50 protein-coding genes (1 of these 50 cut by a window edge) are annotated in these 57,671 nt (G+C 46.3%); 22 read left to right on the plus strand and 28 right to left on the minus strand.

Features of this window, described 5'->3' with window-relative positions; translation table 11 throughout:
- Positions 1 to 182 precede the first annotated feature (182 nt).
- Positions 183 to 1,226, plus strand: a complete 1,044-nt coding sequence (locus tag B5D42_RS07520) for a hypothetical protein (protein ID WP_139367038.1) — start codon at positions 183 to 185, stop codon at positions 1,224 to 1,226.
- A 2-nt stretch (positions 1,227 to 1,228) separates the two neighbouring features.
- On the opposite strand, the gene B5D42_RS07525 is transcribed toward B5D42_RS07520, so the two are convergent.
- Positions 1,229 to 2,407, minus strand: a complete 1,179-nt coding sequence (locus tag B5D42_RS07525; RefSeq protein WP_245825604.1) for a THUMP domain-containing class I SAM-dependent RNA methyltransferase — start codon at positions 2,405 to 2,407, stop codon at positions 1,229 to 1,231.
- Between the two features lie 2 nt (positions 2,408 to 2,409).
- Positions 2,410 to 3,141 carry an SIMPL domain-containing protein gene (locus B5D42_RS07530; RefSeq protein ID WP_078830840.1) on the minus strand — a complete coding sequence of 244 codons (732 nt, stop codon included), beginning with the start codon at positions 3,139 to 3,141 and terminating at the stop codon, positions 2,410 to 2,412.
- Between the two features lie 270 nt (positions 3,142 to 3,411).
- Here B5D42_RS07530 and B5D42_RS07535 point away from each other — a divergent pair, with 270 nt between their 5' ends.
- A complete protein-coding gene (locus tag B5D42_RS07535) occupies positions 3,412 to 4,803 on the plus strand; it encodes an MATE family efflux transporter (protein WP_078830841.1) in 1,392 nt (463 codons plus the stop codon).
- 57 nt (positions 4,804 to 4,860) lie between these two features.
- Here the strand turns inward: B5D42_RS07535 and corA are convergent, their stop codons facing one another.
- Positions 4,861 to 5,961 (minus strand): magnesium/cobalt transporter CorA, encoded by a 1,101-nt coding sequence (gene corA / locus B5D42_RS07540; RefSeq protein WP_078830842.1) that lies wholly within the window; start codon positions 5,959 to 5,961, stop codon positions 4,861 to 4,863.
- Between the two features lie 63 nt (positions 5,962 to 6,024).
- On the opposite strand from corA, the gene B5D42_RS07545 reads away from it, so the two are divergent.
- Positions 6,025 to 7,002 carry a YheT family hydrolase gene (locus tag B5D42_RS07545; RefSeq protein WP_078830843.1) on the plus strand — a complete coding sequence of 326 codons (978 nt, stop codon included), beginning with the start codon at positions 6,025 to 6,027 and terminating at the stop codon, positions 7,000 to 7,002.
- On the opposite strand, the gene recQ is transcribed toward B5D42_RS07545, so the two are convergent.
- A complete protein-coding gene (gene recQ / locus B5D42_RS07550; protein ID WP_078830989.1) occupies positions 6,999 to 9,173 on the minus strand; it encodes a DNA helicase RecQ in 2,175 nt (724 codons plus the stop codon). The genes B5D42_RS07545 and recQ overlap by 4 nt on opposite strands.
- Positions 9,174 to 9,352: 179 nt before the next feature.
- Here recQ and B5D42_RS07555 point away from each other — a divergent pair, with 179 nt between their 5' ends.
- On the plus strand, positions 9,353 to 9,730 hold the full coding sequence (locus B5D42_RS07555; protein WP_078830844.1) for a hypothetical protein: 378 nt from the start codon (positions 9,353 to 9,355) through the stop codon (positions 9,728 to 9,730).
- Between the two features lie 3 nt (positions 9,731 to 9,733).
- Positions 9,734 to 11,050, plus strand: a complete 1,317-nt coding sequence (locus B5D42_RS07560) for a hypothetical protein (protein WP_078830845.1) — start codon at positions 9,734 to 9,736, stop codon at positions 11,048 to 11,050.
- A 14-nt stretch (positions 11,051 to 11,064) separates the two neighbouring features.
- Here the strand turns inward: B5D42_RS07560 and B5D42_RS07565 are convergent, their stop codons facing one another.
- Positions 11,065 to 11,826, minus strand: a complete 762-nt coding sequence (locus B5D42_RS07565; protein WP_139367039.1) for a 3-keto-disaccharide hydrolase — start codon at positions 11,824 to 11,826, stop codon at positions 11,065 to 11,067.
- 6 nt (positions 11,827 to 11,832) lie between these two features.
- Positions 11,833 to 13,164 carry a Gfo/Idh/MocA family protein gene (locus tag B5D42_RS07570; RefSeq protein ID WP_139367040.1) on the minus strand — a complete coding sequence of 444 codons (1,332 nt, stop codon included), beginning with the start codon at positions 13,162 to 13,164 and terminating at the stop codon, positions 11,833 to 11,835.
- Between the two features lie 137 nt (positions 13,165 to 13,301).
- On the opposite strand from B5D42_RS07570, the gene B5D42_RS07575 reads away from it, so the two are divergent.
- On the plus strand, positions 13,302 to 14,111 hold the full coding sequence (locus B5D42_RS07575) for a 5'-nucleotidase, lipoprotein e(P4) family (RefSeq protein ID WP_176112940.1): 810 nt from the start codon (positions 13,302 to 13,304) through the stop codon (positions 14,109 to 14,111).
- A 48-nt stretch (positions 14,112 to 14,159) separates the two neighbouring features.
- Here the strand turns inward: B5D42_RS07575 and B5D42_RS07580 are convergent, their stop codons facing one another.
- Positions 14,160 to 14,384: a helix-turn-helix domain-containing protein gene (locus tag B5D42_RS07580; RefSeq protein ID WP_078830847.1), complete on the minus strand. Its 225-nt coding sequence runs from the start codon at positions 14,382 to 14,384 to the stop codon at positions 14,160 to 14,162.
- 344 nt (positions 14,385 to 14,728) lie between these two features.
- Here B5D42_RS07580 and B5D42_RS07585 point away from each other — a divergent pair, with 344 nt between their 5' ends.
- The 4 genes from B5D42_RS07585 to B5D42_RS07600 all read left to right on the plus strand — a co-directional run bounded on the left by B5D42_RS07585 (position 14,729) and on the right by B5D42_RS07600 (position 21,034).
- Positions 14,729 to 14,956: a hypothetical protein gene (locus B5D42_RS07585; protein WP_139367041.1), complete on the plus strand. Its 228-nt coding sequence runs from the start codon at positions 14,729 to 14,731 to the stop codon at positions 14,954 to 14,956.
- 145 nt (positions 14,957 to 15,101) lie between these two features.
- Positions 15,102 to 16,391, plus strand: coding sequence for a TlpA family protein disulfide reductase (locus tag B5D42_RS07590; protein WP_176112941.1), 1,290 nt, complete (start codon positions 15,102 to 15,104; stop codon positions 16,389 to 16,391).
- Between the two features lie 31 nt (positions 16,392 to 16,422).
- Positions 16,423 to 19,632 (plus strand): SusC/RagA family TonB-linked outer membrane protein, encoded by a 3,210-nt coding sequence (locus tag B5D42_RS07595; protein WP_078830849.1) that lies wholly within the window; start codon positions 16,423 to 16,425, stop codon positions 19,630 to 19,632.
- A gap of 28 nt (positions 19,633 to 19,660) precedes the next feature.
- Positions 19,661 to 21,034: a RagB/SusD family nutrient uptake outer membrane protein gene (locus tag B5D42_RS07600; RefSeq protein WP_078830850.1), complete on the plus strand. Its 1,374-nt coding sequence runs from the start codon at positions 19,661 to 19,663 to the stop codon at positions 21,032 to 21,034.
- Positions 21,035 to 21,109: 75 nt separating this feature from the next.
- On the opposite strand, the gene B5D42_RS07605 is transcribed toward B5D42_RS07600, so the two are convergent.
- Complete coding sequence (locus B5D42_RS07605; protein WP_078830851.1) at positions 21,110 to 21,412, minus strand: DUF6520 family protein; 303 nt, start codon at positions 21,410 to 21,412, stop codon at positions 21,110 to 21,112.
- A 60-nt stretch (positions 21,413 to 21,472) separates the two neighbouring features.
- Positions 21,473 to 21,913 (minus strand): MauE/DoxX family redox-associated membrane protein, encoded by a 441-nt coding sequence (locus B5D42_RS07610; RefSeq protein ID WP_078830852.1) that lies wholly within the window; start codon positions 21,911 to 21,913, stop codon positions 21,473 to 21,475.
- A 150-nt stretch (positions 21,914 to 22,063) separates the two neighbouring features.
- On the opposite strand from B5D42_RS07610, the gene B5D42_RS07615 reads away from it, so the two are divergent.
- From B5D42_RS07615 to B5D42_RS07625, 3 genes are all read left to right on the plus strand, one after another.
- On the plus strand, positions 22,064 to 22,531 hold the full coding sequence (locus B5D42_RS07615) for a DinB family protein (RefSeq protein ID WP_176112942.1): 468 nt from the start codon (positions 22,064 to 22,066) through the stop codon (positions 22,529 to 22,531).
- Between the two features lie 69 nt (positions 22,532 to 22,600).
- The gene (gene paaZ, locus B5D42_RS07620) at positions 22,601 to 24,646 is read left to right on the plus strand and encodes a phenylacetic acid degradation bifunctional protein PaaZ (RefSeq protein ID WP_078830854.1); all 2,046 of its coding nucleotides are present in this window, start codon (positions 22,601 to 22,603) and stop codon (positions 24,644 to 24,646) included.
- Positions 24,647 to 24,783: 137 nt separating this feature from the next.
- Positions 24,784 to 25,560 carry an enoyl-CoA hydratase/isomerase family protein gene (locus B5D42_RS07625; protein WP_078830855.1) on the plus strand — a complete coding sequence of 259 codons (777 nt, stop codon included), beginning with the start codon at positions 24,784 to 24,786 and terminating at the stop codon, positions 25,558 to 25,560.
- A 388-nt stretch (positions 25,561 to 25,948) separates the two neighbouring features.
- Here the strand turns inward: B5D42_RS07625 and B5D42_RS07630 are convergent, their stop codons facing one another.
- From B5D42_RS07630 to B5D42_RS07645, 4 genes are all read right to left on the minus strand, one after another.
- Positions 25,949 to 27,382 (minus strand): TolC family protein, encoded by a 1,434-nt coding sequence (locus B5D42_RS07630; protein ID WP_078830856.1) that lies wholly within the window; start codon positions 27,380 to 27,382, stop codon positions 25,949 to 25,951.
- Positions 27,375 to 30,542 (minus strand): efflux RND transporter permease subunit, encoded by a 3,168-nt coding sequence (locus B5D42_RS07635; RefSeq protein WP_078830857.1) that lies wholly within the window; start codon positions 30,540 to 30,542, stop codon positions 27,375 to 27,377. Before B5D42_RS07635 ends, B5D42_RS07630 begins: the two co-directional genes overlap by 8 nt.
- Before the next feature lie 25 nt (positions 30,543 to 30,567).
- On the minus strand, positions 30,568 to 31,650 hold the full coding sequence (locus B5D42_RS07640) for an efflux RND transporter periplasmic adaptor subunit (protein ID WP_078830990.1): 1,083 nt from the start codon (positions 31,648 to 31,650) through the stop codon (positions 30,568 to 30,570).
- 154 nt (positions 31,651 to 31,804) lie between these two features.
- The gene (locus B5D42_RS07645; RefSeq protein WP_078830858.1) at positions 31,805 to 32,188 is read right to left on the minus strand and encodes a hypothetical protein; all 384 of its coding nucleotides are present in this window, start codon (positions 32,186 to 32,188) and stop codon (positions 31,805 to 31,807) included.
- A gap of 220 nt (positions 32,189 to 32,408) precedes the next feature.
- Between B5D42_RS07645 and B5D42_RS07650 the strand changes: the two genes are divergently transcribed.
- Entirely contained in the window at positions 32,409 to 32,798 is a 390-nt protein-coding gene (locus tag B5D42_RS07650) for a DUF1801 domain-containing protein (RefSeq protein WP_078830859.1), read from the plus strand.
- Positions 32,799 to 32,861: 63 nt separating this feature from the next.
- Here the strand turns inward: B5D42_RS07650 and fabG are convergent, their stop codons facing one another.
- The 3 genes from fabG to lptB all read right to left on the minus strand — a co-directional run bounded on the left by fabG (position 32,862) and on the right by lptB (position 36,107).
- On the minus strand, positions 32,862 to 33,617 hold the full coding sequence (fabG, locus tag B5D42_RS07655) for a 3-oxoacyl-[acyl-carrier-protein] reductase (RefSeq protein WP_078830860.1): 756 nt from the start codon (positions 33,615 to 33,617) through the stop codon (positions 32,862 to 32,864).
- A 95-nt stretch (positions 33,618 to 33,712) separates the two neighbouring features.
- Positions 33,713 to 35,242, minus strand: coding sequence for a GH3 auxin-responsive promoter family protein (locus B5D42_RS07660; protein WP_078830861.1), 1,530 nt, complete (start codon positions 35,240 to 35,242; stop codon positions 33,713 to 33,715).
- 67 nt (positions 35,243 to 35,309) lie between these two features.
- Positions 35,310 to 36,107: an LPS export ABC transporter ATP-binding protein gene (gene lptB, locus B5D42_RS07665; protein ID WP_078830862.1), complete on the minus strand. Its 798-nt coding sequence runs from the start codon at positions 36,105 to 36,107 to the stop codon at positions 35,310 to 35,312.
- Between the two features lie 116 nt (positions 36,108 to 36,223).
- On the opposite strand from lptB, the gene metF reads away from it, so the two are divergent.
- Positions 36,224 to 37,177 (plus strand): methylenetetrahydrofolate reductase [NAD(P)H], encoded by a 954-nt coding sequence (gene metF / locus B5D42_RS07670; RefSeq protein WP_078830863.1) that lies wholly within the window; start codon positions 36,224 to 36,226, stop codon positions 37,175 to 37,177.
- Positions 37,178 to 37,231: 54 nt separating this feature from the next.
- Here metF and B5D42_RS07675 read toward each other — a convergent pair whose 3' ends face one another.
- The 7 genes from B5D42_RS07675 to B5D42_RS07705 form a co-directional block, all read right to left on the minus strand.
- Positions 37,232 to 37,714 carry a hypothetical protein gene (locus B5D42_RS07675; protein ID WP_139367042.1) on the minus strand — a complete coding sequence of 161 codons (483 nt, stop codon included), beginning with the start codon at positions 37,712 to 37,714 and terminating at the stop codon, positions 37,232 to 37,234.
- 119 nt (positions 37,715 to 37,833) lie between these two features.
- The gene (locus B5D42_RS07680; RefSeq protein WP_078830864.1) at positions 37,834 to 38,433 is read right to left on the minus strand and encodes a NifU family protein; all 600 of its coding nucleotides are present in this window, start codon (positions 38,431 to 38,433) and stop codon (positions 37,834 to 37,836) included.
- Positions 38,434 to 38,932: 499 nt separating this feature from the next.
- Positions 38,933 to 39,751 carry a hypothetical protein gene (locus B5D42_RS07685; RefSeq protein ID WP_078830866.1) on the minus strand — a complete coding sequence of 273 codons (819 nt, stop codon included), beginning with the start codon at positions 39,749 to 39,751 and terminating at the stop codon, positions 38,933 to 38,935.
- A gap of 231 nt (positions 39,752 to 39,982) precedes the next feature.
- Positions 39,983 to 40,801 carry a hypothetical protein gene (locus tag B5D42_RS07690; RefSeq protein WP_078830867.1) on the minus strand — a complete coding sequence of 273 codons (819 nt, stop codon included), beginning with the start codon at positions 40,799 to 40,801 and terminating at the stop codon, positions 39,983 to 39,985.
- A 132-nt stretch (positions 40,802 to 40,933) separates the two neighbouring features.
- A complete protein-coding gene (locus B5D42_RS07695) occupies positions 40,934 to 41,566 on the minus strand; it encodes a response regulator (RefSeq protein WP_078830868.1) in 633 nt (210 codons plus the stop codon).
- Positions 41,567 to 41,624: 58 nt separating this feature from the next.
- Complete coding sequence (locus B5D42_RS07700; RefSeq protein ID WP_078830869.1) at positions 41,625 to 44,681, minus strand: ligand-binding sensor domain-containing protein; 3,057 nt, start codon at positions 44,679 to 44,681, stop codon at positions 41,625 to 41,627.
- Positions 44,682 to 44,832: 151 nt separating this feature from the next.
- Positions 44,833 to 45,030 carry a hypothetical protein gene (locus B5D42_RS07705; protein WP_078830870.1) on the minus strand — a complete coding sequence of 66 codons (198 nt, stop codon included), beginning with the start codon at positions 45,028 to 45,030 and terminating at the stop codon, positions 44,833 to 44,835.
- 195 nt (positions 45,031 to 45,225) lie between these two features.
- Here B5D42_RS07705 and B5D42_RS07710 point away from each other — a divergent pair, with 195 nt between their 5' ends.
- Positions 45,226 to 46,050, plus strand: coding sequence for a nuclear transport factor 2 family protein (locus B5D42_RS07710; RefSeq protein ID WP_139367043.1), 825 nt, complete (start codon positions 45,226 to 45,228; stop codon positions 46,048 to 46,050).
- A gap of 69 nt (positions 46,051 to 46,119) precedes the next feature.
- Positions 46,120 to 46,614, plus strand: coding sequence for a SixA phosphatase family protein (locus B5D42_RS07715; RefSeq protein ID WP_078830872.1), 495 nt, complete (start codon positions 46,120 to 46,122; stop codon positions 46,612 to 46,614).
- Here the strand turns inward: B5D42_RS07715 and B5D42_RS07720 are convergent.
- Positions 46,611 to 47,702, minus strand: a complete 1,092-nt coding sequence (locus B5D42_RS07720) for a glycosyltransferase (RefSeq protein WP_078830873.1) — start codon at positions 47,700 to 47,702, stop codon at positions 46,611 to 46,613. The two genes, B5D42_RS07715 and B5D42_RS07720, sit on opposite strands and share 4 nt — an antisense overlap.
- A 193-nt stretch (positions 47,703 to 47,895) precedes the next feature.
- Between B5D42_RS07720 and B5D42_RS07725 the strand changes: the two genes are divergently transcribed.
- Positions 47,896 to 48,138 (plus strand): hypothetical protein, encoded by a 243-nt coding sequence (locus B5D42_RS07725; protein WP_139367044.1) that lies wholly within the window; start codon positions 47,896 to 47,898, stop codon positions 48,136 to 48,138.
- A gap of 35 nt (positions 48,139 to 48,173) precedes the next feature.
- Here the strand turns inward: B5D42_RS07725 and B5D42_RS07730 are convergent, their stop codons facing one another.
- Positions 48,174 to 49,439 (minus strand): pyridoxal phosphate-dependent aminotransferase, encoded by a 1,266-nt coding sequence (locus B5D42_RS07730; protein ID WP_078830875.1) that lies wholly within the window; start codon positions 49,437 to 49,439, stop codon positions 48,174 to 48,176.
- A gap of 112 nt (positions 49,440 to 49,551) precedes the next feature.
- On the opposite strand from B5D42_RS07730, the gene B5D42_RS07735 reads away from it, so the two are divergent.
- The gene (locus tag B5D42_RS07735; RefSeq protein ID WP_078830876.1) at positions 49,552 to 50,829 is read left to right on the plus strand and encodes a DUF5690 family protein; all 1,278 of its coding nucleotides are present in this window, start codon (positions 49,552 to 49,554) and stop codon (positions 50,827 to 50,829) included.
- A gap of 33 nt (positions 50,830 to 50,862) precedes the next feature.
- Here the strand turns inward: B5D42_RS07735 and msrB are convergent, their stop codons facing one another.
- Positions 50,863 to 51,429 (minus strand): peptide-methionine (R)-S-oxide reductase MsrB, encoded by a 567-nt coding sequence (gene msrB, locus B5D42_RS07740; RefSeq protein WP_078830877.1) that lies wholly within the window; start codon positions 51,427 to 51,429, stop codon positions 50,863 to 50,865.
- Positions 51,430 to 51,606: 177 nt separating this feature from the next.
- Here msrB and B5D42_RS07745 point away from each other — a divergent pair, with 177 nt between their 5' ends.
- The 3 genes from B5D42_RS07745 (at position 51,607) to B5D42_RS07755 (ending at position 54,149) form a co-directional block, all read left to right on the plus strand.
- The gene (locus B5D42_RS07745) at positions 51,607 to 52,185 is read left to right on the plus strand and encodes an adenylate kinase (RefSeq protein WP_078830878.1); all 579 of its coding nucleotides are present in this window, start codon (positions 51,607 to 51,609) and stop codon (positions 52,183 to 52,185) included.
- A 233-nt stretch (positions 52,186 to 52,418) separates the two neighbouring features.
- Positions 52,419 to 53,156 (plus strand): murein L,D-transpeptidase catalytic domain family protein, encoded by a 738-nt coding sequence (locus tag B5D42_RS07750; protein ID WP_078830879.1) that lies wholly within the window; start codon positions 52,419 to 52,421, stop codon positions 53,154 to 53,156.
- A gap of 135 nt (positions 53,157 to 53,291) precedes the next feature.
- Entirely contained in the window at positions 53,292 to 54,149 is an 858-nt protein-coding gene (locus tag B5D42_RS07755) for a helix-turn-helix domain-containing protein (protein ID WP_078830880.1), read from the plus strand.
- Positions 54,150 to 54,170: 21 nt separating this feature from the next.
- Here the strand turns inward: B5D42_RS07755 and B5D42_RS07760 are convergent, their stop codons facing one another.
- Together B5D42_RS07760 and B5D42_RS07765 are read right to left on the minus strand one after the other, a co-directional pair.
- The gene (locus B5D42_RS07760) at positions 54,171 to 56,609 is read right to left on the minus strand and encodes a TonB-dependent receptor domain-containing protein (protein ID WP_078830881.1); all 2,439 of its coding nucleotides are present in this window, start codon (positions 56,607 to 56,609) and stop codon (positions 54,171 to 54,173) included.
- A 135-nt stretch (positions 56,610 to 56,744) separates the two neighbouring features.
- Positions 56,745 to 57,671: the final stretch of an ATP-binding protein gene (locus B5D42_RS07765; RefSeq protein WP_078830882.1), read on the minus strand. It continues 1,470 nt past the right edge of the window; 927 of the gene's 2,397 nt are visible here — the last part of the coding sequence; its start codon lies off the right edge, out of view — the gene reads right to left on this strand; it ends in the stop codon at positions 56,745 to 56,747.

The following is a 57,671-nucleotide window of genomic DNA, read 5'->3' on the forward strand; positions in this document are numbered from 1 at the left end:
CGATTTTGTTTTTGATAACACTGCTGGTTTATTCGCTTTTACTTCTCGGCATACATAAAAAATCAAAACCATGGCAGGAAATAAGCCTGAAACCAGCATTGATCCTGCGGGAGATGTCAGCTGCATTTATAAAAGATAGCGCCAAGGCTGTAACAGAGAGAGGGAAAAAAGCGGTATCCGCCATGGCAAAACTGAGAGAAGATTCTTACAATATGCCTGATTCTGCATTTGAACAATCAATCTCAAAAAAATTTTTCCTCAGGCCCGATAGCCTCAATATTACTAAAATGGACTATCTGTCAGACACATCATCTGAAGAAGCAATGAGGCTCAACCTGCCACATACATTTGTTTATGCGGATAGTATATTACCCAATGGCCGGATAGAATACACCACAACATTGCCGGTAAAAAAGTATGCAGTTCTGAATGATTTTATCTGCAAGTATCCAGCCTTCGGCCTTTGGCTGTGCGTGCTGATTATCCAGGCACCATTATATGTTGTTTTCTGCTTCTTCCTTGTATTATGGTTTATGCAGCAGGGAAATAAATCGGAAGATGGCTGGTTAACGCCCCGGTTCTTTCTCCGTAGCGCAATCTTTATTTCTGTTTTGCTGATTGCTTCAGTGTTTTTGGGTGTTTTTTATGGAGCGGATGATGTATATGTACGGGAAATCTTTTTTATCAGGGATGTTCATGAACGCATGAGCTTTGTGAATGCAATCGGCTATTCCGCAGCGTCACTTTGTCTTGCAGGCATGCTATGGTGTGCATATCGGATGCGTATGATCAGTAAAACAGCCAAACCGGAAGAAATAAAACAGGACAGCATGCAGGAATCACTTTTGCAGATCCGTAAAACCTTCAATATCCTTTTCCTGCTGGTTGCAGTAATATTAAGCCTTGCTGTATTTTCTACCGGCGTACTCTATTCGGGCCTGAATAGTCTCGATTATGTAAAACAGCTGAACAAGGCAATGGGTTACCAGGTTTACCGGTACGACCTGGTGTATATGTACGGTATCCTGCACTCTTTTATCCTGCTGATCGTATACCTGCCCTCTAAAGCAATTGTAGACAGCGTGCCAGTTCAGGCAGCAGATGAAAGCACGGGCAATAACAAACTTTCTTCAACCATTATCAAAAAGACATTTGAAGTATTGGTGGCCAGCTCGCCGCTGATAGCCGGTTTTTTACAGGCTATGCTGGATCATATTTTCGGGTAAGGTCAGGAACCGGATTTTTCGCTCCTGCTGCCGCTGTATAATTCATATTCCAGCAGCCTGCAGTCGATGGTACTGGTATAAAATTCTATGCGGCGTTTGGCTTTCAGCCCGATTTTTTTGGCCAGCTCCAGGTTGCCGGTAAATACATAACCAAAGTAGCCTTTACACTTTTGTTTCATGAAATCGCCGATGCGCGCATAGGTTTCAATAAGCTCTGTAAGGTCGCCCAGCCGTTCGCCATATTCGGGGTTGACGTAAAAAACACCAGGCACATCCTGCGGAACTTCAGTTGCCGCAAAATCGCAGACCGAAAAACTGATCAGGTGATGAACACCCGCAGCCAGTGCATTCTTTTCTGCGTTCGCTACTGCTTTATTGCTGAGATCTGTTGCGATGATCTTTAGGCCCGGAACTTCTGTGACCTGTTTCCGGACCAGTTCGAGTTCCTGTTGGTATACGGAACTATCGTAACCCTTTACATGCATGAAAGCATAATTGGTGCGGAACAGACCCGGTCTTCTGTTGGTGGCTATAAGCGCGGCCTCAATGGCTACGGTCCCGGAACCGCACATGGGGTTAACAAAAGCGGATGTACGGTCCCACCTGGTGGCATAAATAGTGGCCGATGCCAGTCCTTCGAGCATTGGTGCAAGCCCGGGAATCTTGCGGTAACCGTGTCTGGCCAGCGAATCGCCGGAGGTATCGATGAAAATGGTTGCTTCGTCATTCTTCCAGAAAAGATGGATCACTGTTCCGGTAAGTTCTGCACCGGTGGAAGGACGCGTGCCTTTCTTTTCGCGGAACCGGTCTACAATAGCGTCTTTTACACGGAGGTTGGCAAAGAGGCTGTTATTGATGGTTTCGTTATTAACATTACTGGTAACAGAAAAATAGCCGTTATCCGGAATGATATTCTCCCAGGGAAAACGAACGAGATTCTTATACACGGCATCTGCATCAGCAGCACGGAAAGAAAACAGGCTGTACAGCACCTGGCTGGCACAGCGTAATTGAAGATTCAAACGGATGCATTCGTTTATAGAAGCATGCAAACGTACCCCGGTCATAAAAGTTTCTTCAATCGTATAACCGAGTTCTTTTACTTCCTGTTCCAGGTAAATAGCAAGTCTTTTATGGCAGGTAATGGTAACTGCCGCGCGGGTAGTGAAAGGATTCATCATAATTAATTCGCCAGATATTCAACCCGCAAGGTAATGGATGCTGTCTTTTCCCGTGAAGTTGTGTTGAAAGATCCGCCGTAACTGTACTCTTCGTTATTGTTCTTCCCGGTGATCTGGAATACGCCCATCGTGGCTTTTTTCAGGTTGCCCAGGCTGATCTTTGAACTTCTGGCAATGGTTTCGGCCCTGTTTTTGGCATCTTCAGCGGCTTTTGCAAGCAGGTCTATCTTTAATTCATTCAGTTTACTGTAGTAGTAATCAGGTTTTTGTGAGTTGAACTCGATTCCCTTCTGCAGCAGCGCAGTTACTTCTCGCGAAACAGCTTCTACCTGTGCGATGTTTTTTGAATCCACGGTTACCGCACCGCTCAGCGTATAACCACTGAACGAACTTCCGGTGACCCTGCCGTTATCATCGAACGTGTTCTGGAAATTTTTTTGTACATCAACTGCGGAGAAAACAATGTTACTGTCGGCCACACCCTTTCCTTTCAGGTAAGCAACGATCTCTGCCTCATCGTTTTTCAACAAGGCATAAGCCTGTTTCAGGTCTGAGCCATAACGGTTGAATACGCCTTTCCACACAATCTGGTCGCTGGTGAAATCTGTTTCGGCCAGTCCCGTCACAACAATGGTTTCTGCAGAACGAAACTTGTATTTGTAGGCACCGGCAAGAATAAAACATCCTGCCAGAACCGCAACTGCAACGATGAGGTATTGTGCGTATGTTTTCATGGTTTAAATATAACGAATCGTTCCAGCAATATGTTTATGAATGCTGCCCGTTCCGGATTTTACGGTTGAAACAACAGAAAAAGTCATGCCCATTCATCATTGTTTTTTTGCAGATACGATGAAAACAATACTTTTGTCCACTAATACTTTTTTATGATCATCTGCTAAGCAGGGCTTAGTTCTCTCCCGACAAGCCCGAACCTTACGGCTTCTTTTATTTCGCGGTACCTGTATACCGCCGGATTTCTGTTTTATTAAATCAACATTCAAATGAACACAAATAGCAATCAGCCTAAACAAGGCCTGCTCTCTTATATTAAGGAATCGCTTAACAGCGAACACCAGGATTTTACCCAGGGAAGCATACGCAAAGCCATTTTCCTGCTGGCAGTACCCATGATACTTGAAATGTGTATGGAGTCTGTCTTTGCCGTGGTCGATATATTTTTCGTCGGCAAACTCGGTCCCAACGCTGCCGCAACGGTAGGGTTAACGGAATCTTTTCTCACGCTGATCTATTCTGTAGCCATTGGTTTAAGCATGGCCGCTACTGCCACTGTTGCAAGACGGGTTGGTGAGAAAAACCCCGAAGGTGCCGCAAAAGCCGGTGCGCAGGCGATCATGATAGCAGTAACTTTTTCCATACTCATCTCTGTAGCCGGTTTATTCTTTGCCGATGCTATTCTGAGGTTAATGGGTGCAAACGCCGAGATCATTGCCATGGGAACCTCCTATGCACGGATCATGCTGGCCGGCAATATCGTGATCATGTTATTATTCCTGATCAACGGAATTTTCCGCGGGGCGGGAGATGCCGCTATTGCCATGCGCAGCCTGTGGCTGGCCAATATCTGTAATATCATTCTTTGTCCTTTACTCATTCATTTCTTCGGTTTGCCGGGCGCCGCTATTGCAACAACCATAGGACGGGGCATTGGTGTCTGCTACCAGCTTTACCGTTTATTTAAAGGAAAAGGTGTGATCAGCATTCAGCTCCATCATTTCAAACCCGATCCTGCCATACTTAAAAGCCTGTTGAGTATTGCTTCAACAGGAACACTGCAGTTTATCGTAGGTTCTGCAAGCTGGATCGCAATGGCGCGTATTATTACCGGCTTTGGCAGTGATGCTATTGCAGGTTATACGATCGCTATCAGGTTGCTGATCTTTTTTATCATGCCGGCATGGGGGCTCAGCAATGCCGCCGCTACATTGGTTGGCCAGAACCTTGGTGCCGGTTTGCCGGAAAGAGCAGAACAGTCTGTCTGGAAAACTGCCCGTTACAACGCTATTTTCATGGCTGCGGTTTCTTTGCTGTTTATCGTCGGGGCTGAATTTTTTGTTGGCCTCATAAATTCCGATCCTGCTGTAATGAAGACCGGTGTTGCTGCATTACGCACAGTAAGCATGGGTTATATCTTCTATGGCGTAGGTATGGTGATGATCAATGCGTTCAACGGGGCCGGCGACAGTCGCACGCCAACCTGGATCAACCTGTTCTGGTTCTGGATATTCCAGATCCCGTTTGCCTACCTGCTGGCTTCTGTCTGGAAACTGGGTCCGCAGGGTGTTTTCCTGGCCATTGTGATCACGGAAACCTGTATCGCTGTTACCAGCGTAATTATTTTCAGGAAGGGTAAATGGAAAACGGTGAAGATCTGACCGTAAGAAATAATACGATAAAAGCGGCGCGGATAACTTGTCCGCGCCGCTTTATTTTCAGAACCAGCCCCTTTTCCTGAATATGCGCAACATCCAGATCGGGATGAACAGCATGGCGGAAACTGCGATAAAGAAGCCGTATTTATCGTGTATGTAGGGAATCCTGTCGAAGTTCATTCCGAAAATACCGCCGATGACCGTTGCCGGAGCCATCAGGCAGGTAACAACGGCCATTACTTTCATTACTTCATTCATTCGGAGGTTGACGTTGTTCAGATACAGGTCCTGCAGGCTCATCATCATATCGCGGTAGTTCTCCGCGAGATCGGTGGCCTGTATGATATGATCATAGATGTCTTTGAAATATTTGGTGGTGCGCTCTTCCAGCAGATCACTGTCGCTCCGGATAAAACCATTGATCAGGTCCCGCACCGGGTTCACATTTCGTTTGAGTACGATCAGTTCTTTCCGCAGGTTATTGATCTCTGCAAGCGCGCGGTTATTGTTACCGCTGCGGATGATCTTGTCTTCCACGAACTCGATCCGTTCGCTGAGCTTTTCCATCACAACAAAATAATTGTCCACGATCATATCGAGCATGGCATAACAGAGATAATCGGCTCCGCTCTGCCTGAGCTTGGTTCCGGCGATGCGTAGTTTGTCGCGGATAGGATTGAAAACATCCCGCTGCGCATCGTCCTGGAATGATAATACGAAATGATCACCCAGTACAATGCTGATCTGTTCTGTTTCCACGGAACCGTTCTGTTCATTGAAATAAAGCATGTTCAGCAGGCAGAACAGCACCGGCTCCATTTCATCCATCTTCGGACGCTGCCCCACACTGAGAATATCTTCCTGTATCAGCATATGTATGCCGAATTGTGCGCAGATCTTTTCTATATCTGCTTTCCGGATACCATCTACATTGATCCAGGAGATCCGCCCGTTGTCTTTATAACGGATGCATTGGGCAGCATCTTCCAGGCCGTGTTCGTCGAAGCTGTCGGGCGAATAATCGAAAATTTTGATGCTTACTTCTGCCGGTTCTTCACGTGCGGGTATCACGGTAGGATTTACCTGGAAAATATCCCTTGTCCGTTTTGTATCGGAAAAGGAGAGCAGGTTCAGGTATTTGAAGTACTTGTTTCCTTGCATACATTGAAGATAGAACAAATTCGCAGCGCCGCCATTCGTTAACTTTGCATCATAACAATTCTTATGCCTGTACTAGAAACGCCTATACTCCGCCCGGCATTCCTGCACCTGAATGGTCATTTGCAAACGATATTCCCGCTATTGTTAAGAAGGATCGACTTCCGTTATACAGACAGGGAAAGGGTCGAACTTCCCGATGGAGATTTCCTTGATCTTGACTGGCACCGCAACCCTGAGCCATCAGATAAACTGGTACTCATCACGCACGGTCTTGAAGGCGATTCGAGCCGCGAATATGTAAGAGGACTGGCAAAGCTTTTTGTTGCCAACGGTTATGATGTACTGGCATGGAACTGCAGGAGCTGCAGCGGTGAAATGAACCGGCTCCCCAGGTTTTATCATCATGGCGATTTTGCCGACCTGCATTTTGTACTTAAATATGCAATCGGTACATACGGCTATAAAGACGTGGTGCTGGCCGGGTTCAGTATGGGGGGAAGCCTTACGCTGAGGGCGGTGGCCGAAAACACGGATAGTCTGCCGACTGAAGTTTCAAGCACAGTCAGTTATTCTGTTCCCTGCGACCTGAAAGCCTGTGCCGAAGCGCTAACAAGAAAAGAAAACCGTGTTTACCTGAAGCGCTTCCTCAAAAAACTGGGCGAAAAGATCAAAGCAAAGGAAAAAATCTTTCCTGGTGTGATCAGTGCCGAGGGTTTTCACAACATTAAAAATTTCAGTGATTTCGATAACCGGTATACTGCACCATTGCATGGTTTTGACGACGCAGATGATTTCTACCGGAATGCCAGTGTAAAACCCGCGCTTAAAAAGATTCGTGTTCCCTCTCTTATCGTGCAGGCACTTAATGATCCGTTTTTGGTACCGGCCTGTATTCCTTACGAAGAGGCTGCAGAAAACCCAAGTCTTTACCTTGAAGTTCCGGCAACAGGCGGTCATTGCGGATTTATGATCAGGAACAGCAATTATACCTATGCCGAACTCAGGGCATTGGAATTTGCAAAGCAATTCGCCAAAGTTTAAGAAGTCTTTTGTGCTTCCAGGTGTGCAATCATCATTTTAATTTCGGCATAACTGATATTATCCGGCAGTTGCTCTTTAATCATTTTCAGCCGCTGGGTTCCGAGTTCGCGTAGTTTTTCTTCGATCAGTGCCTGTTTGGCCGGGCTGACAAATTCCGACACGCTGATATCGCCGGTAAGAACATAATATACCAGGTGAGATTCAACTGTTACAGTGGAAAGTCCTCTTGCTTTTGCGATCTCTTCAATTGAATGTCCTTCTCGAAACAGGTCATAACTGGCTTTTTTGGTATCCGGGTTTCTTTCTGCGCGCGGTCTTTTCTCTTTTTTAGCCTGCCTGAGTTTCATGCGGCTTGTAAGATCATGCCGGTTGCAATAATCCTGAACGAGTTCCAGGAATGGTCCGCCATAACGCTCCGTTTTAAAAGTACCAAAGCCTGAAACAGAGAGTAATTCTTCCCTGGAGCCCGGAAGGAATGTAGCCAGGTCGAGTAAAGTGCTGTCGCTGAAGATCAGGTAGGCCGGTGCATTTTCTTCATGGGCAATACGGTTCCTTAACTGCTTCAGTTGCTCGAAAAGTTCTTTTTCATAGTTGTGCTGCTGGTAAATAACCGGCTCCGGCATTTCCCTTGCTGCAATAACCTGAACAGGTGCAGCCAGGAAGACCCGCTGACCATTGAACAGCACATCCTTGCTTGCCGGTGTCAGTTTGAGCAGGGGGTAAGTACCTTCTGCCTGAACCAGGTAACCGGCATGCAGCAATTCTTTGATATAGTGTACCCATTCTTCCTTTGGCAGGTCTTTACCTAAACCATATACGCTCAGCTGTTTATGCTCGGCTCTTATTTTTTCACTGTTGCTGCCTCTTAAGAGGTCTGCTATATAATGCATACCGAACTGCTCCTGTACTCTTGCTACCGCACTGAGGATTTTCTGTGCGATAACGGTACGATCGCTGAGTTCCGGTTTACTGAGACAGGTATCACAGTTGCCGCAATAAGCCGCTGCGGTTTCGCCGAAATAATTGAGCAGGTACTTCCGCCGGCAGCTTCTGGTTTCGCAGAATTTAGCCATCTGGTCGAGTTTGCGCATGAGGATCCTTGTCTGTTCCTCATTATTTTCAACTACTGAAAAATTGCGCAGCTTCATCACATCGCCCGCACTGTAAAAGAGTAACGCTTCACTGGCCAGTCCATCACGACCGGCCCGCCCCGTTTCCTGATAATAGCCTTCTATATTTTTAGGAAGGTCGGCGTGGATCACAAAACGAACATTGCTTTTATTGATGCCCATACCAAATGCGATCGTAGCAACAATGATGCGGATATCGTCTTTAAGAAACAGTTCCTGGTGTTTATCCCGGACAGTTTTTTCGAGGCCCGCATGATAAGCAGCAGCATTGAACCCATCGTTCACAAGGTCTTTGGCAAGGCTTTCCGTAGAAGCGCGGCTGAGACAATAAATAATACCGCTGTCTCCCGGGTGTGCATGGAGATAAGTCACAAGCTCATCGTAATAACCTTTTTTCGGCTTAACGGTATACCGGATATTCGGCCGGTTAAAGCTGTTTTCAAAGACGCGGGCCTGCTGTAGCTGCAGTTGTTCGATAATATCCCTGCGCGTAATATCATCCGCAGTTGCCGTCAGCGCGATCAGCGGAACCTGGGGAAAACGGTTTTTGAGCTGGCTCAGATAGCGGTATTCTGCCCTGAAATCGTGGCCCCACTGGCTGATGCAATGTGCTTCGTCAATAGCGAACAACGAGACATTAATGCCTGAAAGATACTGGAGGAACTGCTGGTCTGCCCCAACGAGCCGCTCGGGTGCAACGTATAAAAGCTTCAGTTCGTTTTTCCTGAGCTGCTCCAGAATAACGGCCTGTTCTGCCGCATGCTGGCTGCTGTTGAGAAATGCCGCACTGATGCCGTTGAGGGTTAGTGCATCTACCTGGTCTTTCATTAACGCGATCAGCGGACTGACAACAATTGTTACGCCATCAAAACACAGGGCCGGCACCTGGTAACAAAGGCTCTTTCCGCCACCGGTAGGCATCAGCACAACGGCATCATCACCATTAAGTAATTGTGAAACAATCTCTTCCTGGTTATGCCTGAACCGGTCATAACCGAAAACATTTTTTAAAACCGCTGCGGGAGATGCAATCACTGCCATATCATTCGTCTGCTTCAGATAAAAATGCAATATAGCATGAATAGCAGCCCCGGTACAATAAGTATTTGCCGAAAAAATTACCAGCGGTTAAGGATGCGTAGAATTACGATTGCATTTTTGAAATACATGTATTAAAATTGTATTAAATATTTCATCATTCACATAAATGCAACCAAAACATGCCTTCTAACACCGTACGTGCTACCGTTAAGTACACGACCACAGATGTCAATCAAACTTATTATCTTACTGTGATCATCGGGAACGGACAGGTTGGAAGTTCCGCGTTCATCAATGCAGACATGACCGTTTTTAACCCGGATGTTGAAAATGCCCTGATCGGGACAGGTGCTGCTATTATTAACAAAACCTTCCTGGTATCAACCACCGACATACATGCCAATCCAGCGAGCCTTACCCAGATCGTCAGCTATTATATCAGCACGGCTCCGCTAGACCTCAGCAACCTGGGTAATATAACTCCGGCAGGAACAAGCCAGGTAGAAACCAGTCCTGCTCAGACCTATACCTTCATTACGAAATTGCAGTTCAGTTAGTCTATGAAAAAGCTATTCGTATTATTGATGATCTGCGGAGCAGGAATAAAAATGCACGCACAGAGCAATATTTCATCTATTGTTCCATCTTCAGCACCCGCGTTTACAGTATTAGGGATCAGCCCTGTTGAAATTTCAAAGCCCAATAACTGGAATGCGCTTCAGGCATCCCTGTTCCAGAATTTTGTGTCGAACGACCAGGTCGGTATACCCAAAACCTTTTCGCTGGAGTTTTCGCCATACTGGTTAAAAGACCGCCCTAACTTCACCTATAAAAACTACCTCGATAAAAAAGCGTTTTCCCTGCGGAACCTTTCTCTTTCTCTTGCTTCATCCAAAGTGCCTTATGGCGCAGATACCGTGCAGGCAATGGGCTTCGGGTTCAGATTGCCGGTAATAACGGGCAATGGAAAATCATCTATTGCCGAGATGCGTAAAAACCTTGAAACGTTCATTAACAAGAAAAGGGCGCAGAGTACCAACTGGCAGTCTTTATTCTCTCTCTATCTTGCTGCGTTTAATTCCAATGCCACGATCGCCGCTTTCAAGGATTCTATCAACACGAATCTTTCAAAGAAAACCAGCGAACCGTTCAAAAGTAATTCAGAAGCCATACTGATCCTGTACGCCAATAATATTGCGCCGATGTTGAAAGGGAAAGACAGTGTACTATACGGAACCCTCGGCGATGCAATTGTGGACACGGCTTCTGCCTATTATAATATACGGAATACGGATCTCGCGAAAGAACTAACCGATACGATAAGCGCAACACTGCGCAACGTAAGCCAGCTGGAATTTGCAGGCGGCCTGGGTCTTGCATTCCCTACCAATGATTTTACGTTCTCAAAAGCAACGCGGGCTTCTTTCTGGGGGAATTATTCCTTCAACATCTCGGCAAAAGATAAGATCGACGGAACCATCGGGTTGAGGTATATGCACGATTTTTCCATCGATACAATTAAAGCAGGAAATAATTACGATGCGGTTTTCAGACTGAACCTCGCACTCGGCGCCAAAGAAAGTTTTACCCTGTCTGCCTGGGGCGTATTACGCTACAAAACAAGCCAAACCAAATCCGTTGTTGTAAACGGCGAAACCTATTATAACCGCCAAACAGATACAGATAACAAATATGGTATCGATATCAGCTATAAATTATCTGATAATGTTGCCCTGTCTTACTCTTTCGGCAAAGGTTATGGCAAGGATAATTTTCTCGGAAACAACGGCCTGATCAATTACCTGAACCTGTTCTATGCACTGAGTACAAAAGTGCAGCAAACGAAAAACGGGGATTTCGGTTTCAAAACATTCTGATCATATACTGATTACTAAAGCTCACGGATCCAGATATTGCGGAAACCGGCTGCAATACCGCCATCCTTTCCATGATCCTGGATCACCAGCGATTCTTTTGGGGCATGTGCCGTATACGATGGTGCGCCGATCCATTCACTGGAACCCTTGATAGCTACATGGTTCTGGATCAGTACACCGTTTTGCAATACGGTAATATAAGCCGGAGAGATCAGCTTGCCATTGGCATCAAATTTCGGAGCCGTGAAAATGATATCGTAGCTCTGCCACTCGCCGGGCTTGCGGCAGGCGTTGACCAGTGGAATGTATTGTTTATAAATGCTTCCGGCCTGCCCGTTCACATAAGTAGGGTTCTCATAGCTGTCGAGCACCTGTAACTCATACCTGCCCATCAGGAAAATACCGCTGTTGCCACGTGTCTGACTGCTGCCCGCTATTTCAGCCGGAGAACGCCATTCCACATGCAGCTGACAGTTACCGAATGCCTGTTTGGTAATAATATCGCCGGTTCCTTTTTCAATAATGAAAGAGCCATCGGCCTGTTTTACAATACCGGGCGCGGTTCCCTTTTTTGTTTTCCAGGCATCGGCATTGGAACCATTATAAAGTATGATTGCATCGGAAGGCGCATCTGAGCTGGTTTTTCCGGGCGTAACCACAGCCGGAACGGGTGTCCAGACTTCTGTTTTGGCGGCTTCTTTTACAAGGCTGTCTACATTTTGGGCTTTGGCGGCAGCAAAACAGAACATGGCAATCGAAAAACAAACAAGTTTCATAATGAACTAGATTTTAGGTAAGGCATAACCATTGTGGTAAGATGCGGAAAGATATTTTTTATTGATCTCATTATCCCGGAAACGGCCTGCAGCGCGATCCCACTCGAGTTTGCGCCCGCTCCGGTAGGCAATATTACCCATCTGCGCAAGCGTTGCGATGGATGCACCGGCTTCTATAGGACAATTCAGGTCTTCAGATTTACGCGAGCGTACAGCACCAATGAAATTGATCCAATGTTTATCAAGACCATTATCGGATGATTTTGAAAACGGAACCACAACTTTGGAACTGTTCTTCTTTTCTTCCAGCACTTCCCAGCCGCCCCGGTTCAATACCAGGGTTCCGTTATTGCCAATAAATGCAATGCCATGGTCTTTACCATAATTGCCATTCCCGATACCGATCGCATGATCCCAGATCAGATTAAAATTTTCAAATTCATATAATGCCATCAGGGTATCGGGGGTCTCGTCTGCCGAATCGGGTTTGGCAAATTTGCCGCCGAGTGATGCAATGCTCCTGGGTGTATCGGCCTTCATTCCCATCAGGGCATAATCCAGCAGATGAACACCCCAGTCCGTCATTAAACCACCTGCATAATCCCAGAACCAGCGAAAGGTAAAATGGAACCGGTTAATATTAAAAGGCCTGTCGGACGCCGGTCCCAGCCATAGTTTATAATCAACACCGGGAGGCACAGGAGAATCGGGCTTTTTTTCCAGGGGTTGTTTCCAGTCGAGGTAACACCAGGATTTTACCGTGCGGATATTGCCTAATTGTCCGCTGTGCACAAAACGGATGGCATCGCCGAAATGCTGCTGGCTTCTTTGCCATTGCCCGGCCTGTACAATCCTGCCGTATTTCTGCTGAGCGGCAACCATGACCCTGCATTCGGTAATGGAATTACCTACAGGTTTTTCAACATATACATCTTTACCGGCCTGGCATGCATGGATCATCTGTAATGCGTGCCAGTGATCGGGCGTACCGATGATCACTGCATCTACCTCTTTCTGATCGAGCAGTTGCCTGTAATCGGTATAGCAACGGATGCCGGACGTGTCTATTTTCATGTCGGCAAGCTCCGCGAGCCGTTTATCGATCACCTGGCGGTCTACATCGCAAAGCGCAGTGATCGCCACATCAGGCACTTTCAAAGCCGCTTTTATATTAGACCAACCCATGCCATTGATACCGATGGCGCCGATATTGACCCTGTTAGCCGGTGAGCCGGGCTGCTTGAATAAGCCGAATGCTTCATTCTGAAAAGCCGAAGCGAACATGCTGCCGCCGGCAACAAGCGCGGATTGGCGGATAAAATTTCTCCTGGATGACATAGTACGGAGGGGTTGTTAAAGAAACAATGCTAAAAATTAGGAAGTTTTTGTCAGTAATTTGCATGTTCGAACCGGCAGGGAATAATTTTCTGCCGGAAGGAACAGCAATAATTGCATCAAGTATTAAAAGGAAGTGTATGAAACGTTATATGAGAAGGTTGCTGATCGCAGTATTAACCGGGATCACATTATCTGCAACCGCACAGAATATCACGAAACCGGACTTGGCACCGGTAAAAGAGTTGCCCGTATTATTCCACCAGACAGCAGCGGAATACCGGGCACTTTGTTACCAGGCATTCAATACAGCCAAACTTCAACTCGAACTGCAACTGAAGAAAAAGAAACGTAAAGAGAAGTGGGCGATCGTTACCGACCTGGACGAAACCATTCTTGATAACAGTTATTCGGAAGCAAAGCTGATCAAAGAGGGAAAAGAATATACCGGCGCTTCGTGGAAACAATGGGTGAACCTGGCAGCCGCAACAGAAGTTCCGGGTGCATCTGATTTTCTGCGTTGGGTGAAAGCACAGGGCATCAGCATCTTTTATATCAGTAACAGGGATACATCGGATGTGGTCCGTACCATCGATAACCTGAAGGGTTTGAAATTGCCGGATGCAGACACCGCACATACCTTATTCAAATCCTCAACATCATCCAAAGAAGAAAGACGAAAAAAAGTAATGCAAAACTACCAGGTAGTAATGTTGCTGGGAGATAACCTCACAGATTTCACAGCATTCTTTGAAGAAAAAGACCTTGCACAACGCGCCGCAGAGACAGATAAAGTACGTACGAGCTGGGGACAGAAATTCATTATGCTGCCCAATGCCATTTACGGCGACTGGGAAAACGCGATTTACAATTACCAGCGCGGACTGACGCCGGAGCAAAAAGAAGCGAAGCGGAAATCATTATTAAAGGAACCACCAACAGTGCAGTAAAGACAAAAACAAGAATTACGAGGCATCCGGAAGCGGGTGCCTTTTTTTTTAAAAGTTCAGTAGTTCATCCACAGGAATTTCAAGACCGCCGGCGAGGGCAAAAAGCATGGTGAGGGTAGGGTTGCTCTGGCCTTTTTCAATACGGTGGATCTGGCTGAAATCGACATCGGCAAGATCGCCAAGCTTGCGCAGGCTGAGCTTCTTCTGGTTGCGGATCTTTTGCAGGTGCTTTCCGAAGCTTTTCAGCATTTTTTCATCCCTCGTGTTATTCATCTACAAAAATTCACGATAAAAAAGAAAAATATTGTAGGATTATATGCATACAATAAATAATTGTTTTATATCTTTATGAAACAGGCATTCGTAATGCTTCATTTGTTTGGATAGAAGCATTATAAATGTCGTTTAAGTATAGACTGCGAAGTTGGCGGGGCACATAACCGGATTATATCAATACTACCGGTGGATTGCCTGTTACATTATTACCGGCTTCGGACCAGGCAAACCGTATCGATGCCTATCGGGCATGCTGTATACGCTTATATGCGTGTATATATTCTGACAGACGGGTTCATTATTCAATCAGGGAAATATTATTATTCATTAAAAGCGGAGCTATGCATGTTATGCAACCATGGTACGAAACATTCTTTCATAAGCGATACAGGCTATCCATGCGCCAGTTGCTGTTGCATGCGCTGATCCGTCAGTATGAACATGCGAGGCATGCCCGTAAGAACACCTGGCCGTTATTAAAGAATGTGTATTTGCTTTACCGGTTAAAAGGATGTGGCCTTGCATTGCTGCAGACACAATTTTCAAAGAAACCAAAGAACCCCGTATAGGTAAGAAGGGGGTTAAGAAAGACAATTAACAAATCTTTTCTGCTCCTCAGCCTGCACTTCGTTTTAACCGGAGTGCCCACATTTAATTTTCCATTTATTGTCATGATCCTGGTCTGAAAGGCCCTGGATGAAAATTCAACCGTGTATGAAAAAACGACTCATTTGCGTAATGGCTATTCTATTGCCTTTACTGATCTATAGCCAACAGCCATCTTTAAGATCGTTAACGATCGGTGATGAAGTGCCTGATATAAGATTATCAAATATCCTGAACTACCCCGTTTCTAATATCCAGCTATCATCCTTGAAGAACAAACCGGTTATCCTCGATTTTTTCGGAACCTGGTGCGGGTCTTGCATTGCTGCGTTGCCGCATCTGGACAGTCTCCAGCGAAAATTCGATACCTCCGTGCAGATACTGGTGGTCTGTTATGAACCAACGGCCAAGATCCGCGCTTTCTTAAAAGAAAATCCCAAAGCGAAGGGGTTGAAGCTACCGTTTGTAACGGCAGACAGTATTCTTAGTAACTGGTTTCCACACCGGGCATTTCCGCACGAAGTATGGATCGACGGCAACAGGAAGGTAAGTGCAATCACAGAAGCGCGCCATGTAAATGAGGCGAATCTGCGCAAATGGTTCAGTGGCATCGCACTCTCGCTTCCGTTCAAATATGAACAGATGAAATTTGATGCGGGCCGTTCATTTTTTGAAAGAGGGAACGGAGAAATACCCCCGAAGTTTTTATTCCAGTCTGCACTTTCCGGTTATATGACGGCAATTGGCGGAAGAACTCAAGGTGAATCGAAGGGTATATATCCCGGAACGACACGTTATTATTACCTGAATTATTCGGTGCTTGCTCTTTACAGGCGGGTAATAGAAGATCGGTTGCCCGGTAACAGGATCATTCTTGAAGTACAGGATTCTGCCAGGTTCGTTTTGCCTGCAGACGCGAAGCAGCGAACAGACTGGCAGCAGAAAAACCTGTACTGCTATGAAGTAACCGCTCCCGATCTAACACCGAAATCACAATTGATGCAGCAGATGCTTTCGGATCTTAATAATAACCTGCACCTGAACGGTCGCATAGAACAAAAGCGGGTTAAATGCCGGATCCTGATCCGCAATGAAAAAGTGCAGGTTGCCAACTCCGGTCTGCCAGCCGAATCACATGTTTCTAAAAACGGGTTTTCGCTCCGGAATAAACCTGTCCGCACGCTTTTAAGTCATCTGAATAACTGGAATATACAGGAACGGATTCCGCCGATAGTGCTGGATGAGACCAATTACAAGGGAAATATCGATCTCGCCCTGCAGATCTCAGACATCCGCGACCTGCAGGCATTGAGAGCAGCCTTGCAACCGTTCGGGCTTGACATGACAGAGGAAGAAAGACTTGTGGAAGTGCTGGTGTTAACAGAAAAGACCCCGTAGCACTCATTTTTCAATCACCAAAATTAACAGTATGAAAATCACGTCTATTGTATGCCTTTTTCTTTTATTGATGGGCACAGCCCGATCGCAAAGCACAGTCAGAGGACATGTGCGGGATGCCACAAATGACCGCCCCATCGAAAATGTTCAATTGCATTTTTCAGTATCCGGGAAACAAACCATTTCAAAGCAGGACGGAAGCTTTACGATCTTGCTTACCGTTCCTGCAGATACGCTTGTTGTTACGCAGCTTAACTATAAAACACGGCGGATACCGGTGCGCTTACCTTTTTCCGGATCATTGTCTATAACGCTCGAACCGGATATGAGTAACCTGGAAGAAGTAATAGTGAACACCGGCTACCAGCAACTGCCGAAAGAAAGGGCAACGGGCTCTTTTGCAGTAGTAAACCGTTCACTATATAACCAGCAGGTCAGTACGGATGTATTAAGCCGGCTCGACGGAGTTGCGAACGGTTTTATTGCGGATAAAAAAACACAGCAGGGCGGAGTTAATTACACCATCCGCGGATTAAGCACGATACAGGGCCCGCGCCAGCCATTAATAGTGCTGGATAATTTTCCATATGAAGGCGATATCAACAACATCAACCCGAATGATGTGGAATCTGTTACATTGCTGAAAGATGCCGCCGCGGCTTCAATATGGGGCTCGCGGGCTGGCAACGGCGTGATCGTGATCACTACCCGTAAAAGCAGGCTGAACCAGCCATTGTCGGTTGAGTTCAATGCCAACTTTACATTTGCAGGTAAAACAGATCTCGGCGCGATCCGGCGTATCGGATCTCCTGACTATATCGACGTTGAAAGGTTTCTTTACGATAAAGGATATTACGCATCCAATATCAGCTCTTCCTCGAGACCCGGTCTTTCGCCGGTCATAGAGATCCTGCTGAAAAAAACGGCTGGAACACTCAGCAGCGTTCAGGCCGATGCGCAGCTGAACGCATTGAAAAGCATCGATGTCAGGAATGATTTCAATAAATATGTTTACCAGCAGGCAACCAGGCAGCAATATGCTGTTACATTAAAAGGCGGCAGTAATAACATGGCCTGGCTTTTATCCGCAGGGTATGATAAAAACCTGACAGACCTAGCTGCCAGCTACACACGCGCCAACCTGCGGTGGGAAAGTAATTACCGGGTTGCAAAAAATACGATGATCAATGCCGGGATCTATTTAACACAGAGCAATACCGGTTCCGGTAGAAACGGTTACCTGGATATCAGCGGCGCCGGCGCATACAAACTTTATCCTTATGCACAGCTGGCAGACAACAACGGTAATGCGCTTACAATAGACAAACTCCGCAGAAGCTATACAGATACCGCAGGCGGGGGCAGGTTGCTCGACTGGAACTATTATCCTTTAAACGATTACCGGTATAATACCACATCTACACCGGCACAGGATGTGCTGATCAATCTTGCTATACAGCATAAATTATTCGCAGGACTGACAGCAGACATTAAATACCAGTATGAAAAACAACAGTCGAACCAGAGCCTGCTGCAGGGTTTGAACAGCTATGCAGCACGCGATCTTATCAATAGGTATACACAGATCAATTATGTTACGGGTGATGTTGTGAACCGAGTACCCATTGGTGCAATACTCACCAATAACAATAGCCAGACAGAATCTCATAGTATACGGGGGCAACTTGGTTTCGACCGGTCCTGGAACGAACACGCAGTTACCTTGCTGGCTGGTGCCGAGTACAGGCAAACGGATCTGACAGGCAGTTTTTTCCGGACCTATGGCTACGATGAACAGTTAATGGTAGCAGGAAATGTTGACCCGACAACCGCATACCCTGATTTTGTAACCGGAACAAAATCATTCATCGGCACAACCAATGTATTCAGCGGCAGGTATAACCGGTTTATTTCCTTCTTCGGAAACGGTGCATATACATATAAAGGAAAGTACACGATATCAGGAAGCCTCCGGAAAGATGCGTCCAATATGTTTGGCGTGAACACCAATGAGAAATGGACACCATTGTTTTCTTCGGGTATTACATGGGATGTATCGCGGGAGTCTTTTTACAGGCTTAAGGCGCTGCCGTATTTAAAATTCAGGTTAACCTATGGGTCCAGCGGCAATGCCGATCAAAGTAAATCTTCCGTACTCACGATTGCCTATAGCGGAGCATCTCCATATACACAAACCCAATATGCTGTTATTGGTCAGTATCCAAACCCGGAGCTGAGATGGGAAAAAGTAAACATGTTGAATGCCGGAGTTGACTTTCGCTTAAAATCGGAAAGACTAAGCGGAACCATAGAATATTATGTGAAGCAGGGCCGTGATCTGTTTGGCGCAGATCAGATCGATTATACCACCGGCGTGGGCACATCTATCATAAAAAATGCGGCAAACATGACCGTGAAGGGGTTAGATATAGAACTCAGCAGTCTTAACACAACAGGCAAGATAAAATGGAGCACCACGCTGAACTTCAGTTATAATGAAGACAAGATCACAAAACTTTTCCTGAGTAATAAACAGGGAAGTGCATTTGTTGGTGGTCCGGGTTTGCTCTCGCTCACCCGGGTGGAAGGAAATCCGGTGTATGGAATTTATTCTTACAGGTGGGCGGGTCTCGACCCGGCCAATGGAGACCCGATGGGTTATTTAAACGGTCAGGTAAGCAAAAACTATACAAATCTTACAGGCGCAGCAACGCAGTTGTCAGATATCGTATATAACGGACGGGCATTGCCCGCGGTATTCGGTGCAATCCGGAACACCCTTACATATAGGGCTTTTTCACTGAGCGCGAATATCACCTATAAATTCAATTACTATTTCAAAAAAGAGTCGATTAATTACAGCCAGCTGTTCTCAACCGGTACCGGTCATTCAGATTACGAAAAACGCTGGCAGCAGCCGGGCGATGAATTAAAGACGGATGTGATTTCGATGCCTTACCCTTCAAATTCAGCCAGGGATGCTTTTTATAACGGATCTGAAATCCTTGTGCGTAAAGGGGATCATATCCGCCTGCAATACATCAGCCTTTCATACGAGTTTAAAAAAGGTGCAGGACTACCGTTGCCGTTTCAGCGGTTACAATGTTATATGACCATGAATAATATCGGCATTTTATGGCGCGCTAATAAAGACGGCCTGGATCCGGATTATCATACGGCAACAACCGCGGTACCTCCACCACCGATGTCTCTGTCATTGGGTCTGCGGGTAGCCTTCTGATCATTTTTCAATCAGCAAAAACAATGTAATGAAAACAATAAAAAAGGTTTATATAACAATATATGTATTGGCATTATCCTGCCTGTTATCATGCCAGAAACAATTAGATACGAAACCAGATGTGCGGCTGGTTGTTCCAACGGAACTGAAAGATATTCAGGCCCTGCTGGATAATTACGTGAATATCAACAACAGGGATATTGGTTCACTTGAGACCAGCGCCGACTCCTATTATGTAACAGATGCAGATTATCTAGCGTTTGCCGAACAGATAAGGAATATGTATGCGTGGAAGAATGAAAATATTTTTACCATCGGCACCATACCTTCTAATAATGACTGGTACCTGCTATACGAAGTGATCAATATCGCCAATAATTGCATCGATGGACTTTCTAAAATTGACAGGACTCCGAAGAATGCAAAAGAATGGGATAATATTATGGGACAGGCGCTATGCCTGCGTGCAAAGTCGTTTCTCAGCGCAGCGTTTGTATGGTCGCTGGCCTATGATGACAATACTGCAGCAACGGATCCTGGCATTGTGTTAAGGCTTAGTTCAGATTTCAATATTCCGTCAGCGCGCGCCTCCGTAAAACAAACCTATGAACAGGTCATCAGGGATTTCAAAGAAGCGATCCGCCTGCTGGATGTGAATCAGCTGAGTGTATCCAGGTTTTCGAAACCTGCGGCGTATGGCCTGCTTGCCAGAACATATCTTTCCATGCGTAATTATCCGGCAGCGGGTTTATATGCCGATTCCTGCCTGAAGCTGAAAAGTACACTCATTGATTATAACACATTCAATGCAGCACTCACATTCCCGTTTGCGAAATTCAACGCAGAAGTTTTGTTTGGGCAGTGTCTTACATTAACGGCGGCCCTGAACATGTCGCGCGCTAAAATTGACAGCAGTTTTTATCGCTCTTATGCAGATAACGATCTGCGCAAAACCTTGTTTTTCCGAAATAACAATAACGGCAGCTATGCATTTAAAGGAAGCTATGATGAATCTGACAAACCGTTTGCGGGTATTGCAACCGATGAAGTATACCTGATGCGGGCAGAATGTTATGCGAGGGCCGGTAATATTTCAGCGGCAATGACTGATCTGAATACGCTCCTCGCCAAAAGAATAAAAACAGGTACGTTCAGCGCCATTACAGCCACAAACCCGGATGATGCATTGAATAAAGTTCTAACGGAAAGAAAAAAAGAACTGGTGTTCCGTAATGTCAGATGGATGGATATCAAACGGCTGAATAAGGAAGGGGCAAATATCAGCCTGAAAAGGATCATCAGTAACGAAACGATCGTATTGCCAGCCAATTCAAGGAGGTTTGCACTGCCATTACCCGAGGAAATCATCAGACTGACCGGCATGCCGCAAAACCAATATTGACACAGAAGGTACTTGTATCCCCCTTCTTGATGCAAGAGCGGTAATCATTATGATTACCGCTCTTTTTAAACAGGATTACTGGTTGCTTTCTTTCAACGACTTGAAAATGGAGTTGCTGAGCTGATTGGTGTTTTCAGCATTGTCAAGCGCATCCTGAAGGCTGGCTTCTTCAGGGATTTCCACCCTGCAGGGAACTTCGGGGTCTCCGGAGCAGAAGCCAACCGGCTCGCTGCCAGATGTATAACCGGATTCGAGATAAATCTCCGAATCATTTCCTGTGAAATGATACACCTGTGTGGTTTTGATGCCGGTAAAAGCAGATGCAGTAATGGCAAAAACCACAGCAACTGCCGCCAGCGAGATCTTGAACTTTTTCATGATTCAAAATTTAGTGTTGATGCCCGTTTTTAAACCGGGCTGAAAATTGCCTACTCTGTTCTACAGGTTTTCGGCATCGCCTGATTGCGCAATTATTTTATTGTATAGGAACAATGAATAGAAACAAATACCGGTATATGCCAGGTTAAATACAATATGCCATTTCCAGCCCAGCTCCTGTATTACGCCTCCGCAGCTGCAAGGCAGCTTCGGAGCAAACAGCAGCATCAGTACTATATAAACAGTAAAAACGATCAGCAGGAAAAGGCTCAGGTATAAACCGGCTTTTGAAGTTCTTTTAAAACAAAGCAGCAATGCGGTCAATAACTCCGTCCCCACCAAGGCATAAGCCGTAATACCCGGCGAAATACCCCAGAATGGGATCAGCGAGAGCGTTCCTGTAAAACGATCCATTTCAAAAAGCTTCGAAAGTGCAGTATAACACCATAAAAAAATAAGCAGCGCTTTCAGCAGGTGATATAAAACCAGTTGCTTTTTCATACAGCTAACTTACACATGCCCGAAAAGCTGGCTGCCGGTTTATACATGTATTTATACATCGGTTTTCCGGGAAAAAATACGCTTGCTGGACGTGACCACAGGCTTTTACTGTCGGGATGCGCGTTATCTTTAATCTGCAAAGCCTGTTATATGAATACACCGGAAGAAAAATTCCTGCGGAATGAAATGATGCCGTTATTACAAACGCTTACTCCCGTAAGTGAAGCGAAATGGGGTAAAATGAATGCGCAGCAGATGATCGAACATCTTGCCGCATTTTTTAAAGTATCCACCAACCGGCTTAAATTTCCATTGATTACTCCCGAAGAACAACTGCCCGCGTATAAAGCCTTCCTGCTGAGTAATAAACAATTCCGGGAAAATACACAGGCCCCGCTCTCTGTTCTGCCTTCCGAACCCTTGCCGCTCAGGCATCCTGGTATGGAAGAAGCAATGGCTGCGCTGGATCATGCTGCTACTGAATTCTACCAGTTCTTTGCCACAGATCCGTCTTTGCAGACAACACACCCGGTATTTGGTCCGCTTAATTATCACGAGTGGATCTTGCTTCACTATAAGCATGTTTCCCATCATGCCCGCCAGTTCTCGTTGATGTGATTGTTAAGGCTTTCTTTTTCTGCAGTATCGAAAGCTATCAATCGTTAGCTTTGTAGATAAACGATTGATATGGCCAAATTAGAAAATTATATACTCGGTAAATGGATCACTGGTGATGGCGACGGACAGTTGCTGCTGAATGCCGTTACCGGTGAACCGGTTGCTGCAGCCAGCGCCAAAGGACTGGACATGGCTGCTATTTTAGATTATGCAAGGTCTAAAGGAAACCCGGCATTAAGAAAAATGACATTTCAGGAGCGCGGACTCATGCTTCGTTCCCTGGCACTTCATCTCCGGAACCATCTGCCAAAATTTTATGAGGTCAGTTACAAAACCGGCGCAACAAAAGCAGACAGCTGGGTTGATATAGAAGGCGGCATCGGCAACCTCTTCGCATATGCGTCGCTCAGACGCCGTTTTCCCGATGAACCGTATTGCCTTGACGGCGAAAATCATATCCTGGGTAAAGCCCAGACTTTTATGGGTCATCACCTGTTGCTGCCTAAAGAAGGAGCGGCCATACATATCAATGCATTTAATTTCCCTGTCTGGGGCATGCTCGAAAAAATAGCTGTGAACCTGCTTGCCGGCGTACCCGCTGTAGTAAAACCAGCCACCCTCACCAGTTTTTTAACGGAAGCTGTAGTAAAGGAAATTATCGCATCGGGTATTTTACCGGATGGCGCCCTGCAACTGATCTGCGGCAGTGCCGGCGATCTGCTCGATCATGTAACAGCCCAGGATGCGGTTACTTTTACCGGCTCTGCTTCTACAGGACTAATGCTGAAAGGCAGTAAAAAGATCATGAGCGAAAGCGTTGCGTTTACGATGGAGGCAGATTCTCTCAACTGTATTGTTTTAGGGGATGATGTAACGCCGGATATGCCGGAGTGGGATATTTTTATCAAAGAAGTCCGCAAGGAGATGACCACCAAATGCGGACAGAAATGTACTGCCATCAGGCGCATTTTTGTTCCTGAAAACAAGCTGGAAGAGGTACAGTCGGCGCTTATAAAATCACTTGGGCAGACGGTGATCGGTAATCCGCTGAATGAAAAAGTACGCATGGGCTCACTCGCCGGCGAAGAGCAGCGCAGGGAAGTGCGGGCGCAGGTACAAAAGCTGCTTGCTTCTTCACAACTGATCTATGGTTCGCTCGACAGCGTGGATGTACTGGATGCGGATGCCATGAAAGGCGCATTCATCAGCCCGATGCTCCTGCGTAATGAGAAACCATTTGATAGCAGGGAAGTGCACGAAGTGGAAGCGTTTGGTCCCGTATCTACCTTAATGCCTTACCGCAACCGCGAAGAAGCGATCGCGTTGTCAAAAATGGGGAAAGGCTCATTGGTAAGTTCCGTTGTAACCGCCGACCCCACAGTTGCAAAAGACTATGTACTGGGTGCGGGAACATGGCACGGACGTATTCTTGTATTGAATGAAGCCTGCGCAAAAGAAAGTACCGGACACGGCTCGCCGCTTCCGTTACTGGTGCATGGCGGTCCGGGAAGAGCAGGCGGCGGTGAAGAAATGGGCGGCATCAGGGGAGTAAAACACTACATGCAACGTGTAGCCATACAAGGAACTCCGGATATGATTACTGCCATCAGCAATGTTTACCAGCCCGGTGCAAAAGGCCATTCCGACGGGGTGCATCCTTTTAAAAAATACTTTGATGAATTAACGATCGGCGAACAGATCATTACGGAAAAAAGACTCATCACAGCAGAAGATATCAACCGGTTCGCAGATCTCAGCGGCGATCATTTTTATGCTCACCTGCAGGATACGGATTTTTCAGGTACCATGTTCGACAGGCAGGTGGCCCACGGTTATTTTATCATGAGCGCCGCCGCCGGCCTTTTTGTAGACAGCTACGAAAAGAACCCGGTACTTCTGAATTATGGTATTGATGAATTACGCTTTACCAAACCCGTTTACCCTGGCGCAACAATTTATATACGGTTTACCTGTAAGGAGAAGACAAGCCAGGAAAAGAAAACAGAAACGGATATTGACAAGGGTATTGTAAAATGGTATGTGGAGATCATCGACGACCAGGAAGAAATTACCGGTGTAGCCACAATACTTACCATGGTGGCCAGGAAACCCTGATTCGTTTAACATTATATTATCATTTCCTGCTGGCTGAAAGAAACTTGTCTCAAAGGAAAAACCGAATAATGGTGTAACTTTAAAGCAAGGGCTGCGAGGTCATACGCAAGATTGTTTAAAAGGAAAATATGTAAATTATGATTGAACAGATTAAAGAAGGACATGTTAAAGTAGAGCGGGAACACGGGATAGCAACGATAGAATTTTATCACCCGCAAAGAAATTCATTACCGGGAGCCATCCTGGAAGCGCTCGCAAAAGATATTCACAGCGAAGGGCTGAACAAAGACACAAAAGTGATCATCCTCAAATCCGCTGGCGATGGCATTTTCTGCTCCGGTGCTTCATTCGATGAACTTGCTTCTATTAAGAACGAGGAAGAAGGTACACGTTTTTTCACCGGGTTCGCCAACGTGATCAACGCCATGCGTAAAGCTCCCCAGCTGATCATTGCCCGCATCCAGGGTAAAAGTGTCGGCGGTGGTGTAGGCCTTGCCGCTGCTGCAGATTATGCTATAGCAGTAGAGGGCGCAGAGGTAAAACTCAGCGAACTGGCTGTTGGTATCGGTCCTTTTGTAGTTGGACCTGCCATTGAAAGAAAGATTGGTGTGTCTGCTTTTTCACAGCTGGCCATCGATGCCAACCTATGGCGCCCGGCCGACTGGGCAAGGAGAAAAGGCCTGTTTGCTGAATTGCATACAGATGTTGCAGGTATGGACGATTCTATACAAAGACTGGCCAATAACCTTTCTCTTTCCAACCCTGAAGCCATGCAGGAGCTCAAGAAAACACTCTGGAAAGGAACCGAACACTGGGATACGCTCCTGAAAGAAAGAGCCGGAATCAGTGGTCGCCTCATCCTGAGCGAATACAGCAAAAAAGCGATCGAGAAATTCAAAGTGAAACTCGCGTAGTGTAATAACATATAGTATAAAGAAAGGCCCGGGTCAACCGGGCCTTTTTCATATTACCAACAGGCGATTGGCAAGTACACCTGCCGGCTTGCAGTATTCAGAACACTACTGCTACTGGTCTTCCAAAAAAACGAGCTTGTGTTCCCGTTGATCGCTGACCAACGGAGAGACCGTACATTTTTCTAATATTACATTTACTCAGCGGCGTAACTTGCTGGTCAGCGACCAGCAAGGGCGTAGTTCCCGTTGATTACTGACCAACGGGAACAGAACATTTTCTAATACTACTTTTGCCCAGCGGCAAACTTGCTGGACGCCGACCAGCAAGACCACATCCTCACCCCCTCACTTCGCCCTTCCCCCCTCACTTCGCCCTCACCCCCCCCAACTACCTCCACCCACCACCAAGATTCCTGTAAACACTAACCACCGCATTCAGTTGTTCTTTCTTCGTTTCAATCAGTTCCAGCCTCGATTCCAGTGCATCACGCTGCGTCATCAGTACTTCAAAATAGTCTACCCTTGCAGACCGGAACAGGTCATTCGATATATCGATGGAACGATTCAGCGCTTCCACCTGTTTTTGTTTCAGCTGGTAGCTTTTATCGAGGTTGCTGATCTTCGACATTTGCGTGGCCACTTCGATATAGGCATTCAGGATCGTTCGTTCATAGTTATACATGGCCTGCAGCTGACGCGCATTGGCTTTGTTGAATTCTGCCTTGATGGCATTACGGTTGATCAGCGGACCAGCAATATCACCAGCCAGCGAATAGATCAGCGATTCCGGGAACTTCACCAGGTAAGATGGTTTGAATGCCTGGAAACCGATGGCTGCCGAGATTCCGAATGAAGGATAGAATTCGGCACGCGCTACTTTAACATCCAGCTTTGCGGCAGCAAGGTCCAGCTCTGCCTGCATGATGTCCGGGCGATTGGCCAGCAATTGTGAAGGGATACCCACATTTACAGTAGCCGGTACGAGGCTGGCAAAACTGCTCTTATCCCTGTTGATGGCCTGCGGATAACGGCCCAGCAGCAGGTTGATACGGTTCTCTGTTTCCCTGATCTGCTGCAGGATATCGAATTCAAGACTTTCTGATTTCAACACTTCTGCCTGGAATTTCTGCACACCCAGCTCGGTTGCCCTTGCAGCATCTTTCTGCACTTTCACAATACCCAGCGCATTGTTCTGCAGGATAATAGTCTGCTTTACGATTTCAAGCTGGTTGTCGAGCGACAGAAGTTCATAATAAGAGCGCGCTATTTCCGCAACGAGGTTGGTCAGCACAAAATTCTTTCCCTCAACAGATGAAAGATATCTTGTAATGGCAGCCTTTTTAGCTGTGCGCAGTTTTTTCCAGATATCCACTTCCCAGTTGGCATAAGCGGCAACGGTAAAATCTGTCAGCGGATCGGGCACTTCTTTCCCGGGCTCGATTTCGGTAGAGGCATCGCCCGCACCCTGACTCGTATATCTGCCGGGTTTATCTACGCCAACACCTGCCCTTGCACCTACGGTGGGGAGAAGTGCTGCATGTTTTAACCTGATTTCATTTCTCGATGCTTCTATTTCCTGCAAAGTGATCTGTAATTCCTGGTTGTTTTTCAGTGCCGTGTCGATCAACGCTGCCAGGTTGGGGTCAGTGAAAAAAGCGCGCCATCCTTTTTGGGCGCTGTTCAGCGTATCGGTACCGTTACCATAGGAAAACGGTACCGTTTTATTACTGTCGCGCTGCACCAGTGCCGGCACACTGCAGCTGGTAATAGCCAGGCTCGCACCCAGTATAGCGATATATTGAAATTTACTTCGTTTATACATTGTGATCGATTTCTTCTGTTAAAGGATTTTCTTCTTCGTCTTTTACAAACGCATGTTTTTCCGCGATCTTTCCAAATACATAATAAAGACCGGGGATCAGCAATACGCCGAAAATGGTTCCGAACAGCATACCGCCAGCTGCAGCAGTACCGATGGTTCTGTTTCCGATCTTGCCCGGGCCGGTTGCAACAACCAGCGGTATCAATCCCGCGATGAATGCGAATGAGGTCATCAGGATCGGACGGAAACGCACTTTCGACCCCTCCATAGCTGCTTTAAGAACAGAAGCCCCCGCACGATGCCGCTGTACCGCAAACTCCACGATCAGCACGGCGTTCTTACCTAAGAGGCCGATCAGCATTACCATAGCAACCTGTGCATAGATATTGTTTTCGAGTGCTAGTAATTTAAGCAGCAGGAATGCGCCGAAAATACCCGCAGGCAGTGACAGGATTACTGCCAATGGCAGGATGAAACTCTCATACTGTGCAGAGAGGATCAGGTAAACGAAGCCCAAACAGATCAGGAAGATATAGATAGCCTGGTTGCCCTGTGCCACTTCATCCTTTGAGATTCCCGCCCAGTCGATCCCGAAACCGCGTGGCAATGTTTTCTGCGCCACTTCATTGATTACACGTATGGCTTCGCCGCTACTGTAACCTGGTGCGGCAGAACCACTGATCTCCGAAGCATTGTACATATTATGCCGCGTGATTTCCGAAAGACCATACACTTTATCCATTTTCATGAAAGCGGAATACGGAACCATATCACCATGATCATTCTTCACATATAATTTCAGGATGTCTTCCGGTAAAGCCCTGTATTGGGCGGCGGCCTGTACCATTACCTTATACTGACGCCCGAATTGAATAAAGCTGATCTCGTAATTACTTCCTACCAGTGTAGACAATGTATTCATGGCATTCTCGATGCTTACGCCTTTCTGCTGAGCAAGTTCATTATCTACATTAAGCATATACTGCGGGAAACTGGCGCTGTAAAAACTGAATACCGATGAAAGCTCTTTACGTTTACTGAGTTCCTTTACAAAATCATTACTCACCGTCTCCATTTTCTTGTAATCGCCAGACCCGGCTTTATCGAGCAGGCGTAACTCGAAACCACCTGCGGCACCATAACCCGGTACTGCCGGCGGCAGGAAGTATTCTATCGTTGCTCCTGTGATGTCCTTCGATTTTTCTTCGAGCTCTTCCATGATCTCCTGTACGGAATGCTTGCGCTCTTCCCAGCTTTTCAGGTTGATCAGGCAGGTACCGGAGTTGGAACCGGTTCCTTCCGTCAGGATCTCATATCCGGCAAGTGCAGAAACGGATTGAACACCTTCCACTTCTTCACATAATTTCTGCAGTCGCTCCGCGATCTCATTCGTTCGCTCGAGCGAAGAGCCCGGAGGAGTCTGGATAATGGCATAGAACATTCCCTGGTCTTCATTCGGGATAAAACCTGCAGGTACTTTTCCATTCAGGAACCAGGTACCCGCAGAGAATGCGATCAGCACCAGGAAAGTTACTGCTCGGCGATTCACAATCAGCCCGAGTACTTTCATATACCTGCCCGAAGCCCTGTTGAACCCGTTATTGAAACCGGCAATGAACTTATCCGCAAGGCTTTTCTTCTTATGCTTGCCATGATTGTTTTTCAGGATCATCGCGCAAAGCGCCGGTGTAAGCGTAAGCGCCACCACACCCGACAGGATGATGGCCGTTGCCATAGTGATGGAGAACTGGCGGTAAAAAATTCCCACCGGGCCCGACATAAACGCCACCGGAATAAACACCGCCGCCATCAGGAAGGTAATAGCTATGATGGCCCCCGCAATTTCGTGCATGGCTTTTTTGGTTGCCTTCAGTGGCGAAAGCCCTTCTTCTTCCATTTTCGCATGCACCGCTTCGATCACCACAATGGCATCATCCACCACCACACCAATCGCCAACACCAGCGCAAACAGCGTGATCAGGTTCAGCGTAATACCAAAGAACTGCATGAACACAAATGTGCCCACCAGCGAAACAGGTACCGCCATGGCCGGGATCAGCGTAGAACGCCAGTCGCCAAGGAACAGGAACACAACCAGCCCCACCAGGATAAATGCTTCTACCAAAGTGTGTAATACTTTTTCAATAGAAGCATCGAGGAATTTCGAAACGTCGTAACTGATCTCATAATCCATTCCTTTCGGAAAAGAACTGGCTTTGATCTCTTTCAGTTTCGCTTTCACATCTTTTATCACCTGGCTGGCGTTGCTGCCGTACGACTGCTTTAATACGATCGCCGCAGAAGGCTTACCGTTAAGGTTGGAATAGATATCATACATGGCGCTGCCGAACTCAACATCCGCAACATCTTTCAAACGCAAAATCTCGCCATTGGGATTGGAGCGCAGGATCACATTCTGGTATTGCTCCTTTGTGTTGAACCGGCCCGAGTATTTCAATACATATTCGAACGACTGTGAACGTTTACCCGAACTCTCACCCGTTTTACCCGGCGAAGCTTCCAGGCTCTGTGCACTGAGGGCTTCCATTACTTCATCTGCAGAGATCTTGTAAGCCAGCATACGATCGGGTTTCAGCCAGATGCGCATGGCATATTCGCGGTTACCGAGGATATCTGCAAACCCTACCCCATCCACACGTTTCAGCTCGGATAGTACGTTGATGTCGGCAAAGTTGAAAAGGAATTTCTGGTCCGTATTCGGATCATTACTGTAGAGGTTCACATACATGAGCATGTTGGATTCTTCCTTTGTGATCTTTACGCCTTCGCGCACTACCAGCGGCGGAAGTTTATTGATCACGGAAGCAACGCGGTTCTGCACGTTCAGCGATGCCTGGTTAGGGTCTGTACCCAGGTTAAATACAACCTGTATGGTAGCTTCACCGTCGTTACCGGCATCGGAAGCCATATATTTCATACCCGGAACACCATTGATGGCCCTTTCCAGGGGAATGATCACAGATTTGATCATCAGCTCACCATTGGCACCGGGATACTCGGCCGTAACGTTTACTTTAGGTGGTGAGATGGACGGGAACTGGGTTACCGGCAATTGCATGATGCCGAGCACACCCAGGAAAACAATGATCAGCGATATCACGATAGATAATACCGGCCGCTGTATAAATTTATTGAACATGAACTAAGCTGTTTGGAATTGAAGACTATTCTGCTTTTAAACGGAGGCGTGAAACCACTTTTTCAGGCGCGATGTACTCGCTGGCGATCTTATCATCGTCCCTTACTTTCTGCACGCCTTCGAGTAAAATCCTGTCATTGAGATTCAGGCCGCTCTCCACTACAAAAAGATCCGGCATGCGGCCGTTGATGGTGATACCGCGGGATTTCACCACATTGTTCTTGTCTACAACAAAAACAAAAAGCTTATCCTGTATTTCATAAGTAGCTTTCTGGGGAATGATCAGTGCATTTCTCAGCGGCATGGTCATCAGCACTTTGCCGGTCTGACCGTGCTTCAGAAGCCGGTTCGGATTCGCGAAACGCGCACGGAATGCGATATTGCCGGTTTCATTGTTGAACTCACTTTCAATGAGCTCTACAGTACCGTTATAAGAAAGTGTAGTACCATTGGCGAGCAGCAGACCCACTTTGGTATTGCCGCGGCCTTTTACATTGGTCTGGTAATCGAGGTATTCGGGCTCCGACACATTGAAATAGGCAAACATCTGGCTGTTGTCTGAAAGTGTCGTGAGCAACTGACCTTCATCTATCAGGCTTCCCAGCTTTTGCGGGATCCGGTCAATGGTACCATCGAACGGTGCCCTGATCTCTGTGAAAGAAAGGTGCAGTTTGGCGAGCGAAAGCTCCGCTCTGGCCTGGTCAAGCTTGGCCTGGGCCATAGCCTGTTCATTTTTTGAAACAACATTTTTGTCTACAAGCGCTTTCGTGTTCTGCAGTTCGATCTCGGCGATCCTTGTTTCTGCCTGCGCTTTTTCCATTTCAGCTTCATAGATCTTAGGCATGATCCTGAATAGAAGCTGGCCGGCTTTTACAGACTGGCCTTCATCTACAAAGATCTCCTGCAGGTAACCTTTTTCCTGCGCCCTGATCTCGATGTTACGGACGGAACGGATCTGCGATACATATTCCTTAACAAAGGATGTATCAACCTGTAAAGGACTGGTTGTGGTATAATGACTGACTTCTTCCTTGTTTTCTTTTTTGGGAGTGCAGCTGGTTTGGTACAACAGGCTAACCAGGCCTGTTAACACGACGATTCTCTTCATGATATTAAATGGATGATGTACGAATGAAAGCCGGAACAGTATATTCCGGAAAGGAACGGCGATGCCGCGCACATCAGCGCTGTTAATACATGATAGTACCGTAATGAGGTAACAGGATATGATCAGCTACTGGAGTGTTAGCGGCAGAAATGAATCATATCCTCAGGATCCGCTGAAAGATATATTTACAGGAAGTCTGTATGTATAAGGACTCAACAGGTCCGTAACAACAATAGAGATAACTTAAAATGGATTGATAGTGAGCGATGGAATAGTAACCGGATACCAGGCGCCACTTTTTTGCCAGCAACGATCTTCCGTATTCATCTTCCGAATCATCGCTGATCAGGTATTCTTTTTCCTGCCCGGGATACTGTGCATCATCGAGAATCGCCTGTTCCCGGCTTGCAGTAACAAAATGTGTTTTTGAAAGCTGAGAGAGGGAACGGGTACTTTTGTTAAATGTACCCCCATAGGCATTGCCATCCCTTCCTAAAAGAAGGAAACTCAGGGTTACAAAAAATACGATTGCTCTCATCGGGGAGCCAAAAATAACGAAAGAATGAAATTGGGAAAAAATTTCATAAGACCCGGCCGGTCAAAAAATGGTTAAATTATTTTAACAGAGGCATTCACCCAAACCCTTATTCCTGCTTGTTTTCATGGGTAAGCGTTTTTTCTGAGGTGAAGATGGGTTATCTTTAATGCAATCGCATTCCATTAATCCTTTATTATAGCTTTATAAACACAGGTATTTTATGAAAGAAGAAATAAAAGCATACCATCAGGCTCTGGCGGCAAGTGACCAGGAGATCTGTGATCTGCTTTTCCATGAAATATGCCTTCAGCTGCCGGAAGCAGAAAACAAGATCTGGCACCGTCACCCTGTCTGGTTCCTCGATGGTAACCCGGTAGCCGGGTATAGCAAACTGAAAAACTGTATCCGTTTATTGTTCTGGAGCGGTCAGTCTTTTGATGAGGCCGGCCTGGCGCCGGAAGGAAGCTTTAAAGCCGCTGAAAAAAGATATACAACTGCGGAAGAAGTGAATAAAAATGAGCTGAAACGCTGGCTGGGCAAGGCGAAAACGATCCAGTGGGATTATAAGAATATTGTAAAAAGAAAAGGTGTGCTTGAAAGATTACTGTAATCTGCACCAAAGAAAACGGCTATTCCACAGGAATAGCCGTTTTCTTTTTTATGATCAGTTTGATCAGATATTCAGCCCGCCGCAAACGCTCAGTACCTGGCCTGTAACATACGATGCCATATCGCTTGCCAGGAAAAGGGTGGTGTCTGCAATTTCTTCAGCGCGGCCAAAACGACCGAGCGGTATTTTCTTCAGGAACTCGGAAGCGCCTTCTCCTTCTTTCAGGTAATGGGTCATGTCTGTTTCTACGAAACCCGGTGCAATGGCATTGCAGCGGATATTGCGGCTGCCCAGCTCCAGCGCTACCGATTTGGTAAAGCCGATGATACCGGCCTTACTTGCTGCATAGCTGCTCTGGCCTGCATTTCCGCGGATACCGATGATAGAGCTCATGTTGATGATGCTTCCTTTTTTCGCTTTCATCATCGGGCGGATCACCTGCTTGGTCATGTTGAAGACACTTTTCAGGTTGATATCCATCACATCGTCCCACTGCTCGGCACTCATGCGCAATAACAGGTTGTCTTTCGAAATCCCTGCATTGTTAACACATACATCAATTGTTCCGAATTCTTTTGTTACATCATTAATGAAAGACTCACAATCTTCAAATACACCGGCATTGCTTTTATAAGCTTTGGCATTCACACCCAGCGCCTTCAGCTGAGATTCGAGTGCTGCAGCTTTTTCAGCACTGCTGTCGCTGACATAACTGAAAGCCACATGACTGCCATGTTCGGCAAGTTTAAGCGCAATGGCAGCGCCTATTCCGCGGGCAGCCCCGGTAACTACAGATACTTTTCCTTCAAGTAATTTCATAACAACTGGTTTAGATTTGCGGAGCAAAATAAATGGAATTTGGGAATGATTCCGTTTCTCTTTGTTTTATCCCGTCTTAACAGGGCATTCAGGAACTAAATAAAAGGGGCCGACTGCCTGTTTTTTATGGCCAGGATCTCTTCCAGGTATTTCCGGTCATTGCTGAGCCGGGGTACTTTATGCTGGCCGCCCAGCTTTCCCCTGCTCTTCAGCCACTCGTGAAAAATACCTTTTTCCAGAGAATGCACAACCGGAATGGTGAGTGCTATATCCTTGTAACGTTTAGCTTCGTAATCACTGTTCACCATTTTCAGCGCGCTGTCCAGCTCAAAGGCAAACTGTTCTGTACTGGCCGGCGGATGTTCAAACTCTATGAGCCATTCATGCGCACCTTTATTATCATCCCCGAAATAGACCGGCGCAGCTGTATAATCGTTTACCGTGATCTGTAATTTCTCACAGGCGATGGCGATGGCTTTGTCTGTATTGTCGGCAATCACTTCCTCGCCAAATGCATTGATGTATTGTTTTAAACGACCGCTTACCTTAATACGGAATGGATAAGTGCTGGTGAATTGTATGGTATCGCCCACGAGGTAACGCCATAAACCACCGTTGGTACTGATCACCAGCGCATAGTTTTTACCGGTTTCCACTTCCTTCAGGCCAATGGTCCGCGGGTTCCCGGATCCGTACTCTTCAATGGGCATGAACTCATAGAAAATGCCATGGTCCAGGAAGAGCAGCATTCCATCTTCTCCGGGGTCGTCCTGTGCGGCGAAGAACCCTTCGCTTGCATTGTACATTTCAAGATAGGTACAACCCGGACCGATCAGCTTCCTGAACTGCTCCCGGTAAGGTGTGAATGAAACGCCGCCATGGATATATAATTCAAGCCCTGGCCATACTTCTTTCAGCGTGGATTTACCGGTGATCTCAAGAATTCTCTTGATGAGCACAAGCGTCCAGGTAGGAACGCCGGAAATAGAGGTAACCAGTTCGGGTATGGTAGACTGCGCCAGTTTTTCGATCTTCTGTTCCCATTCATCCATCAGGGCAATCGACAGTTCAGGCGTACGGATCCAGTTGGCCCAGATGGGTGTGTTCTGGAGCAGTACTGCGCTGAGATCGCCATAATGCACATCTTCATTTACTTTACTGATCTGGTGGCTGCCGCCGATCACAAGCCCCTTACCTGTTAACAGGTCGCTTTCTGTATGGTGATTGTAAAACAGCGTGAGCACATCCTTGGCTGCCTGGTAATGGCAATTCTCTAAACTTTCCTGGGTAATGGGAATGAACTTGCTTTTATCGCTGGTGGTGCCGCTGCTTTTGGCGAACCAGTTCACGGGCGTATTCCAGAGCAGGTTTTCTTCCCCGTTCATTAAACGCTCTATATAAGGCTTGAGGTCGTCATACTCGTGTATGGGAACGCTTTCCTTGAATCTGCGGATGCTGAACAGCTCCTTGAAACCATATTTACGGCCGATTTCAGTGTACTGGCCATGGGTAACCAGGTCCTGCAATACTTCACGCTGGGCAGCAACCGGATCTGTCATCCATTGCTCAATGCGCCAGTGCCTGAAGCGGGCCAATCTCGATATTGCCGGACTGAGAATTTTCATAAGACGTACAACAGCAGCAAAATAAGCAATGCCGGCGACTATTTGTGTAATAAAGCGGAAAAAGAGGTCAGATAAGCGGATCCCTGGGTGCATCCGGGATGATACCGTCGCGCCCCATTTCAATGATCCAGTCTTTTCTGCGGAGTTCGAAGTTGGTACCAAGGTAAAGCCTGCGCACCTGTTCGTTCTCGGCCAGCTCTTCGGCTGTACCATGACGGAATATTTTACCCTCGATCAGCAGGTAGGCACGATCGCAGATAGAAAGTGTTTCGTTTACGTTATGGTCTGTAATGAGGATGCCGATGTTTTTGTATTTAAGTCTTGCCACAACGCTCTGGATGTCCTCAACGGCAATCGGGTCAACGCCGGCAAAGGGTTCATCCAGCAGGATGAATTTGGGATCTACGGCAAGCGCGCGCGCAATCTCGGTTCTTCTTCTTTCACCGCCGCTGAGACTGTCGCCGTTGTTTTTACGAACATGATGCAGGTTGAACTCATCCAGCAGGGATTCCAGCTTATGCTGGCGTTCCTGTTTGGTAAGTGTTGTCATTTCCAGAACCGACATAATATTATTTTCCACGCTCAGCTTCCTGAATACGCTGGCTTCCTGCGGAAGGTAACCGATACCCATCTGTGCCCGTTTATACATGGGCAGTCTGGTGATATCCTGGTCGTTCAGAAAAACGGAACCTTCATCCGGTTTGATCAGGCCAACCACCATGTAAAAAGTGGTGGTTTTACCGGCACCGTTAGGCCCCAGCAAGCCAACGATCTCACCCTGTTTTACCTGTATACTTACATGGTTAACAACGGTTCTGCCCTTATAGCTTTTAAGCAGGTCTGTGGTATGGATGGTGAGGTTCAAAAGGCGCTTGTTTGAACAAAAATAAACGATCTGCAACAGATATAAGAGGCTGTTTTTATCTTAACACATGTTTATACCTCGTATATTGCAGGGATTTTATAAGGAACGAAGAGAAAATGAAAATTACCGAGCACATCCGTCAATCCAAAGACACCCTGATCTCTTTCGAAGTGCTGCCGCCTTTGAAAGGAAAGACCATTACTTCATTGTATGATCACCTCGATCCACTGATGGAATTCAAGCCATCCTGGATCAACGTGACTTACCACCGCAGTGAAACAATGTTCAAGAAAAAGGCCGACGGAACTTTTGAAAAAGTAGAAGTGCGCAAAAGACCCGGAACGGTTGGCATCTGTGCGGCGATCATGAACCACTATAAAGTGGATGCGGTTCCGCATATCATCTGCGGCGGCTTTACAAAAAGGGAAACCGAAGATGCGCTGATCGATCTTGACTTCCTGGGGATAGACAATGTGCTGGTATTGAGAGGAGACGCCGCCAAGAACGAAACTTCCTTTGAACCCGAAAAAGACGGGAACCATTATGCGCTCGACCTGCTGCAGCAGGTAGGCAATATGAATAATGGTATTTATATGGACGAGGATATCAAGAACGGCGGAAAAACGAATTTCTGCATGGGGGTAGCCGGTTATCCCGAAAAACATTTTGAAGCCCCCAACCTGGAAATAGACCTGCTGAAACTGAAACAGAAAGTAGATGCAGGTGCAGAATACATCATGACCCAGATGTTCTTCAACAACCAGAAATTCTACGATTTTGTGAAAGCCTGCCGTGATATGGACATCCAGGTGCCCATCATTCCTGGATTAAAGCCGGTAACGAACAAAAAGCAGCTGACCGTATTGCCAAGAACCTTCCACGTAGATATTCCAACGGAACTCTCCAATGCTATTATGAAGTGTAAAACAGATGCAGAGTGCGAACAGGTAGGAACAGAATGGCTGGTTCAGCAAAGCAAAGAACTCAAGGCATTCGGTGTTCCGGTATTACATTACTACACACTTGGAAAACCTAAAGTGATCTGGAATGTTGTAAAAGAGATCGTATAACAAAAAAGAGCCGTGAGGCTCTTTTTTTTACACATGAAAACACACTTGCCGTGTTTATAACTTAAATCCATAGGCAACCCTCAGCGCCAGCTGTTTGGTAGCGCTGTATTTGGTAAAATCCTCGTATTTGACGCTGATATCCCAGTCTCTGGCAACAATGGTACCGATAGACGGAGAATAAACGAAAGAGGTACCTGTACCGGACTGTGTTCCGAAACCTGCACCTGCTTCACCTGCAAAATAAAGTGCTGGCGTAGCAAATACTTTAAGACCGCCTTTCACAGGAATATAGCCGGTATGGCCGCCATCCCAGAAAAAGTGGGTATAACCCGACGTAAGGATCCAGGAAACACTGTTACCAATGCTTTGCTGCAGCCTCAGATCGGCACCCAACACAAAATTGGAAGGGTTGTTCAAAGAAACACCAGGCATAATACTAACACCCAAACGGAGCGGTTCCCGGCTTTGTTCTGACTGTGCTTGCGCAGTTAAACCTGTTACTAACAGGATCGCTGCTACTACTGTTCTTAATTTCATACGCGATGTTTTAGCAATAACTACAAACATTATGCCCACCGGGCAGCCTTTTTCCCATATAAGCAAAAAAGCGAACGTGTTCAACGTTCGCTTTCTGCTTGTTATAATGTTTTAGCTTGTTATTCTGCTTCAGCTACCACTTCTTTCACTTCGGGGATCATACGCTTCATCATACCTTCGATACCTGCTTTTAAGGTGATCATTGAAGACGGGCAACCGCTGCAACTACCCTGGAGCATCAGGTTTACCACGCCGTCGTTATAGCTTTTGAACTGGATAGCTCCGCCATCCATTTCCACGGCCGGCTTCACGTAGTTCTCCAGCAGTTCTTTAACGCGTTTAACGATATCATCATCGTCTGCACTTACCGTATTGCTGGCTTCCTGTTTTACTTTGGCTACTTCATCATCGTTCACAACCACACCACCATTTTCCAGGTATTCTTTCAGGAAAGCTTTGATGGTAGGGATCACATCCTGCCAGTCTTCCGTTTCCTGGGTTTTGGTGAGTGTAACGAAATTGCTGGCAATAAATACGCTGCGGATAAAGGGAAAGCTGAACAGTTCTTTAGCCAGTGGCGATGGTCCGGCAAGTGATTCATCAGCAAAATCAATGCTTTTTCCGGGGTACAGTAATTTATTGGCCACGAACTTCATGGTTTCCGGGTTGGGCGTCATTTCGGTGTAAATACTGATAACCGGGTTTCCTGTCTTAATCATGCGTCTGCTTTTTAGTATTTACAGGAATATCATTTTCCTGCCATACAAAAATAAACAAAAGCCCGCGGTTATAACGGGCTTATTTCAATTTTTCAGAACTGGGTATTGCTTATTTCGGATATCGAAACAGGCTTACCAAAGCTCTAGTCTGGCAGACCCGTCTAAAAGAGAGGGTGCCGCAACCGCTTTGGCCGGCTCACAGGAGTTCTTTCCCGGGCAACTGCAGACCGGGGCCTTTGCCCTTACACGTTCAGGGCGGATGATCGACATGGATTGGTGGGGGGCAGCCAATACAACACTTGCCAGGCAGAGCAAGTAAGGTACCGTGTTTTGGAATGCTGCTTTCATAATGCTGGTATAATAAGATGCAAAAGTATACGGGAATTTGCAAGAATGCAACCACATAAATGTGTGAAATGCGTTTTTTTGCGGTTTTGTGCAAGAAAAAAGCCTCCCGAATGGGGAGGCTATATGCGAGGTTTGTGTAAAATGTTGTTTATCAATAAGATATTTGTGTAACGTCTGTTTTATCCTGCTGACCAGGCACTTTTGTAACAGCGGTACGTTTCACCGGATTACCTGTATTATCATAGGTGTAAGTATAAATAGTGGTTTCCGTTACTTTCCCGGTGTTATCATAACGGGTTTCCTTGCCAGGATTGTTGAGTGCAACCGGCTTTTGAAGCGGGAAGTACGCAGCATGATCAAACATGATAATGGTATTATTCTTATCGTCATAATCAGAATACTCAACTACTTCTTCTTTCTCCAGCGTTTTACTCGCATCCTTATAAAAATAAATTGACATTTTCTGAACGTTTCCATTTGCCGAATATTCATACACAAAACGCATGGAGGGCGGAAGCCCGGGAGGAGACGTTTTCAGGTAGGAGTCCAATTGTGTGAGGAAGCCGTTCTTGTAAGTAAAGTCGTAAGTGCCGCTAACATTACTTAAGAGCGAAGAAACATCCATTTTTGTTACGATCCCTCCGGTATAAGTATATTTTATATCATCAATGAGGCCGTTCATCTCCGTGAGAACTCCTGATGTGTAAACAAGGTTGTATATCGCAATCCCCGGCGTAGACGGATCGTTAAGGGACGTGACTTTTTTAATGGTCTTGTCTGTATTGTATTCAACGATAATATCGCCGTTTGCGGGGGATGAAATCTTTGATACCTTGCCGGCCGCTCCGGTTACCGTACCCGGTGTTGCCCTCGGTATCTCGAAACTTCCTTCTTTGGTACACCCTGTGAATAAACAGGTGGCGATGGCCAGAAATACAGCTAAAGCCCTGGCTTGAATAAATCCTTTCATTTGCTTTTTACATTTTGTCTTATGCAAACATAACAAACAGCTTCAGTTGTGTCTGCTTATTGAAGAAACATATTTATTTATGCAAGGCTTCACAATGGGGCCGGTTTCAACTTTTGGAAAGCTTCAAAGCTTTCCAAAAGTTATTATCTATAAACGTGTGAGGCAGATTGTGCAAGAAAAAAGCCCCCCATCCGGGAGGCCTATATGCAGGGTTGTGTAAGTTGTTGGTTATCAGTAAAAGAATTTGGTCAGTTCTTCCGTTTCCTGGGCACCCGGAGATTTGGAAACCGCTTTACGGGTCTGCGGATTGCCATTGGAGTCATAAGTATAAGTATACAATACAGTTTCCTGTACATTGCCTGAAGCGTCGTAATGCACTTCTTTACCCGGGTTATTCAATGCAACAGGAATATTCAGGGGCAGGAACGGATTGTTCTCAAAAAGGATGGTTGTGTTCTTCTTGTCGTCGTAATTGGACAGTACCACTTCTTCGTCCTTTTCCATGGTATTGTTGGCCGGGTTATTATAATAAAGGCTCATTTTTTCAAGATTCCCGTCTGTATGATACTTGTATTCGGCGCGCATTGCGGGTGTTGTGGGTATACCCGGTGTGCCTGGTATCCGGAAAAATCCTTCGGTTTTTGTAAGCTGCCCGTTCGTGTAGGTATAATTATAATATGCGGTCATGTTGCCGCCCTGTGAGAAGATTTCTACTTTGGTTACGTCCGTACCGGTATACGTGTATTTGTACTTTACTCCGCTGGTGCTGTTTATTTCTGTAACCTTTGTGCCGGTATATGTGAAATTATAAGCAGTGCTTCCCGGGTTGACGGGGTTGTTGACGGTGGTGATGGTTTTGATGGTTTTATCTGTATTGTATTCAATCAACTGCGAACTGCCGTCGTCAAATAACAGTTTGGAGATCTTGTTCCCGGTAGCGTGAACTGTTCCGGGTATTTCCGCACTTCCCTCTTTGGTACAACCGGTAAATACCAGTGTTGTAATGGCCAGGCATATCAGTAACAGCCCGGTCCGCATAAATCCTTTCATTTGCTTTTTAAGTTTAGTGCGGCAAACATAGAAAGGGCTGCACTGGCTGCCTATCACACATTTATGTGATTGGGTGCAAGCGGATGATTTTGTATTTGAACCGGTATCAGACGGCGTATGAGCGGTCTGTTATCAGATGATCCTGCTCTTGAATGCCTTGGCAACAGCCTCACTCTTGCTGTTCACATGCAGTTTTTCATAGATTTTCTTGATGTGAGAACGCACCGTATCTATGGCAATGAACATTTCGGAGGCGATCATTTTATAGCTGTAACCGTTCACAAGTAACTGCAGTACCTGTTTCTCCCGTTCTGAAAGATCATAATTATCGCCTTTGTCGGAATGAATGGAGGAAAACATCTTCAGCACCTGTGTTGCAATGGATGATGTCATGGGTGCTCCGCCGGTCTGCGCTTCCTGGATGTACTCGAGTAATTTAGCGGGCGCCGTTTTTTTAAGCACATAACCATTGGCTCCGTTACTGATGGCTTCAAACACGTTTTTATTATCGTCGAAAACCGTAAGCATCAACACTTTTACATCTTCGCTGCTCTTACGGATCTTTTTTAGCCCTTCTATTCCATTGGTGCCTGGCATATCGATATCCATCAGCACAACATCCGGCTTGAATGCCTTCACTTCTTCTTCCACACTATTGCAGTTTTTGAATGCTGCAAGTACTTCGAAACCCTCCGAACCGTTAATGAGCATGGTCAGCCCTTCTCTCAGCTGCGGATTATCTTCATATATCAGTAACCTGGTCATGGGGGGATGATTTTCGGGGCAAAACTACCATTTAATATTGCAAATAAACATCACATAATTATGTTACGGGGATGTTGACCGTGATCTGTGTTCCTTTACCGGGTTCACTATTGATCTGCATACGGCCTTTCAGCGCATCAGCTCTTTTCTGCATATTGCCCAGCCCGTTACCACTGTCTGCATCCTCCGCAAAGAACCCTATGCCATCGTCTTCAATGATCAGGATCAGTCTTTTCTGCCTGCAGCTTACATGAATAACGGCATTCTTACAGGCTGAATATTTTGCAATATTGTTTACTGCTTCCTTGAACAGGAGGAAAAGATCTCTTCTTGCTTCCATATCCAGCTTTACGTCATTCACTCCTTCGTCTACCCTGAAACTGATATCGATATCTTTAGCCTCCAGCACATTCGTTGCAAACTCGCGCATACGTGCCGTGATCTTCTGCATACTGTCGTTGGAGGGTTTGATGCTCCACACAATATCATCCATCGATTCCATCATACGGCTGCTGTTATCCGTGATCTTGCTGATATACTCCGTGGTGCGAACCGGGTCCGTGGCAATCTTCGCCTTCGCCATAGTGCTGAGGATATTGATGGTACTGAGCGTAGAACCCATATCGTCGTGTAGATCCCGCGCTACCCTTAAGCGGAGTTTTTCTACTGCCAGCAGTTTGTTTACCCTTAAACGGTGAATAAAGTAAGTCAGCGCACCGAGTGCCATCAGCACCAGTGCAAGGAACCACCATTTTTTCCAGAACGGCGGCTCAATGTATAAACGCATGCTCGTAATATGCTTGCTGCCCAGCCCTTCATTGGTTTCGCAGCGCACTTTAAAAGTATAATGGCCTGGCGGCAGCAGTGTATAATTCACCTGGAGCGAAAGGTCTGCCCGCACCCAACCCGTATCGATGCCCTCCATTTTATAATAATAAACCAGCTTGTCGCGCTGCAGGTAACTTAAGGATGCAAATGAAATACTGAACGAGTTCTGTTCATATCCCATTTCTACCGTCTTCAGCTTCAGCAGGGAATCTACGGGAAGATAAGTGTCGAATAATTTAAAGTCTGTTATGGTAACATCTGCGGGCACCGACCTGCTGGTTAATGTGCTCGGATCGAGGATGAGCATGGCGCTTGTTCCGCCGAAAACAATGTTGTTATTCCGGTCGCAGTATGCCACATCGCCCGCATTTTCTATATTGATGATACCATCCTTTCGTGTGAAATTGGTGATGTTGTGATTGTGATAATTGAACCGGCTTAACCCGTTGGATGTTGCCAGCCAGAGCAGGCCGGTCTTGTCAATCGTCATTCCCTTGATCGAGTTCGACGGTAAGCCCTGCTCAAGCGAGACCTGTTCTACCTGGTTGTTTTTTTTATTAATGATGTTCAGCGCCTCACTGCCGACGAATAAAATACTGTCGTTATAGGCACTAACCACAGAAACATAATTGCTGAAAATGGATTTGCCGGGGCCGTTCGTTTTGGTATAGTGCTGTACTACATTACCTGTTTTGGAATCTATCGCATATAATCCTTTCTGATTGGTTCCTGCCCATAACCAACCGCCTTTATCAAGCGTAAGCGTATATACCTGTGTTTTGAAATCCTGTACTATCCTGAATTGATTGTTGTTGTACTTTACTATTTTACCGCTCCAGGTGGCAAACCACATATTTCCTTCATGGTCTTCGGCCATGATGGGTAAGGTCTTGCCATCGAACTCCGGCGGGTGCAGATAGCGCGTTTTACCTGTTGCCGGGTTGTGGATCATAAGTTTTCCTGCCTGACAACCGATCCAGATCTCTCCGGTTTTGCTATGTTGTACCAGGCTCCAGACCAGGTAATAATCTTTATCTGTACTTTCTATTTTGAACACCGGTTTTTTCACCGGCATATAATCTTCCGTCATGAACCGAAGCCCGGGATAACCCCAGCAACCGATCCAGATATGCTTTTCTTTTGTATGCAGGAAAGAAGTAATGCTCACCGGGTTTTTGAACATCACGTTCAGCGCCTGCTGATCTGCCGGAGAAAAAAAATAAAGCCCCTGATCAGTTGCCACCCAGGCAGAACCTTCACGGTCCTCCATCATGTGATTGATCTTTGTATAGCGGATCCCGAAATTGTCGATGAACTCGTTTTTATTATTGCTGAACCGGTGAAGCGAATCGTTGAAGTTGAGCATGACCTCCAGACCATAGATCCAGATCATGCCCTTTTTCATCTCCATCACATTGGTCAGTTCATAATAAGCATTGCTGGATGCACCGATGCCGGTTGTGTCTTTGGTAAAACTCCGGCTCGGTTCGTCGTAGCAGAATGGCGTCTGCACCCGCTTCCAGCGCCAGTTGAAGATCCAGAACCTGCGCTTGCTGTCGATGAAAATATTGCGCACAAACTGGTTCACCATGGTGTCTTCCAGCAGCGGGTTCTTTTCCGGATTATGCCCGCGGTAATGCAGGGCTTTTGTGCGGTCATCAAACTTTGCTATGCCGCTGTCTGAAGAGATCCAGAAGCTTTTTGTTTTTACATCTTCAAAAATGCGGTTGGGACGCCAGCCCGGTGGCATTTTTATTTCAACATTGTCTTCCGAAAAGCTTTTTGTTTTTTCATTGTACTGCATCAGCAACCTGTACTTCAGCATCAGGAAAACCCGGCCTTTATTATCGCGGAATAATTCGATCGGTAAATTTGGCGGGATGTCTTTGCTCTTAATATCGATCGCTACCTTTTTATATAAAAATGTGGATGGATTGAAGAGGCCCACTTCTTTCGCATTCTCCATCACCAGCCACATCGTTCCATCCGGATTACCCACGATCTGCGAGATCAGCGTATTGGGTAAAGGATCACCGCTTGGATTACCCCGACCCAGGTAAATGAATTTACTACCATCGAAACGCTGTAAACCATTGGCGGAACCAACCCAGATAAAATTACTGGCGTCCTGGTAAACGGAGTACACTGCGTTGGACGAAAGCCCGTCATCGCTGCTGAACCGTGTAAATGCAAAACGGGTGGAAGAAAGCCGTGACTGCGATAAGGCACCGATACTGCAAAAAACGAATATTAAGCAGCCGATAAAATGAAACAGCCGTGTTTTCATGGGGTAAGTATGCCTTTCAAAGCTAAACCGAAAATACTGCAATAGCCTAAAACCACATAAAGATGTGATGAACTGCGGCAATGTTATGCAGAGCGGTAAAAGCAAGCCTGCGGGTTACCGGAGACGAAATCCTATATTACTGATGGCCGCACTATTGCATTTCGGTTGGATAAAAAAGCATTTCAGACGACAATAGCAACGTATCTTCTTTTCCGGCGATCACATATTTATGTGATACTCTCTGGCCGCCGGCAACCGGATTCGGTTGATAAACGGCATTTTCTGCTGACGAACGAAGCGTTACCTGAAAATGCACGTAAAAAAGGCGGTCCGGACCGTTTTCTTTCACATACTCATGCGATTTATGAACGATGGTTTATTGTTCATATTTGCACTCTACCGGTTAGAATGCTAACCGCAATCATTCGTCTCAAGTTTGGGGTTTTTTATAAGCAGTATGTTAAAGCAGAGCAAAAAACAGGCCTACGCAACAAGTGCGGGGCCTGTTTTAATTGAACGACGTTCTGTCGGAAAATTGCTTACCATGAAAAGAAATTACCTGTTCTTACCTGTCTTCTTATTGTTGCTGCAGACAAACACGCTCTTGGCCCAGAAGGGAATTGAAGGCTTGATCAGTGCAGAGAAAAAATTCGCAGCATATACAGCAGAAAATAATATCAAATCGGGCTTCCTGAGAAGTTTCGACAGTGCCGGACTCGTTTTTGGCCGCGGCCAGGCGTTTAATGCGATAGAAAGATATACCAAAGCACCGCAGTCGCCCGGCGTGCTTTTATGGGAGCCTGAATTTGCCGTGGTGAGTGCCGGTGGTGATTTCGGTTTTACCACGGGCCCGTATACGTTCAGCCCGCAGAAAGGAGATAGTATTGTGGACGCGGGAAATTTTTCATCTATCTGGAAAATGAACGCAAACGGAGAATGGAAATGCATGGCCGATATGGGCGTTTCTTACGGAAAACTGGTACATGCCCCGGTCACAACAGTAGAACGGATTACATTACCTGCGAAAGGAGAGAAAATCCTTTACGATTCACTGCTCGCCATCGAAAATACACTGAACGGTGCATTGCAGCAGGGTGCGGATGCATTGCTGCCTTTTGTTGCTGAACGTTCGTGGTTTAATATTAACAACAGCCTGCCCGTAAAAGGAAACGCAAAGATCAGGGAGGCACTGAAGGTAATGCCTGCTGGACTTGTATTCCAGACCGCCGGGGGTTTTCTGGCACCAGCGGAAGATCTTGCCTATGTGTACGGAAAAGTGGTGAATGATAAAAAAGCGAGCAATTATATGCGGGTCTGGATCCGTGAAAACGGAAAATGGGTGATAGCATTACAGGTATTAAACTGGTAAAATATCCGTTAAAAAACGGTTGAAAGCGTATGCATAACGTACTATATTTAGCGCCTAAAAAGGCGAACCATGAAACACCTGTTGCTGATACGACATGCAAAAAGCAGCTGGAGCAATAGCAACCTGGGCGATTTCGACCGCGACCTCAACGACCGTGGCCGCCGCGATGCACCTGTCATGGCGCAGCGTTTAACGGAACATCATATCCAACCCGACGCATTGGTTTCAAGTACGGCGTTACGTGCTATGCAAACCGCCATTTTTTTCGCAAGAACATTTCACAAAACGGAACAGGATATCATGCGCATGCCGGAACTGTATCATGCACCACCGCCTGTTTTTTATAAGGTGATCAGCGAACTGCCTTCATCAGTCAATACCGCAGCTGTTTTTGCACACAATCCGGGCATCACTGCTTTTGTAAATGAACTTACGGCAACGCGCATTGACGATATGCCCACCTGTGCTGTTTTCGGAGTAAAAGTACATGCCGATACCTGGGCCGATTTTGCAGAGGCCGAAAAGACCTTCTGGTTTTTCGATTACCCGAAACTGCTGGGTTAACGATTTAGTTCAGCCAACAATTGCTGTAATTTCACGCCATTAAAGATTTCGGGGTTGGTAAACCGGTAAGAAAATGTTCTTGCTTTATCTGTATCCTGTAAGAGTTTCAGTTCCTGTTGTGTAACACTGAAGCAAAAACCTGATTCCATTAATGTATGCGCCAGGTATTCCTGTTCTGTCTGCCCGGGAGTTGGTATAAGCAATGCTTTTTTACGTAACTGCAACAACTCCATTACAGTTGTATATCCACTCCGGCAAATGATCAGATCGCTTTGAACGAATGCCCTGGCCATCGTTGCGGTATCAAGATGATTGTATACAGTTACATGGTTGGGAACATTCAGTTCCTGTGTATCGCCCGGTTTGCCACGAACCAGTACTGTTTTTCCGCTCAATGCCGGAAGATCTTTCAGAATAAATTTCTCCAGTAGAGTCCGCTGCGGCTCGGGTCCTGAAAGAACAATACACTGATCATAGATAACGGGCAGTTGTTCCGCTTCAAAACGGGCCAGCAATCCCATATAATGAACCGGAACATCCGGCATTTCTGAAGGGTGTGATAAAACACCGGCAACAGGCGTAACAGCCATATCCGGTACCCAGCAGGCCGTAAACCGGTTGATATAACGGTAGTTGATCTTCCGCAGTAATTTTTCCAGCCAGCTGAACGGCGCTTTAATAGTAAGCTGGTGGGTAATAAATACGGCCGGAATCGAATCCGAATAAAGCCCGTAACGGTTATCTGAAATGACCAGCGATATATTATGCTCTTTTATGGTTTGTTTCAGCCAGGCCTGTTCCTTTGCAATGATCTTTAATATATAAGGTGCCTGTTTCATAAGCACAAACGGCAAGGACCAGCGTGCTTTACTATATTTCACCCTGTAACCGGCTAAATACATAAACTGAAGTTCAGGGAACTCCCTGCGCAACAACTCCTCCTGTGCACCTTCTGCTGCTACCAGTACTTCATAACCCGAAGCGGTGAGTGCCCTGATGAGGGGAATGCAGCGCGTGGCATGTCCGAGACCCCAGTCGAGCGGTGCCACCAGCACTTTTCCTTTGTTAAATGTTACCGGCGGTGGCATGGGCGTGTGAGTTTAAAAAAGTAAATTTGTACTTTCGAAAGTATAATATGAAACGGAAAATAAACCAAATGATTGTTGCGCTGTTGATAATAACAGTAGCATTCTCTTCCTGCGGTGTATTTGGCAAGGGGAAAAAGAGCAGCTTCTGTGGTTGTCCGTCTGTGCACAAGTAAAGAAAGGTAAAGCGGTGAGCATGAAAGATACGTCGAGGGATATTCTTGTACTGACGGGCAATAAGCCTATGAGCGGAGCAGCTTTTGAACGTCAGGTAGAGCAGCTGCACGAACTTTTATACCATGCCGAATCCTGGGAGAATTTCTGTACCGCAAATGAAGTGATCAATATCAACCGCAGCAGGATCATCTCCAAACCTCACCTGATAGAAAAAGCCCTGCGCGATAAAAAGCCTTTTGTTTTCATCAGCAATAAAAACTGATCTTGCTTTCACCCCGCAGGGCCTGCCCATAATTCTTAGCTGAGTTTAGCCAGCGCCGCCTCCAGTTTTTCGAGCATTTCTGCTATCTCTTCTTTTTTGCAGGTACCCACACTCAACCTGTACCATGCACTATCGCTGCCGGCACCGAATGCAGAGAACGGAACTACCGCCAGCTTTGCTTCGCCGAGGATATAAGATGTTACATCAGACTGGGTTGAAAGAAGCTGTCCTTCCGCAGTGGTTTTTCCTTTGAGGTTCAGTTGAATGGTGAGGTAGATAGCTGCCTGCGGCGATACGGCATCCACAGCATATCCTTTTTCCTTCAATGCAATAAACCCGTTGTATATATTTTTCAGGCGCAGTTCTATTTCAGACTTGAACTGCGTGAGATAAGCATCGATCTGTTCTGTCTGCAGCAGGTATTTTGCAACCGCTTTCTGTTCTGCCATCGGCGCCCAGGCGCCGAGGTGACTTAAGATCGCCTTCATTTTTGCAATGACCGGCGCTGGCCCCATAGACCAGCCAACACGTACACCCGTGGCAGCAAAGACTTTGGAGATACCGTCGATAAAAATGGTATACGCTTTCATTTCGGGGCGCAGGCTAACAGGGTTATGATGTTGTGTGGAACCGAAGGTGAGGGTCCAGTACATCTGGTCGAACATCAGGTATAATTTCTTGGCGCCCGCTTCGCGGCTGTTGTTCTCTTCGATGATCAGGTCGCAGATCTCTTCCAGCGCTGCTTTGCTCAGCGTGGTACCTGTAGGGTTCTGTGGTGTGCAGATACAGATCAGCGTAGCTCCTTTGATGTTTTTCCTGATATCATCAGCCGTTGGCATGAAATCATTTTCAGCCTTGCAGTCGATCACACAATGTTCGGCATCCGTCATGTGTGTGTAGTGATTGTTATTCCAGGAAGGCACACCGTAGATCACTTTATCGCCTTTATCCACGATTGCTTTGAAAACAGTATAAATAAGCGGGCGACCACCGGAAGCGATCTGTATTTCATTGGCTGCATAGTCCAGTCCTTCACGATCTTTCAGGAATGAAGAAACCGCGTTACGCAGGTCTAGCACTCCTTCAGCTGCGGGATAGCTGGTATTGCGGTTACGGTAAGACTCAACGATCAGTTCTTCCAGCGTTGCAGGGATCGGGAAGATGGAAGGATCGAAATCCCCGATCGTAAAATTATAGATCTTCTCGCCCTGGCGGATACGCTCACTGATGGCATTGCCCAGCTTCACGATCTCGCTTCCGATAAGGGTTTCTGCCAGGTGACTGAGTTTCGGTTGATTCATATGATTCTTTTATGCTGTTCAACCCGCAAAACTACAGTTTGATTTCCGCAATTTTTGCAATACAGGGAAGAATCGGTGAAGAGTGCATTATATTTATCCCTCAACGATTGTAATGAACACCGAAAGACAAAACAAAACTTACTTCAGGGGAAATGCATTCCAGACAGGCATTTATGCAGCCATTGCGGCCTTTCTTACCTATACAATGGTATTTGGTTTCCGGAAATCATATACGGTATGTACGTTCGACGGGATCACTGTTGGCGGCTTCAGTTATAAAATATTATTGGTGCTGAGCCAGATGATCGGTTACCTGATGGCTAAGTTCTATGGCATTAAATTCATATCCGAACTGAAAAGATTCGGTCGGAACCGGATTATTTTATTGCTGGTAGGGATTTCCTGGGCAGCCTGGTTGTTGTTCGCTCTTGTTCCGCAACCCTATAATATTGTTTTCCTTTTCATCAATGGTTTTCCGCTGGGGATGTTATGGGGCGTGGTGTTCTCTTATATTGAAGGAAGGCGGAGTACAGACTTCATCGGCGCAGCTCTTGCTGTGAGTTTTATTTTTGCATCAGGCTTTGTGAAATCGGTAGGCGGCTGGTTGCTGGTCACATTCGGGATCTCCGAATTCTGGGTACCGTTCTGTACCGGACTTGTATTTGCTGTTCCGCTGCTTTGTTTTTTATACCTCCTCGAACGCATACCACCGCCTGATGAAGAAGATATTGCGGCACGCATGAACCGTTCTCCTATGAATGCAGCCGAACGGAAAATGTTCGTCAGGCGTTTTATGCCAGGACTTGTTGCCTGTATCCTGATCTATGCTTTTGCCACTATTTTCCGCGACATCCGTGATAATTTCAGCGCAGACATGTGGAAGGAAATGGGCTATGGTATGCAACCGGCTATTTTCTCTAAAACAGAAACACCGATCACGCTCATCATACTGGTGATCATCGGCAGCATGGTGTTCATCAAAAACAGTTTCCGTGCATTGATGTTGTCTCACTTTTTTATAGCACTCGGGTTTGCTATTGCGGGCGTATCTACATGGATGTTTGGCAAACAGATGCTGGACCCCGTGTGGTGGATGACGCTGGCCGGTCTCGGGCTTTACATGGTATATATTCCTTTCAATTCCGTATTCTTCGAAAGACTGATCGCAACTTTTCGTTTTACGGGGAATGTCGGGTTCCTGATCTACCTCGCAGATTCATTCGGATACCTGGGCAGTGTGGGTGTATTGGTAAGCAAGGAAGTATTTAAGCTTAAGCTGAACTGGGTAGCATTCTTTTCGCAGAGCGTGATGATCCTCTCCGTGGCGGGGGTTGCTATTACCGTTTTCGCGGCGGTGTATTTCAGCAGGAAACATAAAACACTATCCTGAAGCTAAACTCCAGGATAGTGCGGTAAAACATAATTATGGATTCTTTTTCTGTTCATTGTATTTCTTCTCGGCTTCGCTGGCTTTTTCAAAATCAAGCACTACACCGTTGATGCAATAGCGTAACCCGGTTGGTGGCGGACCGTCTTCAAATACATGTCCGAGGTGCGATTTGCAACGTCCGCACTGAACTTCTGTTCTCGACATTCCCAAAGAATGGTCGGGCAGGTAAATAATAGATGTTTTGCTGATCGGCTCATAAAAGCTGGGCCAGCCGCATCCGCTGTCGAACTTGGTATCACTTTTAAACAAAGCGTTGCCGCAAACGGCACAATAGTAAGTTCCTACTTCTTTAGAGTTTTCAAACTTGCTGGTCCAGGGTCTTTCGGTCCCTTTCTGCCTGGCGATATAATACATATCGGCAGACAATACTTTTTTCCAGTCCTCATCTTTCACAGTCACTTTACTGGTGTCTGTCCTTGAGTAGAAAGGATTATCGTTTTTCTTATGTACGTCCATATTTTCAGGTTTTTTTTTGCCCGGCTGCGAATAACAGCTTTGAAGTGCAAAACCGAACAGCAGCAGGCAGATGATTCGTTTCATTATAAATGATTTGATACAATAAAGTTACGGATCTCTGGTGCTAACAGATTGCTATGATTAACAAACACTTGTTTGTTTTGGCTTGAAATTCAAGGATTTCAAAGCTTTTCAAAGGTTGTTAAATGTTTTTTAAAGCACAGGTCTTATATTTGTTGCTCACTCAAGGTTAGTTTGTACATGTTTAATATTATTCTGTTTGGACCTCCGGGAAGTGGGAAAGGAACACAAAGTGAAAAACTCATAGCCAAATACGGGCTGAAACATCTTTCTACCGGAGATCTTCTCCGCAGCGAGATCTCCAGGGAAACACCACTGGGCCTTGAGGCTAAAAACTTTATGGATAAAGGTCAGCTGGTTCCGGATGAAGTGGTGATCGGCATGATCAGCACAGCACTCGATTCCAACCCGGAAGCCAGGGGGTTTCTTTTTGACGGATTTCCACGCACAGAAGCCCAGAGCGAAGCGCTGGATAAGCTGCTCAAGCTGAAAAACACAGAGATTGGCGTGGTATTAGCACTTGAAGTTTCAGAAGAAGAACTGATCAGCCGGCTGATGAACCGCGGACTCACCAGCGGACGCAGCGATGATACCAACGAAGCCGTAATCAGGGCTCGTATTACAGAATATCATAATAAAACATCGGCTGTTGCAAAGTATTATAGCGGCTTTGATAAAGTAGTGCAGGTGAAGGGGGAGGGAACGGTAGAAGAAATTTTTAGTGGTCTTTGCAGCGAAATCGACAAAAGACTGTCTTAAATATTATTACAAAGGTTTAACAACCAACAACCAACTGCGAATCCCGCCCTTACAGAGGCGGGATTTTTTTTCCCCACCTTGCGAAATAGCTGTTAAAGAACAGGCATAACGCTTTTTAGCCCCGTTTTAGGGCTAAATTTGTGCTCTTTCAAAGCCAATCTACCAAAATCCATCTGCTTACGAGGCTAATTACACATTTAATTAATTTTTAATAACCTAAAGCAATTTTTTACATGGGTAGATTTAAATCTTACTTCGGACCGGGTATTTTTGTTCTGACTGCACTGCTGATCTGTATGAGTTTCGTGATCGCGATGCCGGCTTCCTCAAAAAAACCTGTATTTGCAGAAGCTAAAAAAACCATGCCTTCCCCGGCCATTGAATCAAGAATGGCTCTTTATGAGAAACTGAACCTGGATTCTCTCGGACTTTCAAAAAGCGCATTTGAACATGCGATGAATGGCTATAACCAGCTCGACTCAAAAGGCCGTCTGCGCAATGACGATATTATTTCTATTCTGGATTTCAGTCTTCCTTCCGGGAAAAAGCGATTATTTGTGATCAACCTGGAAACCGGGGAGTTGCTGTTCAATACTTATGTTTCTCATGGCCGCAATTCCGGTCAGGCAATGGCGACAGTATTTTCGAACCAGCCGAACAGCTACAAAAGCAGCCTGGGTTTTTACGTTACCGAAGAGACTTATAATGGCAAAAACGGTTACTCGCTGCGTCTTAATGGGGAAGAATCCGGATTTAACAGCAATGCACTCGCCCGCGGTATTGTAATGCACAGTGCTTCTTACGCAGACGAGAGCATTGTGGAAAGACAGGGCTTTATTGGTCGCAGCCAGGGCTGTCCGGCAGTGCCTAAAAATGTACACCGCCAGATCATAGAAACGATCAAAGGTGGCAGTTGTCTGTTCATCTACAGCGACAACAACTATTATCTTTCGCATTCAAAGCTTGCATAATATTCAATAAGAAGCGGAACGCTTTTACCCGGCCGGACCTGCAATTTGCACGTCCGGCCTTTTTATTTGCCGTACAACGAAAAAAACGTACTCCGCTAAAATTGCAGGAGTAAATTACGTTAGTTAAGCGTTACCGTGCAACACATAGAATTCCTGCATACCGATCATTTCAACCAGCAATACCACCGTATTAAAGCGGTTGAAGAGTTATTGCCCTACATAGATTTTTTCTGGGAAACACGTTTTGATGAATTGTGGAATATTTACCCGGATGGCTTTTCAGATGTATTGTTCCCGAATACAGGGTACACTTACCTCATTAACCTGGGTTCCCCTTTTGTGATGCAGATCGGCAACCGGAAATTCAATATGAAAACGGATGGGTTCCTGCCAAGGCATGATGCATTGGAGTGCTATCATAAAAGCGGGAACAAACTGTTCGGGATCAAGTTTAAAGTGTCGCCGATCCTGCTCGAAAAGAAGATCAACTTTTCCGAATACCGGGATTATATATTTCCGCTGAGTTACCTGGTAGACAAGACCGTTCTGGACCAGGTAAAAAAATGCGGCAGTTTTCATGAACGTGTGTACCTGCTTACAGCGTACTTCAAACAAACACTGAACCGTTATGCAGGCACATCAACCCCTGTGCATATTGTTTCCGAAGTGCTGAAAAACTGGGAAACCTGCAACGATTTTACAACCTCCATAGAAGACATCGCGGCACGCTACAATATTTCGTCGCGTACGCTGCAGCGCTATTTTGAAGCCGCAACCGGTATGAGCACCAAGCAGGCCAGGCAGACGCTGCGGATCAGGCGGGCTACGGAAAAACTGGTGATGTCGCCGGAAACCTTCGATTCCTCAGATTACGGTTATTACGATCACAGCCATTTTTACAAACACCTGCGCCAGTTCCTGCAAAAGGATACTATATCACGGCTGCAGTTTCACCTTCGCTTACTGGAAAAAAAACATGAGCACCGGCAATAGTACCGATGCCCTGTTGCTGATTTAATTTCCTGCACGCTGGCGTTCTTCCTCAGATCCCGTGCTGCGTTTGCGTGCGGCTTGTACAGTATTCTTACCAAAACGGTAGGTGAAGCTGATATTGGCAACACGGCTCTCTCTTACTGCATGCCATTTCTCAATGTAATTATCGTAAGTGATCACTGCTTTGGGCAGGTTGGTACGGAAGATATCGCTGATATTGAAACGGACGGTTCCTTTATTCTTCCAGACCGTTTTCTGAACGCCGGCCCCGATACCCCATTGCGGGTCCATCACCATAAAACCATATTGTCCGCCGCTGGCGAAATTCAGATTCAGTTCTGCAGACCAGCCATTGCCGATGGTGAAATTATTATTGGTGCGCAGGTCCAGAGCCGGCCTGCCGTTGTTTAAACGTGTTGTGCCCAGACGACCGTTGTATTTATTGTAATAGGCGTTGATATTGTTCAGTATGCTCCATGCATTGCTGATGCGGAAAGGCGCCGTTACCGTTACACCAAAATAATCGGAAGAACTGAGGTTGACGGGAATCTGTACGGTAATATTATCCGCCTGAGGAATATTAGGGAATACATCTTTGAAACGCGCGATGGCAATATTCTGGTCGTTCACGGTATGACTGTAACCCAGCGTCACCGCGATATTTTTCAATGTATAAGAAAGTTCATACGACCAGGTAAACTGCGGCAGCAAAGCGGGGTTTCCGGTTGAGTAAGTAGTAACATCGATCAGGAACAGGAAAGGATTGAGCTGGGAGTAAGCCGGCCGGTCGATACGGCGGCTTACTGAAATGCCCAGCGTCTGGTCTTCCGTAAAACGGTAATTGACGAAAGCGCTCGGGAACAACTGGAGGTAAGAAGAGTCGAAACGGATATCGCCCTTTACCTGCTTTGTCTTGATATGGGTATGCTCAGCGCGAAGGCCAACCTGGACGTCTAGTTTTTTATATTCCCTATAAAGATTGAGGTAAGCTGCATTGTTGAATTCATCATAGAAAAAGCGATTGGTTTTGTTGATGTCCTCTTGTGGTGTGCCGGTACTTATATCGTAGAACAGCGCATTATTATCGGAGGAAACATAACTGGTTTTCATGCCCGTTTCCAGCTTCAACCCGTTTTTGAAGGGGTTAACAAAATCGGCTTTGGCGGTACGCAGGGTCAGCTTGCCCTGCTGGTCGCCCTGTAATATATAGGCTGGTTGCTGTACGCTGCCATCGAGGTTATAATAACGCGTGCCGGTAACAGAAAGTGAATTGGAAGAGAAGCTGCCGTAGTCGATATCGGCAGTGAACGTTTTACCAGGAGCAGCAAACTGATGTTTATAGTTGATATTGGCCAGGATATTATGGCTCTTATCCCCGTTCTCTGCCGTTGTCTGGAAAGTAGATGCGGGGTTGTGCTGGGCATTGATCACCGTGGACTGGTTATCTGTTCTGCGGTTGCCCCGGTTGATGTTTCCGCTTAGTACAAAGCCGATGATGTTCTTGCTATCAGGGAAATAGTCGGCGCCGAAACGCATAGCATGCGAATGTCCCGGGCTGGTACCATAATTATCTTTCAGGTCACCGCCACTGAAGACGCCATTGTTATAAAAATTACGATCCAGTGTGAGATGATTCAAACCCTTTCTTTTTGAATAATTATAATTCCCGAACAGGTTTATTTTTTTTGTACGATAGTTGAATGTTGCACCCGCATTCGCTTTCGGATAAACACCCTGGCCATAACCGGCGGAAACTGTTCCGTTGGTGCCCATGCGCTGGTCTTTTTTCATTCTGATATCGATAATGCCTGCATTCCCCGCTGCATCAAATTTGGCAGAAGGGTTGGTGATGATGTCGATACGCTCTATTGCATTCGACGGCAGTCCGCGCAGATAATTGGCGAGGTCAGCGCCCGACATAGGCGATGGCTTCCCGTCTATCATGATGGTAATCCCCTGTTTGCCTCTTAATGCGATCACATCATTCTGGTCTATTGAAACACCGGGAGAACGCTCCAGTACTTCCATGGCCGACGCACCTGCATTCATGATACTGCTTTCAACATTCACAACGATCCTGTCGTTCAGTTTTTGAATAAATGGTTTGCGGGCAGTAACGGTCACTTCTTTTATCTGGTTGGGCTGTGCTGTAAGTACAATAGCGGGAAGGGTAATATTACCCGTAATGGCATATGCTTCCGTAAGCCTGGAAGCGTAACCTACCATGGAAGCCCTTACGAGATAATTGCCGGGACTTACGCGTTCCAGTACGGCAAGGCCTTCTTTATCGGCAAGTACGGATTTGTATAACGATGAATCTTTCGGGCGTAGCAGTTCTACTATAGCCTGTTCAAGCGGCGCGCCCTGTTCGTTACGTACGCCGACGCTCACCTGTGCCTGGGTAAAAGCTACAGTGGAAATACCCGCAAATAATACAGTAACAAGAATGGTTTTAAGCATAAACAGCAGTTGTGATATTAAAGTTCCTGTCTTTAAATACTGCTGTTGTCAACTATGGTATGAACCGGGATAAGCTGGTATAAGAGGAGGCGGTTCCTTTGCAGAAAGTCGTTTTTTTACACAGACCGAAGTGTTTTAATTGCCTGCTGAACTGCCTGTATAATGAAGGATCACCCGCAGAAAATCATCCGGAACAAAGGGTTTTACAATGATCTCACGAACATCGAGCCCGGCCAGCCCCGGTGCTGTTTCATGCGGCAGGTTGGCTGTAAGCGCAATGATGGGCAAGCGGATTCCTTTCTGCCGCAGCATGGCGGTTGCCTTAAACCCATCCATTACCGGCATATGCATATCCATGAGGATGATCCGGTGCTTTTCCGGATCCACCATATCGAGCGCTTCCTGGCCATTCCTTGCAACATCGATGGTTGCCCCCCATTTCTCCAGGAAAGATCGCGCTACAAGAATATTCACTTCATTATCTTCTACCAGCAGGATACGGATGCTGTCCAATGGTTTGCGCCCGTCTTTGGAAACAACCAGTGCCGGCTGCCTGGTCTCTTCGCTGAGTGCAAGGTGACTGATCGGAAAAGTTTGTGTAAACCAGAAAGTAGAACCTTTGCCCGGTTCGCTTTTCAGCTGCAGCGAAGACCCCTGCAGGCTGAGGATCTTTTTACAGATGGCAAGCCCAAGCCCGGTGCCGCCAAAACGACGCGAGGTTGATGTGTCAGCCTGCGAAAAACGTTCAAAAATGAGCCCCTGTTTTTCGGGTTCAATACCGATGCCTGTATCGGTAACACTTACGGTTACGGTAACATTATCATAGTTTACAACTTCACGCTTGATCTCGAGCTGTACAAACCCCTCCTTGGTGAATTTGATCGCATTCTGCACCAGGTTGCTGATCACCTGTGCGGTCCTTGTAGGATCCCCGATCACACGATTGATGAAAGCATCATCTATTTTGAGCCTTAATTCAATGCCCTTATCATCAGCCGCAGATTGAAGTCCCCCGATGATGTTTCGTGCGATACCGGACAGATCCATTTCAATCTTTTCGAA

The sequence above is a fragment of the Sediminibacterium ginsengisoli genome, from assembly GCF_900167075.1.
GTDB lineage: Bacteria > Bacteroidota > Bacteroidia > Chitinophagales > Chitinophagaceae > Sediminibacterium > Sediminibacterium ginsengisoli.

Coding starts and splice junctions, on each gene's coding strand:
- B5D42_RS07520 (WP_139367038.1), top strand. CDS start 183: ATGGCAAAACTGAGAGAAGATTCTTACAATATGCCTGATTCTGCATTT.
- B5D42_RS07525 (WP_245825604.1), bottom strand. CDS start 2,407: ATGATGAATCCTTTCACTACCCGCGCGGCAGTTACCATTACCTGCCAT.
- B5D42_RS07530 (WP_078830840.1), bottom strand. CDS start 3,141: ATGAAAACATACGCACAATACCTCATCGTTGCAGTTGCGGTTCTGGCA.
- B5D42_RS07535 (WP_078830841.1), top strand. CDS start 3,412: ATGAACACAAATAGCAATCAGCCTAAACAAGGCCTGCTCTCTTATATT.
- corA (WP_078830842.1), bottom strand. CDS start 5,961: ATGCAAGGAAACAAGTACTTCAAATACCTGAACCTGCTCTCCTTTTCC.
- B5D42_RS07545 (WP_078830843.1), top strand. CDS start 6,025: ATGCCTGTACTAGAAACGCCTATACTCCGCCCGGCATTCCTGCACCTG.
- recQ (WP_078830989.1), bottom strand. CDS start 9,173: ATGGCAGTGATTGCATCTCCCGCAGCGGTTTTAAAAAATGTTTTCGGT.
- B5D42_RS07555 (WP_078830844.1), top strand. CDS start 9,353: ATGCCTTCTAACACCGTACGTGCTACCGTTAAGTACACGACCACAGAT.
- B5D42_RS07560 (WP_078830845.1), top strand. CDS start 9,734: ATGAAAAAGCTATTCGTATTATTGATGATCTGCGGAGCAGGAATAAAA.
- B5D42_RS07565 (WP_139367039.1), bottom strand. CDS start 11,826: ATGAAACTTGTTTGTTTTTCGATTGCCATGTTCTGTTTTGCTGCCGCC.
- B5D42_RS07570 (WP_139367040.1), bottom strand. CDS start 13,164: ATGTCATCCAGGAGAAATTTTATCCGCCAATCCGCGCTTGTTGCCGGC.
- B5D42_RS07575 (WP_176112940.1), top strand. CDS start 13,302: ATGAAACGTTATATGAGAAGGTTGCTGATCGCAGTATTAACCGGGATC.
- B5D42_RS07580 (WP_078830847.1), bottom strand. CDS start 14,384: ATGAATAACACGAGGGATGAAAAAATGCTGAAAAGCTTCGGAAAGCAC.
- B5D42_RS07585 (WP_139367041.1), top strand. CDS start 14,729: ATGCATGTTATGCAACCATGGTACGAAACATTCTTTCATAAGCGATAC.
- B5D42_RS07590 (WP_176112941.1), top strand. CDS start 15,102: ATGAAAAAACGACTCATTTGCGTAATGGCTATTCTATTGCCTTTACTG.
- B5D42_RS07595 (WP_078830849.1), top strand. CDS start 16,423: ATGAAAATCACGTCTATTGTATGCCTTTTTCTTTTATTGATGGGCACA.
- B5D42_RS07600 (WP_078830850.1), top strand. CDS start 19,661: ATGAAAACAATAAAAAAGGTTTATATAACAATATATGTATTGGCATTA.
- B5D42_RS07605 (WP_078830851.1), bottom strand. CDS start 21,412: ATGAAAAAGTTCAAGATCTCGCTGGCGGCAGTTGCTGTGGTTTTTGCC.
- B5D42_RS07610 (WP_078830852.1), bottom strand. CDS start 21,913: ATGAAAAAGCAACTGGTTTTATATCACCTGCTGAAAGCGCTGCTTATT.
- B5D42_RS07615 (WP_176112942.1), top strand. CDS start 22,064: ATGAATACACCGGAAGAAAAATTCCTGCGGAATGAAATGATGCCGTTA.
- paaZ (WP_078830854.1), top strand. CDS start 22,601: ATGGCCAAATTAGAAAATTATATACTCGGTAAATGGATCACTGGTGAT.
- B5D42_RS07625 (WP_078830855.1), top strand. CDS start 24,784: ATGATTGAACAGATTAAAGAAGGACATGTTAAAGTAGAGCGGGAACAC.
- B5D42_RS07630 (WP_078830856.1), bottom strand. CDS start 27,382: ATGTATAAACGAAGTAAATTTCAATATATCGCTATACTGGGTGCGAGC.
- B5D42_RS07635 (WP_078830857.1), bottom strand. CDS start 30,542: ATGTTCAATAAATTTATACAGCGGCCGGTATTATCTATCGTGATATCG.
- B5D42_RS07640 (WP_078830990.1), bottom strand. CDS start 31,650: ATGAAGAGAATCGTCGTGTTAACAGGCCTGGTTAGCCTGTTGTACCAA.
- B5D42_RS07645 (WP_078830858.1), bottom strand. CDS start 32,188: ATGAGAGCAATCGTATTTTTTGTAACCCTGAGTTTCCTTCTTTTAGGA.
- B5D42_RS07650 (WP_078830859.1), top strand. CDS start 32,409: ATGAAAGAAGAAATAAAAGCATACCATCAGGCTCTGGCGGCAAGTGAC.
- fabG (WP_078830860.1), bottom strand. CDS start 33,617: ATGAAATTACTTGAAGGAAAAGTATCTGTAGTTACCGGGGCTGCCCGC.
- B5D42_RS07660 (WP_078830861.1), bottom strand. CDS start 35,242: ATGAAAATTCTCAGTCCGGCAATATCGAGATTGGCCCGCTTCAGGCAC.
- metF (WP_078830863.1), top strand. CDS start 36,224: ATGAAAATTACCGAGCACATCCGTCAATCCAAAGACACCCTGATCTCT.
- B5D42_RS07675 (WP_139367042.1), bottom strand. CDS start 37,714: ATGAAATTAAGAACAGTAGTAGCAGCGATCCTGTTAGTAACAGGTTTA.
- B5D42_RS07680 (WP_078830864.1), bottom strand. CDS start 38,433: ATGATTAAGACAGGAAACCCGGTTATCAGTATTTACACCGAAATGACG.
- B5D42_RS07685 (WP_078830866.1), bottom strand. CDS start 39,751: ATGAAAGGATTTATTCAAGCCAGGGCTTTAGCTGTATTTCTGGCCATC.
- B5D42_RS07690 (WP_078830867.1), bottom strand. CDS start 40,801: ATGAAAGGATTTATGCGGACCGGGCTGTTACTGATATGCCTGGCCATT.
- B5D42_RS07695 (WP_078830868.1), bottom strand. CDS start 41,566: ATGACCAGGTTACTGATATATGAAGATAATCCGCAGCTGAGAGAAGGG.
- B5D42_RS07700 (WP_078830869.1), bottom strand. CDS start 44,681: ATGAAAACACGGCTGTTTCATTTTATCGGCTGCTTAATATTCGTTTTT.
- B5D42_RS07710 (WP_139367043.1), top strand. CDS start 45,226: ATGAAAAGAAATTACCTGTTCTTACCTGTCTTCTTATTGTTGCTGCAG.
- B5D42_RS07715 (WP_078830872.1), top strand. CDS start 46,120: ATGAAACACCTGTTGCTGATACGACATGCAAAAAGCAGCTGGAGCAAT.
- B5D42_RS07720 (WP_078830873.1), bottom strand. CDS start 47,702: ATGCCACCGCCGGTAACATTTAACAAAGGAAAAGTGCTGGTGGCACCG.
- B5D42_RS07725 (WP_139367044.1), top strand. CDS start 47,896: ATGAAAGATACGTCGAGGGATATTCTTGTACTGACGGGCAATAAGCCT.
- B5D42_RS07730 (WP_078830875.1), bottom strand. CDS start 49,439: ATGAATCAACCGAAACTCAGTCACCTGGCAGAAACCCTTATCGGAAGC.
- B5D42_RS07735 (WP_078830876.1), top strand. CDS start 49,552: ATGAACACCGAAAGACAAAACAAAACTTACTTCAGGGGAAATGCATTC.
- msrB (WP_078830877.1), bottom strand. CDS start 51,429: ATGAAACGAATCATCTGCCTGCTGCTGTTCGGTTTTGCACTTCAAAGC.
- B5D42_RS07745 (WP_078830878.1), top strand. CDS start 51,607: ATGTTTAATATTATTCTGTTTGGACCTCCGGGAAGTGGGAAAGGAACA.
- B5D42_RS07750 (WP_078830879.1), top strand. CDS start 52,419: ATGGGTAGATTTAAATCTTACTTCGGACCGGGTATTTTTGTTCTGACT.
- B5D42_RS07760 (WP_078830881.1), bottom strand. CDS start 56,609: ATGCTTAAAACCATTCTTGTTACTGTATTATTTGCGGGTATTTCCACT.